Origin of the sequence: Pseudomonas huaxiensis (genome assembly GCF_003231275.1) — a bacterium.
GTDB lineage: Bacteria > Pseudomonadota > Gammaproteobacteria > Pseudomonadales > Pseudomonadaceae > Aquipseudomonas > Aquipseudomonas huaxiensis.
This window is the reverse complement of the sequence record NZ_QKVL01000011.1, coordinates 112,907-167,788: the sequence shown is the minus strand read 5'-3', so window position 1 is coordinate 167,788 and position 54,882 is coordinate 112,907. Positions and strand designations below refer to the sequence as shown.

Sequence of the window (54,882 nt, the reverse complement as noted above, 5' to 3'; positions counted from 1 at the left end):
AGCAACGCCACACCCTTGATTTGCGCCCACAACTGCTGGCCTTCGTGCAGCCCCAACTGGTCGCTGGAAAACCGCGTGACCCGCGCCAGCAACGGATGGCCTGCCGCGTCCAGGCTGACCAGTACCTGCGCCGGATTGCCGAGGTGGCTGAGGGCACGCAGGGTCACCGGCAGGCGATTGATAATGCTCGATTGGGTGTCTTCGGCCAGGCTAAGGCTGATGTCGCGGGCCTGAACCTTGATCCGCAATGAAGACCCCGGTGGCAGCGGCGCATGTGGGATACGCAGGCGCAGTTCGCTGTCGGGCAGGTGCAGATCAAGGAGTTGGTAGGCGGCGTCGTAGGCGCCGGTACGGCCTTCGATGATCACTCCGGCGTCCTCGTCCTGCGCCAGCGGCAGGTCGAGGCGGGCGAGGGTCTGGTTGATCGGCCCGCTGGCCAGGACCTTGCCCTGTTCCAGCAGCACCAGATGATCGGCGAGGCGGGCGACTTCTTCCTGGGCATGGCTGACATAGATCAGCGGAATCTGCAGCTCGTCATGCAGGCGCTCCAGGTACGGCAGGATCTCGCGCTTGCGCGGGGCGTCGAGCGCCGCCAGTGGCTCGTCCATCAGCAGCAGCCGCGGGCTGGTGAGCAACGCCCGGGCGATGCCGACACGCTGGCGCTCGCCGCCGGAGAGGGTGTCGGGCTTGCGCGCCAACAAGTGGTCAATGCCCAGCAGTTCGCAGGCCTGTTGCAGGCTGATCCGTCGTGTGGCGGGGTCGATGCGCCGCCAGCCGAACTCCAGGTTGTCGCGCACCGAAAGGTGGCTGAACAGGCTCGCTTCCTGGAACACGTAGCCGATCGGTCGTTGGTGCGGCGGGACGAAGACGTTGTTGCTGGAGTCTTGCCAGACCGTACCGCCGACCTCGATATAGGCCTCTTCGGCACGCTCCAGCCCGGCCAGGCAACGCAGGCAGGTGGTCTTGCCGGAGCCGGAGGCACCGAACAGCGCGCTGACGCCCTGGCCTGGCAGGCTGAGGTCGACATCCAGGGTGAAATCGTCGCGGGCCACTTTCAGGCGGGCTTGGATCATTGCAACCATCATTCAGCTCCAGGCCGATTTGCCGCCGCGGCTGCCATACAGCGCGAGCAGCACCAGAAACGAGAACACCAGCATCGCCCCCGCCAGCCAATGGGCCTGGGCGTACTCCATGGCTTCGACGTGGTCGTAGATCTGCACCGAGACCACACGGGTCTTGTCGGGAATGTTGCCGCCAATCATCAGCACCACGCCGAACTCGCCGACGGTATGGGCGAAGCCGAGGATGCTGGCAGTGATGAAGCCGGGCTTGGCCAGCGGCAGCACCACGCTGAAAAATGTGTCCCAGGGACTCGCGCGCAGGGTCGCAGCCACTTCCAGCGGACGGTCGCCGATGGCGGTGAAGGCGTTCTGCAACGGCTGCACCACAAAGGGCATGGAATAGACCACCGAGCCGATCACCAGCCCGGTGAAACTGAAGACGACCGTGCCCAGGCCGAGGGCCTCGGTGGTCTGGCCGACCAGCCCGTGAGGGCCGAGGGTCAGCAGCAGGTAGAAACCGATCACCGTCGGCGGCAGCACCAATGGCAATGCCACCACGGCCCCCACCGGGCCACGCAGCCAGGAGCGGGTGCGGGCCAGCCACCAGGCAATCGGCGTACCGATCAGCAGCAGGATCAGGGTCGTCAGCGACGCCAGCTTGAGCGTCAGCCAGATTGCACCGAGGTCGCTGGCGTCCAGTGGCATCAGAGTTCGTAGCCGTAGGATTTGATGACCGCAGCGGCTTTCGGACCTTTCAGGTAATCAACCAGTGCCTTGGCGGCCGGGTTGTCCTTGCCTTTTTCGAGGATTACCGCGTCCTGGCGGATCGGGTCATGCAGCTCGGACGGAACGATCCAGGCCGAACCGCTGGTGACCTTGCCGTCCTGATAGATCTGCGACAGCGCGACGAAGCCCAACTCGGCGTTGCCGGTGGAGACGAACTGGAACGCCTGGGTGATGTTCTGGCCTTCGACGATCTTGGCCTTGGTGGCTTCGGTCAGTTTCAGCTTGTCCAGCACCTGGGTAGCGGCCAGGCCGTAAGGCGCGGCTTTCGGGTTGGCGATGGAGAGGTGCTTGAACTGATTGGCCTTGAGCACGGCGCCTTTGTCATCGACGTAGCCTTCCTTGGCTGACCACAGCGCCAGGGTGCCGACCGCGTAGGTGAAGCGCGAGCCCTTGACGGTGGCACCTTCGCTTTCCAGCTTGGCCGGGGTGCTGTCGTCGGCGGCGAGGAAGACTTCGAACGGCGCGCCGTTCTTGATTTGCGCGTAGAACTGTCCGGTAGCGCCGTAGGCGGCAACCAGTTTGTGGCCGGTGTCTTTTTCGAAGTCCTTGGCAATGGCCTGGATTGGCGCGGTGAAGTTCGCCGCGACGGCGACCTGGACGTCATCGGCCCAGGCGCTGTTGAGGGTCATGAAGGCGAACAGGGTAGTCAGGGCAAGACGAGGTGCACACTTACGCATGAAACAGCTCCGTGGGTGAGTAAAGGCCAATCGCTATATAGGCGAATATATAGCGATTGTCTTGTATACGGAAAGTCCTGTTTTTAGCGACCAATCAATGCGAGGGCTTCGTCCGCCAATTTGCGGGTCAGTTGTTCGGCGGGCAATTCGACGCCGAGACGCAGCGCCTGGCCGGACCAGAGGTTGCTGAAATCACTGTTGCCCTGCGGCTCACTGATCGCACGAATCGGCGCCAGTGCACCACCTGCGAGAGGGAAGGCCGGGGCCAGGGCGCTGATCGGGCCCAGTTCGCGCATGATCCGCGTGCTGATACCGCGGGCCGGGCGACCGGTGAACAGGTTGGTCAGTGCTGTGTCGCTTTCCCGCGCGGTGTGCAGCGCGCGGCGGTGGGCCGGGGAAATCTTCGCCTCGGGACAGAACAGGTACGCGGTGCCTAGTTGCACCGCAGAGGCGCCCAGGGTGAACGCTGCGGCGATACCGCGGGCATCGCCGATCCCGCCGGCGGCGATCACCGGCAGGCGTACCGCGTCGGCGATCTGCGGGACGAGCGCCAAGGTGCCGACCTGGCTGTTCAGGTCATCGCTGAGAAACATCCCGCGATGGCCGCCCGCTTCAAAGCCCATGGCGATGATCGCGTCGCAGCCGTGTTGCTCCAGCCACAGCGCTTCGGCGACGGTGGTGGCGCTGGACAGCACCTTGGCGCCGCTGGCCTTGACCCGCGCCAGCAGGCGCGGCTCAGGCAGGCCGAAGTGAAAACTGACCACTGCCGGCTTGAATTGCTCGACCAGGGCGCAGGCGGCCTCGTCGAAGGGCGCGCGGCTGGAGACCGGCGTCGGCGCAGCGAAATCAGCGCCAACTTCGTCGTAGTAAGGCTTGAGCGCCTGTTTCCAGCGCTCGGCCTTTTCGGCATCGGCTTGCGGTGGGGTGTGGCAGAAGAAGTTCACATTGATCGGACCACGGCTGGCCAGGCTGAACGCCTCCAGCTCCTGGCGGATCTGCTCGGCGCTGAGCATGGCGCACGGCAGTGCACCCAGACCCCCGGCATTGCTCACGGCAATCGCCATGGCCGAGCCGGTTGCACCGGCCATGGGCGCTTGCAGGATCGGCAGTTCGATGCCGAGCAGATCAACAATGCGGCGGTCCGGCCATTGGCTCATCGTCTGTGTTCTCCTTGCTGCGTTTGGCGGGTATCAGAGTGCCTTGCTGACCTGGATCTCGGTGATCTTGTCGGCGTCGTCGCCGTGGATCTTGCGCAGCGCTTCCAGCGCCTGTTCCTGCGAGTTGTCCGGCAGCAGGGCGAAGTCCCAGCGGCGTTCGCCGTCGAGCTTGTACTTGATGACGTATTTGATGGTTGCGGTCATGGGACTTATCTCAGTTGCGACGACGAGCGACGAATGAATTTGATCTTGTAGCTGAACGTCGGTTTGCGCGTAACCGAAATGGCCCGAGGCGTGACGGTATCGAGGGTGATGTTCCAGAAACCGGTGCTCGGTACCGTGATTTTCGCCGGGAATTGGTCGAAGGCGCCGCCGTGATAGGTGTGTCGTCCGCCATTCTTGAAACTGCGGAAGTTAGCGTCGTTCATCAGGCGGATATTGCAGCGCTGGGAACATTCGATGACGACAATATCGTCTTCATTCAGGTGCTCGCGCTGGTGTACGAATTTCATGTTACGGCTCCGCAAGGGGATATTTCGACAGGGCGAAACGATAACAGATGTCGGCCGAATGTAGGACTTCATCACAGTCCTGATGAGAAAACTGTCAATGCAGGGAGCAAAACGGCCTAATAGTGGTCGAAGCGTTTTTATTTGGGAGATGGGATTCAATGAAATGGTTTGTACCTGCCTTGGCGTTGACGCTGACCGGATGCGCCAGCGTGGCCGAGTTGGAACAGAGCCCTGCAACCCTGGATGTGATTTCTGGCAAGTCACCGGAGCAATATCTGCTGTGCGTACAGGAAAGACTCAAGGACAGTCGCGATCCGCTGCAAGTGACCCGTGACAAGAACTCGATCCGGGTGGTGGTGCCGCAGAAGTTGTCCGAGGCGCCTGCGGCGGTGCTGAATATCAGCGAACGTTCCAGCGGCAGCAGCATTAAGCTGTACGAGCGTTTGAACAACTTCCCCCTGCGTCTTTCCGATGTGAAGAACGCGGCGACTCGCTGCATTTCTGGCTGAATTCCCCCGACGACCCGCTATTGAGCGGGTAGTTTTTGCCTCCGCTGATTAATCGATTCACTGATCTGAATGCTCCTTTTCGGTGCGTTTCGCCGTTGTAGTGGCGAAAGGATAGTCCTACTATTCATAGGCTTATATTTTTTAAGTCTAAGCATATAACCAGAAGATGGAGCTCCGTGATGATTCCACTGGATCGAATCCTGATCAGTAGCCTGTTGTTGTTTTCCCTTCCGGCAGCCCATGCCGACCAAGGTCAGAAAGTCTTTACCCAAGGCGGCCAGAACCCCGCCGCCATGGCCTGCCTGGGCTGCCACGGCCCGGATGGCCTGGGCATGGCGGCCGCCGGTTTTCCACGATTGGCGGGTTTGCCGGCCGGTTACCTGAGCAAGCAGTTGCAGGACTTCCGCGACGGCACCCGCAAGAACCCGATCATGGAACCGCTGGCCAAGGCCCTCGCCGACGACGAAATCGCTGCCGTGAGCAAGGCCCTGGCGGCCATGCCGGCACCCGCGACACCGGAGGTGCGCCGTCAGCAGATGGCCAGCAGCCCGGTGGAGCAATTGGCCCTGTACGGCGACTGGGACCGGCAGATTCCTGGTTGCGTGCAATGTCACGGTCCGGGCGGTGTGGGTGTCGGCGAGCACTTCCCGCCGCTGTCACACCAGCCGGCGGCTTACCTGACCGCGCAACTGAACGCCTGGCGCGATGGCAGCCGACACAACGATCCCAACCAGTTGATGGTCGGCGTGGCCAAGGCCATGACCGATGAGGAGATCAAGGCCATTGCCGACTATTTCGCCGGCGGACAGGGGGTCAAGCCATGAAAGCATTCATATTTTCCGCATTGGCCCTCTCGCTGGGTTCGGCTCATGCCGCGCAGGTTGCCATGGAAGACCAGTCGCAACTGAAAGTGCCGGCGGCGAGCAAGACGCCATTCTTCGTTCCTCCCGCACAAAGCGAATTGCCTGACAACGCTTTCGGCAAGATGGTCCGCGACGGTTACGCGCTGTTCGTCGACACCAAACGCCTGGCCCCGGATTACGTCGGCAACGGTATGAAGTGCAGCAACTGCCACCTGGATCAGGGCCGCATGGCGCACTCGGCGCCGTTGTGGGGCGCGTACCCGATGTACCCGGCCTATCGCAAGAAAAACGACAAGGTCAACACTTACGCCGAGCGTATCCAGGGCTGCTTCCAGTTCAGCATGAACGGCAAGGCGCCCGCGGCTGACAGCAAGGAGATCACGGCGTTGTCGGTGTATTCGTACTGGTTGTCGACCAAGGCGCCGGTCGGTGTCGAGCCTCCGGGCCGCGGCTACCCGGATGTGGCGCAGCCTGCCCAGGGCTACGACATCGCGCGTGGCGAGAAGGTCTACAAGGAGCAGTGCTCCATTTGCCACGGCGACCAGGGTGAGGGGCAGAAAATCGCCAATGACTACGTGATGCCGCCCTTGTGGGGAAAAGACTCCTACAATTGGGGCGCAGGCATGCACCGGATCAATACGGCGGCATCCTTCATCAAGTACAACATGCCGCTGGGCAAGCCGGGCAGCCTGAGCGATCAGCAGGCCTGGGACGTGGCGGCCTACATCAACAAGCATGAACGCCCGCAGGACCCGCGTCTGGTCGAGGGTTCGGTGGAGAAAACCCGGCTGAAGTTCCATGCCAACGACGGCGTCAACCTCTACGGGCAGACCGTCGAGGGCGTGCTGATCGGGCAGGGCACCGGGAAGTGACCGACACGATCGTCGAGGCGGTCGCACAATGATGGCCAGGACGCCGCTTTCGACACTGGAAGCGGCGTCTTTCTGTCAGCGTCAGGCGCCGGATTACAGGCGCCGGAGCAATATTTGCAGCGTGCGGGAACTATCTCCCGCCGGTTTTCTCTATGATGGCAACGGTTGCCGTCGGGTGGGGCATTGTAAGGTGCTCGCCGCCTGATTAGACTGCGCCGAATTTCGCACGCACAGCCCTTCGTTAAGGACTTATATGATCAAGAAATGCTTGTTCCCGGCAGCCGGCTACGGCACTCGCTTCCTGCCAGCCACCAAAGCCATGCCCAAGGAAATGCTGCCGGTGGTAAACAAGCCACTGATCCAGTACGGCGTCGAGGAAGCCCTCGAAGCCGGCCTGACTGAAATCTCCATCGTTACCGGCCGCGGCAAGCGCGCCTTGGAAGACCACTTCGACATCAGCTACGAGCTGGAAAACCAGATCAAGGGCACCGACAAGGAAAAATACCTGGTTGGCATCCGTCGTCTGCTGGACGAGTGCTCCTTCTCCTACACCCGTCAGACCGAAATGAAAGGCCTGGGCCACGCCATCCTGACCGGCCGCCCGCTGATCGGTGACGAGCCGTTCGCCGTGGTCCTGGCGGACGACCTGTGCGTCAACCTGGACAACGATGGCGTGCTGACCCAGATGGTCAAGCTGTACAAGCAGTTCCGCTGCTCGATCGTCGCCATCCAGGAAGTCGACCCGCAGGAAACTCACAAGTACGGCGTGATCGCCGGCGAAATGATCCGCGACGACATCTACCGTGTGCACAGCATGGTCGAGAAGCCGAAGCCGGAAGACGCGCCGTCGAACCTGGCGATCATTGGTCGCTACATCCTGACTCCGGACATCTTCGACCTGATCGAACAGACCGAGCCAGGCAAGGGCGGTGAAATCCAGATCACCGACGCACTGATGAAGCAGGCGCAGAACGGCTGCGTCATGGCCTACAAATTCAAAGGCCGTCGTTTCGACTGCGGTGGCGCTGAAGGCTACATCGACGCGACCAACTTCTGCTTCGAGAACTTCTACAAGACTGGCAAAGCCTACTGATCCGGTAGCGTTTGCCTGTACGAAAAAAGCCACCTTCGGGTGGCTTTTTTGTTTATGGCCACCGCCGGCGTTATGCTGGCGAACTGCCGAGGAGACTGATATGGCCTACGATTTTGATCTGTTTGTGATTGGCGCCGGTTCCGGCGGTGTGCGGGCCTCGCGTTTTGCCGCGGGCTACGGGGCGAAAGTGGCGGTTGCTGAAAGCCGTTACCTGGGCGGGACCTGCGTCAACGTCGGCTGCGTGCCGAAAAAACTGCTGGTGTATGGCGCGCACTTCGCCGACGACTTCGAGCAGGCCTCGGGCTTTGGCTGGTCGCTGGAAGACGCGCAGTTCGACTGGTCGCAACTGATCGCCAACAAGAACCGCGAGATCGCGCGGCTCAATGGCATCTACCGCAACCTGCTGGTCAACAGCGGCGTGACCCTGCTCGAAGGCCATGCGCGGATCACCGGGCCGCATGAAGTGGAAGTCGAAGGCAAGCGCTACAGCGCCGGCCACATCCTCATCGCCACCGGTGGCTGGCCGCAGGTGCCGGACATCCCTGGCCGGGAACTGGCGATCAGTTCCAACGAAGCCTTCTTCCTCAAGGACCTGCCCAAGCGCGTGCTGGTGGTGGGCGGTGGCTATATCGCCGTCGAGTTCGCCGGCATATTCCAGGGCCTCGGCGCCGACACCACCTTGCTGTACCGCGGTGACCTGTTCCTGCGCGGCTTTGACGGTTCGGTGCGCACCCACCTCAAGGAAGAACTGGAGAAGCGCGGCCTCGACCTGCAGTTCAACGCCGACATCCAGCGCATCGACCAGCAGCCGGACGGCAGCCTCAAGGCGACCCTCAAGGACGGCCGCGAGCTGATCACCGACTGCGTGTTCTACGCCACTGGCCGCCGGCCGATGCTGGACAACCTCGGCCTGGAAAACACCGAGGTGCAACTGGACGAGCGCGGCTTCGTGCGGGTCAACGATGAGTTCCAGACCGACGAATCGTCGATCCTGGCCATTGGTGACGTAATCGGCCGTGTGCAGTTGACCCCGGTCGCGCTGGCCGAAGGTATGGCGGTGGCGCGGCGGCTGTTCAAGCCAGATGAATACCGTCCGGTGGACTACCGCAACATCCCGACCGCCGTGTTCAGTCAGCCGCCGATCGGCACCGTCGGCCTGACCGAGGAGCAGGCACTGGAAGCCGGGCACCAGGTGAAGATCTTCGAAAGCCGTTTCCGGCCGATGAAGCTGACCCTGACCGACGTGCAGGAAAAGACCCTGATGAAACTGGTGGTCGATGCCGACACCGACCGCGTGCTGGGTTGCCATATGGTCGGGCCGGAGGCCGGCGAGATTGTCCAGGGCCTGGGCATCGCCCTCAAGGCCGGGGCGACCAAACAGCAGTTTGACGACACCATCGGCGTGCATCCGACGGCGGCGGAAGAGTTCGTGACCATGCGGACTGTCACGCGCTGAAGGCAGTTGCAAGTTGCAAGCGGCAAGCAGCAGCGCTCGGCCTTTCGGCTGCTTCTGCTTGTCGCTTAAAACTTGCCGCTTGCAGCTGAGCCCTTCTTATAGCCAAAACCAATCACCAGCATGACTTTTGCCAATGAGCATTAACCGGGTCTATTGGCTAGGATCTCTCCATCAAGTTTTTACAAACCCTGAAGGAGAAACATCCGATGCCTATCATCAACAGCCAGGTTAAACCGTTCAACGCAACTGCTTACCACAACGGCAACTTCGTTCAGGTCTCCGAAGCCGACCTGAAAGGCAAATGGTCCGTCGTGTTCTTCTACCCAGCCGACTTCACCTTCGTCTGCCCAACCGAGCTGGGTGACCTGGCCGACAACTACGCCGAGTTCCAGAAACTGGGCGTCGAGATCTACGGCGTGTCCACCGACACCCACTTCACCCACAAAGCCTGGCACGACACTTCGGACACCATCAGCAAGATCCAGTACCCGCTGATCGGTGACCCGACCCACGTCATCTCGCGCAACTTCGACGTGCTGATCGAAGAAGCAGGTCTGGCTGACCGTGGCACCTTCGTGATCAACCCTGAAGGCCAGATCAAGATCGTCGAACTGAACGACGGTGGTGTAGGCCGTGACGCCAGTGAGCTGCTGCGCAAGGTCAAGGCTGCCCAGTACGTCGCCGCTCACCCAGGCGAAGTCTGCCCGGCCAAGTGGAAAGAAGGCGAAGCTACCCTGGCGCCATCGCTGGACCTGGTCGGCAAGATCTAAGGCCGTGAAAAAGCCGAGGGCGGTCCTCCGCACCTAGTCGCTGTACCGCCCCGCAAAACGCCCGGGCGCTTTCGCCCGGGCGTTGTTATTTCTACCGTTTGAAAAGGAATCGCCCGTATGTTGGACGCCACGCTTAAAACTCAGTTGAAAACCTACCTGGAACGGGTCACTCAGCCGATCGAGATCGTCGCCTCCCTCGATGACGGCGCGAAGTCCCGCGAACTCCACGACCTGCTGCGGGAAATCGCCGGCCTGTCGAACCTCATTACCCTGCGCGAGGACGGCACCGACGCCCGTCGCCCATCGTTCTCGCTCAATCGCCCTGATGGTCAGATCAGCCTGCGCTTCGCCGGCATCCCCATGGGCCACGAATTCACCTCGCTGGTGCTGGCGCTGCTGCAAGTCGGCGGTCACCCCTCCAAGGCCAGCGCCGAACTGATCGAACAGATCGCCGGGCTGGAAGGTGAATTCAATTTCGAAACCTACTTCTCGCTGTCGTGCCAGAACTGCCCGGACGTGGTCCAGGCGCTGAACCTGATGGCGGTGCTCAACCCCAACGTGCGCCACGTGGCTATCGACGGTGCGCTGTTCCAGGCGGAAGTCGAGTCGCGCCAGGTCATGGCGGTACCGAGCGTGTACCTCAATGGTGAAGTATTCGGCCAGGGCCGCATGGGCCTGGAAGAGATCGTCGCCAAGCTCGACACCGGCTCCGATGCGCGCCAGGCCGAGAAGCTCAATGCCAAGGACGCCTTTGACGTGCTGGTGATCGGCGGTGGTCCGGCCGGTGCAGCGGCAGCGATCTACGCTGCCCGTAAAGGTATCCGCACCGGCGTCGCGGCCGAGCGTTTCGGCGGTCAGGTGCTGGACACCATGGCCATCGAGAACTTCATCTCGGTACAGGAAACCGAAGGACCGAAACTGGCCACGGCACTGGAAGAGCACGTCAAGCAGTACGACGTCGACATCATGAACCTGCAGCGCGCCGATGCCCTGGTGCCAGCCACCGATGGCGGCCTGCACGAAGTGCGCATGGCCAGCGGTGCGACGCTGAAAGCCAAGACCGTGATCCTCGCTACTGGCGCCCGCTGGCGAGAAATGAATGTGCCGGGCGAGAAGGAATACCGCAGCCGTGGCGTGGCCTACTGCCCGCACTGCGATGGTCCGCTGTTCAAGGGCAAGCGCGTGGCGGTGATCGGCGGGGGCAACTCCGGCGTGGAAGCGGCCATTGATCTGGCGGGTATCGTCGCCCAGGTGACCTTGATCGAGTTCGACAGCCAGTTGCGTGCCGACGCCGTGTTGCAGCGCAAGCTGCACAGCCTGCCGAACGTCAAGGTGATCACCAGTGCGCTGACTACCGAAGTGCTGGGCGACGGCCAGAAGGTCAACGGCCTGCGCTACAAGGACCGCACCACCGACGCCGTGCATGATCTGGCGCTGGAAGGGATCTTCGTGCAGATCGGTTTGCTGCCGAATACTGATTGGCTCAAAGGCACGGTCGAGCTGACGCCGCGCGGCGAGATCATCGTCGATGCCCGTGGCCAGACCAACCTGCCGGGTGTGTTCGCCGCGGGTGACGTGACCACCGTGCCGTACAAGCAGATCGTGATTGCGGTGGGTGAGGGGGCCAAGGCGTCGCTGGCGGCATTCGATCACCTGATCCGCACTTCGGCGCCGGACTGACCAGGGCCGCTTTGCGGCCCTTCGCGAGCAAGCTCGCTCCTACAGGTACCCTGAGCCAACTGTAGGAGCGAGCTTGCTCGCGATCATCGCCCAACCAATAAAAATCCCGGCCATACGCCGGGATTTTTGTGTTCAGCAATCAGGGCATCAATGCGCCCCCGCCGCCTTGTTCAAATCACTCTCTTGCCACTCGGTGTACACACAGGCATCCGCCACCGCCCAGCGCACTTTCACTTCATCTCCCGGTTTCATTGACATACCTGCCGCCGACAGCGCTTTCACCGTCATGGCGGTGCCGCCTGTAGTAACCACGCTGCAGGTCTGGCTTTCGCCGAGAAACAGCACTTCACCAACCTTCGCCGTCACTTCGTTCCAGCCTGCCGGTAGCGCTTCAGCAGCGGCCTGTTCGCGGCTCAGGGCCAGGGCTTTTTCCGGGCGGACCATCAGCAGCACATCCTGGCCCACCGCCAGACCCGGGGTCAGGCGCATCGCCACCGGCTGGCCTTCGAAGCTGGCCGCACCGTTGCCCTGAGCCTTGACCCGAAGGAAGTTGGAGTTGCCCAGGAACGAGGCGACGAACGCATTCGGCGGGTTCTGGTAGAGGTCGTAGCCGGTGCCGAGACCGACGATCTTGCCGTGGCTGAAGATGGCGATGCGCTGGGACAGGCGCATGGCTTCTTCCTGGTCGTGGGTCACGTAGACGATGGTGATGCCGAGCCTGCGGTGCAGTTGACGCAATTCGTCCTGCAGGTCTTCACGCAGTTTTTTGTCCAGCGCGCCGAGGGGTTCGTCCATCAGCAGGATGCGCGGTTCGTAGACCAGCGCGCGGGCGATCGCCACGCGCTGCTGCTGGCCGCCGGACAGTTGCGCCGGGCGACGGTGGGCGAACTGGTCCAGTTGCACCAGCTTGAGCATGGCGTCCACTTGCTTGTCACGCTCGGCAGCGCTGCGCTTGCGGATCGCCAGGGGGAAGGCGATGTTGTCGCGCACCGACAGGTGCGGGAACAGCGAGTAACGCTGGAACACCATGCCGATATCGCGCTTGTGCGGCGGCACGTTGACCAGCGACTGGCCGTTGACCAGGATCTCGCCGCTGCTCGGCGTTTCGAAGCCGGCCAGCATCGACAGCGTGGTGCTCTTGCCCGAGCCGCTGGAGCCGAGGAAGGTGAGGAACTCGCCGTCCTGGATGTCGAGGCTGATGTTGTCCACCGCGGCGAAGTCGCCGTAGTGCTTGTTCAGGTTGCGCAGGCTGACGAGGGTCTTGGCCTGGGCGGCATCGTTGATGACGGCACTCATTGTTGTTCTCTCCGGGCGCTCAGGCGCTGACTTCGTTGCGCCGGCGCAGGGCGGCGGCGATCACCATGACCAATACCGACAGGCCGATCAGCAGCGTCGAGGCGACGGCGATCACGGGTGTCAGGTCCTGACGCAGGGTGGTCCACATTTTCACGGGAAGGGTCTGCAGGTTCGGGCTGGCCATCATCACGCTGAGCACCACCTCGTCCCACGAGACCAGGAAGGCGAACAGGCCGCCGGCGATCATCCCCGGACGGATCCCAGGGAAGGTCACCTTGACGATCGCTTGCAGGCGCGAGGCGCCGCAGATCACCGCGGCGTCCTCGATCGACTGATCGAACAGCTTCAGCGAGTTGATGATGGAAATGATGGTGAAGGGCAGGGCGACGATGACGTGGCTGACCACGAAGGAAAACAGCGTGCCGGTGTAGCCCAGTTTCAGGAACAGCGCGTACACCGCCACGGCGATGATCACCAGCGGCACGATCATCGGCAGGGTGAACAGGCCGTAGAGCATTTCGCGGCCGGGGAAGCGCCCGCGCACCAGGGCGAAGGCGGTGGGCAGGCCGAGGGCCACGGCGACGACCGTGGTCAGCAGCGCCACCTTGAGGCTGGCGAAGGCGGCGTCCATCCATTCGGCGTTGGAAAAGAACTGGCCGTACCACTTCAGCGTCCAGCCCGGCGGCGGGAACACCAGCCACTGCGAGGAGCCGAACGACAGCAGGACGATGAACACGATCGGCAGCAGCAGAAACAGTGCGATCAGCCCGGTGGTGGTGTAGAGCCCGAAACGCAGGCGCCGGCTCATGGCATTGGGGGTCAGGAGCATGGTCGCTTACCTCGCGTTGCTGTTGCCGACCGGGGATTCCGGTTGCAGCTTCAGGTAGAAATAGAACAGCACCAGGGTGATCGCGATCAGCAACGCCGCAGCGGCGCTGGCCAGGCCCCAGTTGAGGAACGACTGCACCTGCTGGACGATGAATTCCGGCAGCATCATGTTCTGCGCGCCGCCGAGCAGGGCCGGAGTCACGTAGTAACCGAGGGACATCACGAACACCATCAAGGCGCCGGAGAACAGCCCCGAGCGGCACAGCGGCAGGAACACCTTGAAGAAGTTGGTCCAGGGACTCGCGCCACAGATCGAACCGGCCTGCAGGACCATCGGGTCGATGGCCTGCATGGTCGCCTGCAGCGGCAGGACGATGAACGGGATCATGATGTAGCTCATGCCGATCACCACGCCGGTGAGGTTATGCACCATTTCCAGCGGGGCATCGATGATGCCCATTGCCATCAACGCCTTGTTGATCACCCCCGAGGCTTGCAGCAGCACCAACCAGGAATAGGTCCGGGCGAGCAGGCTGGTCCACATCGACAGCAGCACGATGTTCAGCAGCCAGCGGCCCCAGCCACGCGGCACCAGGGTGATCGCCCAGGCCAGCGGAAAGCCCAGCAACACGCTGATCAGGGTGACCAGGCCGGCCACCGAGAAGGTGTTGAACAACACCCGGGCGTAGGCCGAGTTGGCAAACAGTTGCTCGTAGTTGCCCAGCCCCGGCACCGGTTCCAGCACGCCGCGCAGCAGCAGGCCGATCAGTGGCGCGAAGAAGAACAACCCGAGAAACAGCAGGGCCGGCAGCAGGTTGCGGCTGCCGCGCCAGCGTTGGCGCAGCGACGGCGTGGGGTTCATGGCCGCTCCCTTGTTGCCGGTGCCAGGGGCACCGGTTGCCGATTGCAAGGCGTTGATGGCGACTTTCATTTGACCAGCCACTCATTCCAGCGGGTAGCGATGGCTGGACCGTTCTTCGCCCAATAGGCGAAATCCAGGGTGACCTGATCTTGAGCGTAGGCGGTGGGCAGGTTCGGTGCGAGGTCAGGCTTGAGCAGGCTGACGCTGTCCAGGTTTACCGGCGCGTAGGCGGTCTGGTTGGCGAACTCTGCCTGGCCCTTGGCGCTGGCGGCATTGGCGATGAATTTCATGGCCGCGTCCTTGTTCTTGGCGCCTTTGGGCACCACGAGGAAGTCCGCCATCACCAGGTTCTGCTTCCAGCTCACGCCCACTGGCGCGCCGTCCTGTTGCAGGGCGTAGACACGGCCGTTCCAGAACTGGCCGAGGGTCGCTTCGCCGGAGGCCAGCAATTGCTGCGACTGCGCGCCGCCACCCCACCAGACGATATCTTTCTTGATGGTGTCGAGCTTCTTGAAGGCGCGGTCCAGGTCCAGCGGATAGAGCTTGTCGGCGGGGACGCCGTCCGCCAGCAGGGCCAGTTCCAGTACGCCTGGGCTTGGCCATTTGTACAGGGCGCGTTTGCCGGGGTAGGTCTTGGTGTCGAACAGCGCGCTCCAGTCCACCGGCTTGTTGCCGCCCAGCTTGCCTTCGTTGTAGCCGAGGACGAAGGAGAAGAAGAACGAACCTACGCCGTGGTCGGAAACGAAACGCGGGTCGATGCGGTCACGCTGGATGGTGTTGAAATCGAGGGGTTCGAGCAGGCCTTCGCTGGCGGCGCGCAGGGCGAAGTCGGCTTCGACGTCGACCACGTCCCACTGCACATTGCCGCTTTCGACCATGGCTTTGAGCTTGCCGTAGTCGGTGGGGCCGTCCTGCACGACCTTGATGTTGCTGCTCTTGCTGAAGGGCTCGGCCCAGGCGGCTTTTTGCGCATCCTGGGTGGTGCCGCCCCAACTGACGAAGTTCAGGCTCTCGGCGGCCTGGGTGGCCTGACAGGCCAGGGTCAGCAGGCTGATGGACAGCACTGCGGTTACACGTTTGCTAAACAGCATGGTTACGCCCTCGTTGCTTTTGTTATTCGAGGCGGGCTTTCTGTCGCCCGCCAATCAGTTCGGGGAGCAGCTTTTACAAAGTGTGAGTGGCCGTTTGTGATTGTAGGTGCCGGCCTGCAGGTTTTAAGGTCTACGGGATATCATATTATGGTATTCCAAACTTTTGGCAAGAGGTGTGGGCTTACCGGCTATCACTCGGGGGTCTGCTTTCCTTGAATCTTGTGCTGGATTTGAGGGGCCTCATCGCTGGCAAGCCAGCTCCCACAGGGCTAACTCTGGTGCATACCGCCCTTGTGGGAGCGAGCTTGTCGGGGCGCCGAACCGCAGCGATTGTGCGCTAAAGGCCCGGCTCGAACGGAATGCTCTGCACCACCTCCAGGTCATACCCCGTCAGCCCCGCATATTTCAGCGGCGGCCCCAGGTGACGCAGTTTGCCGACCCCCAGGTCCTGCAGAATCTGTGCCCCGGTACCCACTTCCGAATAGGTTTTCGACTGCCCGCGCTGATACGGCCGAGGCGGCTGGGTCAGGTGTGGCACGCGTTCCAGCAGCGCCTGGGACGATTCATGGTTGGCCAGCACCACGACCACGCCGGTGCCTTCGGCGGCGACTTTTTGCAAGGCCGCCCACAGCGTCCAGTTGGCTGGCCCGGCATATTCCGCGCCGACCAGATCGCGCAGCGGGTCGATCACGTGCACCCGCACCAGGGTCGGCTGGTCGCGGCGGATATCGCCCATGACCATCGCCATGTGCACACCGCCTTCAATGCGGTCTTCATAGGTCACCAGGCGGAAGGTGCCGTGCACCGTCGGCAGCTCGCGTTCGCCGATGCGTTTGACGGTCTGCTCGGTGCTCAGGCGGTAGTGGATCAGGTCGGCGATGGTGCCGATCTTGATGCCGTGGCGGGCGGCGAAGATTTCCAGGTCGGGGCGGCGGGCCATGGTGCCGTCGTCGTTGAGCACTTCAACGATCACCGAGGCCGGGGAGTAGCCGGCCAGCCGTGCCAGGTCGCAGCCGGCTTCGGTATGGCCGGCGCGGGTCAGCACGCCGCCTTCGCGGGCGCGCAAGGGAAAGATGTGGCCCGGCTGGACGAGGTCGTCCGCTGTGGCATTCGGCGCCACGGCGGCGGCCACGGTACAGGCACGGTCGGCGGCGGAAATGCCGGTGGTGACGCCGCGTGCCGCTTCGATCGACACGGTAAAGGCGGTGCTGAAGGCGCTGCCATTGGCCGGCACCATCTGCTCCAGGCCCAGGCGCTGGCAGTGTTCGTCACTTAAGGTCAGGCAGATCAGGCCACGCGCCTCGCGGGCCATGAAGCTGATGGCGGCGGCGTCGCACCGCTCGGCGGCGATCAGCAGGTCGCCTTCGTTTTCACGGTCTTCGTCGTCCACCAACAGGACCATCTTGCCCTGGCGGTAGTCCTCGAGAATCTCTTCGATGCTGTTGAAAGCCATGCTGTGCGCTCACTGTGGTTCGGTAGAAATTATGGTATACCATAATACGAATTTTCCCAGTTGAGGAGCATGACCGATGAAGGCCTATTGGATTGCCCACGTCGATGTGACCGACCTGCAGCAGTATCAGCAATACACCCAGCGCGCCCCGGCGGCCTTCGCCGCGTTTGGTGGCAAGCTGCTGGCCCGTGGCGGGCGCAGTGAGGCAATGGAAGGGCGGGCCACGCCGCAGCGCAGCGTGGTGATTGAATTCGAATCCTATGAGCAGGCTGTGGCGTGCTACCGCTCGGCGCAGTATCAGGAAGCCTGCGGCTTTCGCCAGGGGGTGGCGAAAGCCGAGGTGATTATCGTGGAAGGCTACGAGCCCTGATTTCAGGGCTCGTAGCAGTTCAGGCCATGCCCGGAAGTTCGTGAGGGCGCAGGTCGAACACCAGCACTTCGGCATCCACGCCGTGGCTCAGCTCGATCAGTTGCTCCTGGCGCAAGCGCACGCCGTCGCCTTCCTGCAGGGCCACGCCGTTGAGCTCGACACTGCCGCGGGCTACGTGAACGTAGGCATTGCGACCAGCGGGCAGCTTCAGGCTGGCGCTTTCATCGGCGTCGAACAGGCCGGCGTAGATCCGGGCGTCCTGGCGGATTTCCAGCGAGCCGTCCTTGCCGTCCGGCGAGATGATCAGTTTCAGCCGGCCGCGTTTGTCCTCAGCGCTGAAGTTCGCTTGCTGATAACGCGGTTCGGCACCGCCGATCGCTGGCACGACCCAGATTTGCAGGAAGTGCACCGACTCGTCGTGCGAATGGTTGAACTCACTGTGGGTCACACCACGGCCGGCACTCATCAGTTGCACATCGCCAGGACGGATCACGGAACCTGTGCCCATGCTGTCTTTGTGTTCCAGCGCGCCTTCGAGCACGTAGGAGAGAATCTCCATGTCGCGGTGCGGGTGCTGGCCGAAGCCTTTGCCTGCGCTGACGCGGTCATCGTTGATCACCAGCAGGTCGGAGAAGCCTTGCTCGTCCGGGTTGCGGTATTGAGCGAACGAGAAGGTGTGGAACGATTTCAGCCAGCCATGATTGGCCAGGCCACGATCGGAAGCTTTGCGCAGGGTAAGCATGGTGGTTCTCCTTGTGAGGTGGCGGCTGCTGGAGCAACCGTCGATTCGATGGGAGTAGATTAATGGTTACCGGTCGAAGCAATAAGTAGCTGAAAATGGAATGACTGTCCTTTTGGAGTGGACAATGCATCGGAACATTCCGATCAGGTGGCAGGCACGGTCATAATGCGTCGCGCGCTATTTACTTGAACTTGCGGTGACCCGATTCGATGAAAAATGTGGCCATGGTGCTGTTTCCGGATTTCCTCCTGCTCGACATGGCGGGCCCGATGGAAGTGTTTTCCATCGCCAACCGCTACTTGAAGGCCGAGGACCATTACCGGTTGACCACCCTCGGCGCGGTGCCGGGGGCGATACGTGCGTCCAATGGCGTCAGCCTGTTGCCGGACCGGGTCATCGACCGCGATGACGCTGGCTGGGACTTGCTGCTGGTGCCGGGCGGCCCCGGTGCCTACAACGAAATCTGCCCGCCGCTGAGCCTGTGGCTGCACGATGTCGCCAGGCGCTCGCGGTGCTACGGCTCGATCTGCACCGGCTCGTTCATCCTCGGTCATGCCGGGCTGCTGGATGGCTACCGGGTCACCACCCACTGGCACTACACCGAGCGTCTGATCCGCGCCTTTCCCACGGCGCAGGTGGAGACGGACCAGATCTACGTGCGTGACCGCCAGTTGATCACCTCCGGCGGCGTCACCGCCGGCATTGACCTGGCGCTGGCGGTGGTGGCCGAAGATCACGGCAAGAAAGTCGCCCAGGACGTGGCCAAGGTGCTGTTGGTGGTCATGAAACGCCAGGGCGGCCAGGCGCGTTTCAGCCCGCTGGCCGGCGCCGTGGCCAAGGAAGAAACCCCCATTACCCGCGTGCAGAATCATGTGCTGGAGCATCTGGACGAGCCGTTCGGCATCCCGCGCATGGCGGCGCTGGCGGCCATGAGCCCGCGGCATTTTTCCCGGGTGTTTCTGCGTGAAGTGAACATGACGCCCATGGCCTTCCTGCAGAACGCTCGCATCGACCGCGCGCGCGAGTTGCTGGAAAGCAGCGACCTGCCCTTGAAGACCGTCGCCTACCGCAGCGGATTCGGCAGCGTCCGCTACATGCGGCAGGTCTTCAGCGAGCGATTGGGCGTGACCCCGGCGGAGTATCGCGAGCAACTCAGCTAATTCCCCGCTGTTGTCCGTCCCCGACACTCATTTGGCCGCCTGGCGCCCCTTCGCCCGGTTGTCCTGAAAGCTTGCCCTGCCACTATTCCCTATCAGGTCTTTCAGCGGCAGGAGGTGGATGGTTTGGGCGCACTCGCCAGGGTTTCCAACAACGATGAGGTGTTGCGCTTCGGTCGCTATACCGTGCACACGGGACAGCGCTTGATGCTCGCCGGCGAGCGGCGGCTGCCCATCGGTGGCCGGGCCCTGGACATTCTTCTGGTGTTGCTGGAGCAGGCCGGATCGCTGGTGGACAAGCCCACGCTGCTGGCGCGGGTCTGGCCGGACACGGTGGTCGAGGACATCAACCTGCGGGTGCACATCGCCGCGCTGCGCCGGGTGTTGGGCGATGACCAGCGTTTCATCGCCAACGTGCCCGGTCAGGGCTATGCGTTTGTCGCGCCAGTACAGCGTGAAGGCATTGCCGCGTCCGCGACCACCCACAACCTGCCCACCCGCCTGAGCCGGATCATCGGCCGCGATGAGGAGTTGGCGGCGCTCGGTCTGTTGCTGTCGCAACGCCGGCTGGTAACGCTCAGTGGCCCGGTCGGCGTGGGCAAGAGCGCCTTGGCCCTGAGCGTCGCCGAAGCGCAGGCGCCGCGCTGGCGCGACGGTGCCTGGCTGATCGACTTCGCCGAGGCGCAATGCCCACGCGAGGCGGCCACCCGCCTGCTGCGCGATCAGGGCCTGGCGCCGTGTGACGAGTGTCCGCTTGCGGGTTTGCCGGGCTATTTATTGAAGCGGCGACTGTTGCTGGTGCTTGATCACTGCGAGGCGATGCCGCAGGGCAGTCGCCGGCTGGCCGAAGCGCTGCTGGCGTTGGCGCCGGGGGTGACGATTCTGGCGGTCAGTCGCGAGCCGCTGCGCATTCGCGGTGAAACCCTGTTACCCGTGGCACCGCTGGCGGTCCCGCCCAGCAGCGACGCGCACAGCGTGGAGCAGTTCATGAGCTACGCCGCGGTGCGCCTGTTCGTCAGGTGCGCCCAGGCCCGGCAGGCGGATTTCGTCCTGCGCCCGCAGGACCTCAAGGCGGTCTGGGAAATCTGCCGTCAGCTCGACGGACTGCCGCTTGCGCTGGAGCTGGCGGCGGCGCAGATCGATGTGTTCGCCCTGGTCGGCTTGCGTGCGCAGTTGAGTGAAGGTCTGCAGGTGCTCAATCGGGGGCGGCGCACCGCCCAGGCCCGGCATCAATCGCTGAAGGCAGCGCTGGACTGGAGCTTTCAGCGCCTGCCCGCGATCGAGCAGCAGGTCTTGCGCTGCCTCGCGCAATGGAGCCGGCCTTTCAGCCTGGAACAGGCGGTCGCTCATGTCGCCGCTGACGGCATCGGCCCGTTGCCCGCAGTGCGGGCGGTGGAGCGCCTGGCCGCCAAATCGCTGCTGGCGGTGCATTACGCGCCGCTGCGTTACCGGGTGCTGAACAGCACCGGTTGGTACCTGCGCCAGAGCGTCGAGGACGGTGCGCGGCTTCAGCCGGCCTGAATCCTTTCGTAGCGGCTGCGCGGTTGTTCACGGGCGGGCAGTTGCGCCAGCAACTGGCGCGCACGCGTCACGTGCGGGGTGGCGAACCCTTCGCGGCAACGGGCAAGCACCGGCGCCAGTAATTGCCGAGCGGACAACGGTCGGCCGTCTTCCAGCCAGAGCTGCGCCAGGGCGCTGGCGCTACGCAGCTCCCAGGCTAGCGCCTGTTGTTTGCGGGCGATACCTAGGGCCTTGAGCTGCAGGGCTTCGGCTTCCTGACGAGCATCCGCGCCCGTCAGCATAAGCTGCTCGGCCCGTGAGCAGAGCAGGGCGGGGCCGGCCCAGCCGGCGTCGCCGTTGTGTGCTCGTTCCAGCAGCGCGGTATCGACCCGCCCTGGCACCAGCGTCGCCAGCAGGTCGTTGATCAAGCCGGTGGCCGGCTTGGCGGGTTCGCCATCGAGTGCCCGGGCGTAGTGTTCGGCCCAGTCCTGGAACACGCCCACGGAATGGCGGATGGACTGCTCGCGAAGTAGCGCCACGCGCTCCCGCGCTTGTTCCGCGTCGCCGTTGTACCAGGGAATGACGCAGCCGCTCAGGGCGAGGGTGTAGCACAGCGTGGTGCCATGGTTGATCTGCTGCGCCAGGTCCAGCGCCTGTTCGGCGGTGCACGCGGCCTGGTCCGAAAGCCCCTGCAACCAGAGAATGCGCGCCAGCAGGGTGAGGGCGGCGACGCTCTGGTCATATTGCACGCCAAAACCGTGGGTAAAGCGGTTGAGCCGGCCGCTGTGGGCCATCCGTTGCAGGGCGTCGTCGGCTTCGGCGCGGGCACCGGCCTGATCGCCGCTGAAGTGCAGGCCAAGCCCGCGCAGGCGCTGGGCGCTGAGGGCCAGGTGCGGGTCGTGGCTGAGGCCGCGCTGGTCGAAGTCGCGGCTCAGTTGTAGCGCCTGCTGGTATTCGCCCCGGCTCAGATTGACCGCCATGTGCCCGGAGATCGCCCGCAACTGACCGGGGATGTCGCCGTGGCGCTCGGCGAGTTCGCGGGCGCTGCGGAAGGCGTCGAGGGTTTCCTGGTTGCCGCCCTGGCCGTGGTAGCTGAAGGTGCCCATCGCCAGCTTGAGGTTGATGTGCAGGTGTGCGGCGGGATGGGCGTCGGTGTCCAGGTGCAGCAGCGCCTTGCGGATATGCCGGCCATGCTCCGAGAGCAGCGACAGTTCCTGCCACAGTGGTGCCGACGCGGCGGTCAGGCGGGCGCCGAGCAGGCCCGCGTCGCTGCTGGCGAAACCCCACTCCAGCGCCGCGCGCAGATCGTCGAGGGCCCGCGAATAACGCTCCAGCCACTGTTCGGCGCTGGTCTGCGGCCACTCGCGTTCGGCCTGCTGCATGATCACCAGATAGCGCTCGGCATGGCGCTTGAGCGCCGCCGGCAGCTCGCCGGCCTGTTGCAACCTGGCCATGGCGTAGCTGCGGGTGGTGTCGAGCAGGCGGTAGAACACCTCTTCATCACCGACATCGACATTGAGCAGCGACTTGGTCACCAACTGGCTCAGCGCATCCAGCACCTGCTCGCGGCCGAGGCGCTCGTCGGTGACCAGGGCCAGCGCCGAGGCCAGGGTGAAGCCGCCGCGAAACACGCTGAGCCGACGCAGGCAGGTGCGTTCGTTGTCATTGAGCAACTGGAAGCTCCAGTCCAGCGTGGCACCGAGCAGGTGCTGCGGGGCCGCGTCAACCTGCGGCTGGGCCAGGTGTTTGCGCAGATCGCCGAGCAGACCGTCGAGGTCGAGGGTCGCCAGTTGCGCCGCGGCCAGTTCGAGGGCTAGCGGAATGCCGTCGAGTTGGCGGCAGATGGCGAGCACCGTGGTCAGGTTGGTGGTGTCGAGTTCGAAGCTGTCCTGGCTGGCGATGGCCCGTTCGACGAACAGTTGCACGGCGCTGTAGCGCAGGGCTTCGGCGGGATCGAGCACCGCGTCGAGCGGCGGGCAGTCCAGCGCGTCCAGGCGCTGCAGCCATTCGCCTTCGGCGCGCAGGCTCTCGCGGCTGGTCACCAGGATCTGCAAGCGCGGGGCGCAGCGCAGGAGGTGTTCGCAGAGGCTGGCGACCGAGTCCACCAGATGCTCGGCGTTGTCGATCACCAGCAGCACCTGACGTTCGCTGAGGTAGTTGCACAGGGCGTCCAGCGGCGCCTGGTCGGGCAGGGCCAGGCCGAACACGCCGGCCAGGTTGCTGACGATCATCGACGGGCTGCTCAGCGGGCTCAGGTCGAGCAGACGGACGCCGTCGCGGTAGTGCCCGAGCAATTGCTCGGCGACCCGCAGGGCCACGGTGGTCTTGCCGATGCCACCGGGGCCGGCGAGGGTCAGCAGGCGCTGTTGCGACAGCTGATCGAGCAGTTGATTGACCAGCACCTGGCGGCCAATCGGGCGGGTGCGTTGCAACGGCAGGTTATGCGCGGCGTTGACCCGGCCAGGGGACAGCGGCGGCGGTGTCTGCAGCGTCAGTGGTGCAACGAAACTGTAGCCGCGCTGGGCCACCGTGACGATGTAGCGCTGTCCGCTCTGGCCGTCGCCGAGGGCCTTGCGCAGGGCGGCGATGTGCACGCGCAGGCTGATGTCCTCGACCACCGTGTCGGGCCAGACCAGCGCCATCAGTTGCTGCTTGCTCAGCACCTCGCCGGGGCGCGCCAACAGTGCCAGGAGGATGTCCATGGCGCGCCGCCCCAGGCGCAGCGGTCGCTCGTTTTCGACGATCAGGCGCTGGCCGGGAAACACCCGGTAAGGGCCGAACTGAATGGCCTGTTCGCTGTTGTTGCTCACATCGTGCTCCTGACGCTGTTCCGACTACCGGCAAAGCCCCTGAAAGGGCTCTGCCGCGTGGCTTTGGCGCATGTTGGGCAGGTTCGGGCGGCAACGCAATGGCGGCTTCGCCAGTGCGCCTGGGTACGCGGTCTACGCTTGTACAGCTTTGCCTGGCGCAGGCCCTGTTTCCGGGCGCCTGTTGCCCTCCGAGGGAAAAACACTACGTCGAACAGGGGAATAATTAACAACGATTAACTCGTCCACGATCGCCTCACCCCCAAGAATCCATGGGATCAAGCGCCAGGGAGCCCGACATGACTGAATCATCCACAGTGCGGCCCGGTGAACGCCACACCGTCGCGACCGACGGTGACGAGGAGCGCGGCCATGACTGACCGCGATGACCACACCGACCCGGCCCGCCGACGCCTGCTGGCCGCCGGCTCTCTTCTGACCGCGGCGGCGACGCTGCTGCCGCGGTTGTCCTTCGCCTCACTCACTTCTGACCAAGGACCTGCAATGAATGCCGACCTGATTCTGTTCAACGGCCAGTTCCACACCGTGGACCGGGAAAATCCGCAAGCTACCGCAGTTGCGATCAAGGACGGGCGTTTCATCGCCGTGGGCACCGATGCCCAGGCCATGGCCGCGCGCAGTACCGGCACCCAGGTCATCGACCTCAAGGGCCGCTGCGTGATTCCCGGCCTCAACGACTCGCACCTGCACCTGATCCGTGGCGGCCTCAACTACAACCTCGAACTGCGCTGGGAAGGTGTGCCGTCGCTGGCCGACGCCCTGCGCATGCTCAAGGACCAGGCTGATCGCACACCGACGCCGCAGTGGGTGCGGGTGGTCGGTGGCTGGAACGAATTCCAGTTCGCCGAAAAACGCATGCCGACCCTGGAAGAACTGAACCAGGCCGCGCCCGACACTCCGGTGTTCGTCCTCCACCTGTATGACCGCGCCTTGCTCAACCGCGCCGCGCTGCGTGTCGCCGGCTACACCCGCGACACGCCCAACCCGCCTGGCGGCGAGATTGTCCGCGACAGCAAGGGCGAGCCCACCGGCATGTTGGTGGCACGGCCCAACGCGATGATTCTCTACTCGACCCTGTCCAAGGGGCCGAAGTTGCCGCTGGAGTATCAGGTCAACTCGACCCGCCAGTTCATGCGCGAGCTCAACCGCCTCGGCCTGACCAGCGCCATCGATGCTGGCGGCGGTTTCCAGAACTACCCGGACGACTACGAGGTGATCGAACAGCTGGCCAAGCAGGACCAGTTGACGGTGCGCATCGCCTACAACCTGTTCACCCAGAAGCCCAAGGACGAACTGGCCGACTTCAAGAACTGGACCAGCAGCGTCAAGCTGCATCAGGGCGACGACATGCTGCGCCACAACGGCGCCGGCGAGATGCTGGTGTTCTCCGCCGCCGACTTCGAAGACTTCCTCGAACCGCGCCCGGACCTGGCGCCGAGCATGGAGCAGGACCTCGAACCGGTGGTGCGCCACCTGGTTGAGCAGCGCTGGCCGTTCCGTCTGCACGCCACCTATGACGAATCCATCAGCCGCATGCTCGATGTGTTCGAGAAGGTCAACCGCGACATTCCATTCAACGGCCTGCCATGGTTCTTCGACCACGCCGAAACCATCACCCCGCGCAATATCGAACGGGTGCGGGCGCTGGGCGGCGGCATCGCGATCCAGGACCGCATGGCCTTCCAGGGCGAGTATTTCGTCGAGCGCTACGGTGCCAAGGCCGCCGAAGCGACCCCACCGATCAAGCGCATGCTTGCTGAAGGCGTGCCGGTCGGCGCCGGCACTGACGCCACCCGGGTTTCCAGCTACAACCCGTGGACCTCGCTGTACTGGATGGTCAGCGGTCGTACCGTCGGCGGCCTGGCCCTGCATGAGGAAGGGCTGTCGCGCCTCACCGCGCTGGAGCTGTTCACCCACGGCAGCGCCTGGTTCTCCTCGGAGCAGGGCAAGAAGGGCCAGATCAAGGTCGGCCAGTTGGCGGACGTCGCGGTGCTCAGCGCCGACTACTTCAGCGTCGATGAAGAAGCCATCAAGTGGATCGAGTCGGTGCTGACCGTTGTCGGCGGCAAGGTGGTGTTCGGCGCCGACGACTTCCGCAATCACGGCCCGCTGGACATTCCGGTGCTGCCGGACTGGTCGCCGGTGGTCAAGGTGCCGGGTCACTGGCGTCCGGCCTCGCCGTTGCAGGCGCAGGTGCACCAGTGCAGCGGTCCGTGCGGTGTGCATGCCCACGGCCATGAACGGGCGCGCTTGTCCAACGTGCCAGTCAGCGACTTCCAAGGCTTCTGGGGCGCGTTCGGCTGCTCCTGTTTCGCCTTCTGATTTCACCTCGGCGCGGGCGTCAAGCCCGTGCCATCCCGCGTCATTCAACCCCTAGGAGTCATGTAATGAGCGCCAACTACAAACGCCTGAACAAAGACGATGCCGTGGTTTTGCTGGTGGATCACCAGACAGGTTTGATTTCCCTGGTGCAGGACTTCTCGCCCAATGAGTTCAAGAACAACGTCCTGGCCCTGGGTGACCTGGCGAAGTTCTTCGGCTTGCCGACCATCCTCACCACCAGCTTCGAACAGGGTCCCAACGGCCCGCTGGTGCCTGAGCTGAAAGAACTGTTCCCGGATGCGCCGTACATTGCCCGCCCTGGTCAGATCAACGCCTGGGACAACGAAGACTTCGTCCAGGCCATCAAGGCCACCGGGCGCAAGCAACTGATCATTGCCGGCGTGGTGACTGACGTCTGCGTGGCGTTCCCGACCCTGTCGGCGCTGGCCGAGGGCTTCGACGTGTTCGTGGTGACCGACGCTTCCGGCACCTTCAACGAAACCGTGCAACAAGCGGCATGGGCGCGCATGACTGCAGCCGGTGCGCAGATGATGAACTGGTTCTCGGTGGCCTGTGAGCTGCACCGCGACTGGCGCAACGACATCGAAGGCCTGGGCAACCTGCTGTCCCAGCGCATCCCCAATTACCGCAACCTGATGAACAGCTACGCGGCGCTGACGGCCAAGTAAGCGCATTCGGCGGTTCTTCCAGCGGGCTTGTCGCGGATGCGGCAAGCCCGTTGTCGTTCACGGGATATGAGGTCAGGCAACGCTGCCAATGAAGTTCGCCAGCTCCGGCGTTTGCGGCGCGTCAAACAGCACTTTCGGATCGCCCATCTCGTGCACCTTGCCCTGGTGCATGAACACCAGCTTGTCGCCGACTTCGCGGGCGAAGCGCATTTCGTGGGTGACCATCACCAGGGTCATGCCTTCGCGGGCCAGTTCACGCACCACACTGAGCACTTCGCTGACCAGCTCCGGGTCCAGCGCCGAGGTGATTTCATCACACAACAGCACCTTCGGCGACATCGCCAGCGCCCGGGCAATCGCCACCCGTTGCTGCTGGCCGCCGGACAACTGGTCGGGGTAGGCGTCGAAGCGATTACCCAGGCCGACCCGGTCCAGCATCTGTTGCGCCAGCTTGCGGGCGTCGGCGTTGGAGGTCTTCTTCACCAGTTGCGGCGCGAGCATCACGTTCTCGCCGACGCTCAGGTGCGGGAACAGGTTGAACTGCTGGAAGATCATCCCGACTTTCTGCCGCAGCGAACGCAGGTCAGCGCGCGCGGCGTCGAGGTATTCGCCGTCCACTTCGATCACCCCGTCGTTGATCGACTCCAGGCCGTTCAAGGTGCGCAGCAGGGTGCTCTTGCCCGAACCGCTGCGGCCGATGATCGCCACCACCTCGCCCTGTTCGATGCTCAGGTCAACACCCTTGAGCACGTGGTTGTTCCCGTAGTACTTGTGCAACGCAGACACTCTAACCAGCGGCATGCAGCCTCCTCTCCAGGTAACGGGCACCCAGCGACAGTGGAAAACACAGAATGAAGTAGCCCAGGGAAACCAGGCCGTAGATCAGGAAGGGTTCGAAGGTGGCGTTGGCCAGCATGCCGCCGGTCTTGGTCAACTCGGTGAAGCCGATGATCGACGTCACCGCCGTGCCCTTGACCACCTGCACCGAGAAGCCCACGGTCGGCGCCACGCCGATGCGCAGGGCTTGCGGCAGGATCACGTGGCGCAGTTGCTCGTAACGGCTCAGCGCCAGGCTCGAGCTGGCCTCCCACTGGCCACGGGGAATCGACTCCACGCAGCCGCGCCAGATCTCGGCAAGAAAGGCGCTGGTGAACAGGGTCAGCGCCACCGCCGCAGCCACCCAGGCCGAGACATCGATGCCGAACAGGGCGATGCCGAAAAACACCATGAACAGTTGCATCAGCAGCGGCGTGCCCTGGAACAGTTCGATATAGCCGCGGCTCAGCACCCGCAGCGTGGTGTTCTGCGAAATCCGCCCGACCAGCATCAGCAGTCCGACCGCGCCGCCACACACAAAGGCCACCAGCGACAACAGCAAGGTCCACTGCAAGCCGGTGAGCAGGTTGCGGACGATGTCCCACAACGTGAAATCCATCAGCCTCTCCTCACGATCAGGCGGCGGCCCAGCAGGTTGAGCAACTGCCGCACGCCAATGGCCATCAGCAGGTAGATCAAGGTGGTCAGCAGGTAGGTTTCGAAGGCGCGGAAGTTGCGCGATTGAATGAAGTTGGCGGCGAACGACAACTCCTCGGTGGCGATCTGCGAACACACCGCCGAACCGAGCATGACGATCACCACCTGGCTCGACAGCGCCGGCCAGACCTTGGCCAGGGCCGGGCGCAGGATCACGTAGCGGAACGTCTCGAACCGGCTCATGGCCAGCGCCGCTGCCGCTTCCAGTTGTCCGCGCGGGATCGCCTGGATGCCGGCGCGGATGATCTCGGTGGAGTAGGCGCCGAGGTTGATCACCATCGCCAGCACTGCGGCTTGCCATTCGCTCATGCGCACGCCGAGGGCCGGCAGGCCGAAGAAGATGAAGAACAACTGGACGATGAACGGGGTGTTGCGGATCAGTTCCACATACACGGCGAACAGCCAGTTGAACGGTCGCAGGTTCCAGGCGCGGACAGCCGCGCCGACGATGCCCAGGGCAACGCCGACCACGGTGCCAATCAGCGTCAGCTCCAGGGTGAACGCCGCGCCCTTGAGCAGCAGGTCACCCTGGGCCAGTACCGCGGCGAAATCGAATTGATAGGCCATGCGCAGGGGCTCACTGGAAATCGGCGGGCAGCGGCTGTTTCAGCCATTTCTCGGCGTTGCGGTTAAGGCTGCCGTCGGCGACGGCTTCGGCGAGGATGCCGTTGACCTTCTCCAGCAGCGCCGGCTGTTCCTTGGCCATGCCGACGTAGACCGGGGAGTCTTTGAGCTTGACCTTGAGCACCGGGACTTTCTTCGGATTCTTCTCGGCGATCGCCGACATCACCACGCTGCCGCTGGCGATCAGATCGACCTGGCCTGAGAGGTAGGCAGCGATGGTCGAGTTGTTGTCTTCGAAACGCTTGATGGTGGTGCCTTGCGGGGCCACGGCGCTCAGTTCCATGTCTTCGATGGCGCCGCGGGTGACGCTGATGGTCTTGCCGGCCAGCGCCTCGACGCTGTCGACGCTGCTGTCCTGCGGGCCGAACACTGCGAGGTAGAAGGGCGCGTAGGGCTTGGAGAAGTCCACGACTTTCTCGCGCTCAGGGTTTTTGCCGAGGCTGGAGATCACCAGATCGACCTTGCCGGTGGTGAGGAAGGGGATGCGGTTGGTGCTGTTGACGGGGGTCAGGGCCAGCTTCACGCCGAGCTTGTCGGCCAGCAGTTGCGCGGTGTCGATGTCCAGGCCGCGGGGCTTGAGGTCGGGGCCCACCGAACCAAACGGCGGGAAGTCCTGGGGCACAGCGACTTTCAGGACACCGCGCTGGGCGATGTCGCCCAGCACATCGGCCTGGGCGCCGACGGCGCTGCCGCACAGGAGGGTAGCCAGCAGAAGGGTGCGCAGTTTACTCATGGTCAGTACCTCAGGTCGGATCTATAGGCTGAATCGTTTCGAGCCCATTGCAGCCGGCGTGCCATGCGCGGAAAAATCTTGAAAACTTTCCCGGAGGCCCGGATTTAGGCGGTATTACTGGTCTGAACAGTTACCGGGCCCGTGACAACCATGCAAACCCATTTTGCCCCGAGAAAAGGCAATGTTTACGGGCCTGCGCCAGGATGGGGCCAAACTTGCGTGGTACCGGGAAAAGGACGTAAAACAGCGCATTCTTTGTTCTGACGGGTCTGACCACATGCTCGATATTCCACCCCGCAGCGCCGTTCCCGAGCAGGCCTTGCAGGCCATCCAGCGGCTGATCCGCGAGGGCGACTACCAGCCCGGCGATGCCTTGCCCTCGCAGCGTGACCTGGCCGAACGGCTGGGGGTAAGCCGCGCGTCATTGCGTGAAGCCTTGTCGTCGCTCAGCGCCTTGGGCGTGGTCAGCGTGCAGCCGGGCAAAGGCGTCTTTGTGCAGGGCGCCAAGAGCGAGCCGGCGCCGGAATCGTCGTGGTTTTCCTGGCCGTTCGCCCAGCAGATCGGCGCGGCGGACACCTTTCAGTTGCGCTATGTGCTCGAAGGCTTCGCTGCAGGGCAGGCGGCCAACGCCCTGACCGCCGACGACATCGATGAACTGGCAGTGAACGTCGAAGCCATGCGCGAGCAACTGCGCGCCGGCCAGTTCGAGGCGGCGGCAAAGCTCGATTTCGCCTTCCACCGCCGTCTGCTCGAAGCCAGCGGCAACAGGGCGATGCTGCACATCGTCACCTCCAGCGAAACGATCTTCGCCGAGAGCCAGAAGCTGCCGTTCATTCGCCCGGAGCGGGCGATGGAAACCTGGCAGGAACACCGCAAGATCCTCCGTGCGCTGAGCCGCCATTCAGCGAGCGCGGCGCAGAAAGCGATGCAGGAACATATCCGCAATGCGGCGGCGCGCACGGGGATCGTGTTTGGTGGGTGACGAGTAACCAGTCCAAGGCTTCGTCCCACAGCGCTTCCCCAGGGATCTGACCCGGGTCGCTGTTGGCTTCACTCATGTCGCGGCTCTACTGAATTGTCGGCTTGCTGAGCGTTTGTTTGGTTTGGCTTAGTGAAACTGAACAAACATTCGGTAACCTTCAAATTGAGCCGCCAGGCTGAATCGAGCACGTGACCCGACGCGCGCTCGACCGCCTGGCCAACCACTGACCTTCGAGGAATCTTCCGCGTGCGCTACGACCTCACCAGCCTCGACCTGTTCATCACCGTCGCTCAGGAGCGCAACCTCACGCGTGCGGCGCGGATCAAGCACCTGGCGGTGTCGGCGATCAGCAAGCGCATTAGCGAGCTGGAAGCACAGATCGGCTCGCCACTGCTGATCCGTAACGCCCGCGGCGTCGAGCTCACCCCGGCTGGGCAGTCGCTGCTGTTCTACGCCCGGCAACTGAAACAGACCCTGGTTCAGCTCGACACTGAACTGAGCGATTACGCCAGCGGCGTGAAGGGGCACATCCGCATCCATGCCATCACCTCGGCGTTGTCGCAATTCCTCCCGCAGGACGTGGCGGGATTCGCCGAGCTATACCCGCAGATCAGGTTCGATATCGAGGAACGGGTCGGTTCGGCGGTGGTCCGCGCGGTGGCCGACGGCCGTGCTGATCTTGGCATCATCGCTGCGCAGACCGCCGCGCAAGGGCTGGAAACCCTGCCGTACCGCGATGACGAGCTGGTGTTGGTGGTGCCCGGCGGGCACGCCCTGGCCCAGCGTAAATCGGTGCAGTTCCGGGATGCGCTGGAGCATGAGTTCGTCGGCCCGCACCTGGAAAGCTCGGTCCACAGCTTGCTCACCCGCGAAGCGGAGAAGCTCGACCTGCCGCTGCGCCTGAGGATCCGTATCAGCAGTTTTGACTGCATGTGCCGCCTGGTTGCCAACGGGCTCGGCGTGGCCGTGCTGCCGCGCAGTGTGGTCAGCCAGTACCCGCGCAGTCATGCCCTGAAGACCGTGACCCTGGCCGAGCCCTGGGCCAAACGTTCTTTGCTGCTGGCCTTGCGCAAATACGACGCGGCGTCGCCGACCCTGCGCACCTTCATCGATCACCTGAAACTGCCTGAAAAGTGATGCCTGCAAGCGTTCTCCATTGGAGAACGCTGCCGTGGTAATTGATCAATTTTCATCGCTCTCCACTGCTCCTAGTATCGGCTTCAGCAACGGTGTCCCGGCTTGCCCGGCCCGTAAAAACAGAAAAAAAGCCGAGCGATGAGCGCATGACCGAAACTGCCCGCGACCTCTTTTCCCACCTGGTGATCGATCAACAGACATTTGCCTATGTCGATCTGTACAAGCTGCTGACGCCGACCGAGGTGGCACGCTTGCCGTACTCGATTCGCATCCTGCTGGAGAACGTCGCGCGTTGCTCGCCCGAGGCGCTGCCGCCGGTGCTGGCCCGCGCCACCGGTCAAGGCCCGGACTGCGAAGTGCCATTCCAGCCCAACCGTCTGATGTTCCACGACACTACCTGCCTGCCGGCGCTGGCCGACTTCGCCGGCATGCGTGATGTGGTTGCGGAACTGGGCGGCGATCCGCAGGCGATGAACCCGCTGATTCCCGCTGTGCTGACCATCGACCATTCGGTGATCGTCGAGCGCTACGCCGAAGCCGACGCCGTGGAAGCCAACCTGGATATCGATTTTCGCCGCAACAGCGAGCGCTACCGTTTCATCAAGTGGGCGCAGAAGAGCCTCGACAACTTTGGGGTGATCCCGCCGGGCACCGGCATCATCCACCAGATGAACATGGAAGCCCTGGCCAAGGTGATCTGGGAAAGCCGCACGGCTGACGGCCAGCGCCTGTTGCATCCGGACGATATGGTCGCGACCGACAGCCACACGCCGATGATCAACGCCATCGGCGTGCTGGGCTGGGGTGTCGGCGGCCTGGAAGGGCAGGCGGCGATGGTCGGCGAACCGGTGCCTATCAGCTTTCCCAAGGTCATCGGTATCCGCTTGAGCAACGCCTTGCGTGCCGGCGTAACCGCCACTGACCTGGCCCTGCATGTGGCCGAGATCCTGCGTCAGCGCTCGGTGGTGGGCAAGTTCGTCGAGTTCACTGGCCCGGGACTGTCCACCCTGGGTTGGGCCGCTCGCGGCACGGTGTCGAACATGGCTCCGGAGTACGGCGCCACCGTGGTGTTCTTCCCGTTCGACGGCGAAACCCTGAGCTACCTGGAACTCAGCGGCCGCTCCGCCGAATTGCGCGAGCAGGTTATTGCCTACATGAGCGCCCAGCCGCTGTGGCGCCGCGATGAGCTGGCACAGCCGCAGTTCGACGAATTGATCGAACTGGACCTGGCCAGCATCGAACCGAGCGTCGCAGGCCCGCATCAGCCACACCAGCGCCAACCGTTATCGGCGGCTGCGGCGTCGTTCCGTGATGAGGTGCTGGGTGGCGAAGGCCTGATCGCCGGGTCGAGCGCCCGGGAATTCTTCGAGCCTTCGTTCGAACAGTCCATCACCCACGGCGCGGTGGTGATGTCGGCGATCACCAGTTGCACCAACACCGCCAACCCTTCGCTGATGATCCAGGCCGGCCTGCTGGCGCGCCGTGCCCGGCAGCTCGGCCTGCAACGCAAACCCTGGGTCAAGACGTCTCTGTCCCCCGGCTCGCGGGTGGTGGCCGATTACCTGGCTGAAGCCGGTTTGTTGGAGGACTTCTCGGCGTTGGGCTTCGACCTGGCGGGTTTCGGCTGCATGACCTGCATTGGCAACTCCGGCAAGCTCGAAACCCATGTCGAAGCCTTCGCCGAGCAGGGCCTCAAAGGCGTGGTGGTGCTGTCCGGCAACCGCAATTTCGAAGGCCGGGTCAACCCGAAGGTGCCCGCCGGTTACCTTGCGTCCCCGGCGCTGTGCGTGGCCTATGCCATTGCCGGAAGCATCGATGTCGACCTGAGCCGCGATGCCTTGGGTACAGACGCGGACGGCCAGCCGGTCTACCTGCATGACCTGATGCCCTCGGATACCGAGGTGGCCGAGCAGGTAGCCAGGGTCGTGCGGCCCGAATTCTTCCAGCAGCGGCTGGCCACGGTGTGGGACGGCACCCACCACTGGCAGGCGCTCTCCGCCGAGGGCAGCGTGCAGTTTCCGTGGAGCCCGCAATCCACTTACCTGCGTCGCCCACAGTACCTGGCGGATATCCAGGCCGAGCCGAAAAGCAGCCTGGCGATCAGCGGTGCGCGGGTGTTGATGGTGCTGGGCGACAACGTCACCACCGACCATATCTCGCCGGCCGGCGCGATCCCCGCCAACAGCCTTGCCGGGCAATGGCTGCTGGAGCGCGGCGAAGACCCGCAAGACCTCAACCAGTATTCGACCCGGCGCAGCAACCACGAAGTCATGTTGCGTGGCGCGTTCACCAACAAATCGGTGAGGAACCGCTTGCTCGGCGAACAGCAGCCGGGGCCGGGCGCCTGGGCCTGGACGGCCGACCACCGCGCGTGCCTGCCGCTGTACGAGGCGGCCAGTAGCTACGCCGCGCAAGGCACGCCGATGGTGGTGTTCGCAGGCATCAACTACGGCGCCGGCTCCAGCCGCGACTGGGCGGCCAAGGCCCAGGCGCTGCTTGGGGTCAAGGCGGTGGTGGCACGCAGTATCGAGCGGATCCACCGCAGCAACCTGATCGGTATGGGTGTGATCCCCCTGCAGTTCCGCGAGGGGCAGAGCGTGGACGACCTCAGCCTGGACGGTCGCGAGCAGCTCGACTTTATCGGGCTGGACGACCTGCGAGTAGGCGACAACCAGGTGACCCTGGTGATTCACCGGGCCAATGGTGAGCGGCAAGACGTGGACTTGCTGGTGCGCATCGATTCGACCCAGGAAGTCCGTTACCTGCGCAACGGCGGGGTGCTGCCGTACGTGATTCGCAAGGTGGTCGCTCGCACCGCCGGCTGACTACGCCCGCGCTCGCGAAAGGGCCGCGACCCGGCGGCAAAAACAACAGAAAAACCGCAATTCCGGAGAACACCCCCATGTACGCCTACGTCGGCTCCCGCACCACCCGCGAGCGCAACGCCCGTGGCGACGGCATCAGCGTCTTTGCCGTTGACCAGGAACAAGGCAGCCTGCGCCTGGTGCAGACTGTGGATGACCTGGTCAATCCATCGTTTTTGGTCCTCAACCGCCAGGGCGACCGCCTCTACACCGTGCACGGCGACCGCAGCGAGGTCAGCGCCTTCAGCATCGACAAGGCGAACGGACGGCTGACCTTTCTCAACCGCAAGAGCTGCGAAGGCAAGAACCCGGTGCACCTGGCACTGGACCCGAGCGAGCGCTTTCTGGTGGTGTCCAACCATGTCAGCGGCACCTTGGCGGTGCTCGCCATTGAATCCGATGGTGCCATCGGCGGCCTGTGCCAAGTGGTGGCGTTGCACGGCCCGACGGGTCCGCACCGGATCGAACAACCGTTCGCCAAGCCGCATTTCAATGCCTTCGATGCCAGCGGCCAGTTCGTCCTGGTGCCGGACAAGGGCCTGGACCGAATCTTCGTGTTCCGCTTTGACAACGGTCACCTGACACCCACCGAGCAGGCCTTCGTCGCCAGCCGTGAAGGCGCCGGGCCGCGCCATCTGGCGTTGCACCCTGAGGCACCGCTGGCCTTCGCGATCAACGAGCTGGACTCCAGCGTCACCAGTTACCGCTTCGATCCGGCGAGCGGCGCGTTGCAGGCGGTGCAGGTGCTGCCGTCGCTGCCGTCGAGTTTCACCGGCAACAGCCGCGCCGCGGAAATCGAAGTGAGCCGCGACGGGCGATTTCTCTATGCCTCCAACCGTGGCTGTGACTGCATCGCGGTGTTCGCCATCGACGCCGCCAGCGGCGTGCTGACGCCGGTGGAGTTCGCCCCGAGCCAGGGCCGCACCCCGCGTTTCTTCGCCCTCACGCCCAACCAGCGATTCGTCTTCGTTCTCAACGAGGACAGCGACTCGATCGTCTCGCTGGCGGTTGATGCGACGAGCGGGGGCCTGCGCGACAACGGCTTCTCGATCGCCACCGGCAGCCCGGTGTGCATGGTTTTTTCTGCCTGATCCACCCGGACTTCGGCCCGGTCACTATAAAAACGCACGGAGCGGGCGCAAGCTTGCTCCCAACGAGGTCGCCATGAACAAGAACAATACGCTCGACGAACACGCGATCGTCCGCAAGGTCACCTTGCGGATCATCCCGTTCGTTTTCCTGCTGTACATCGTGTCCTACCTGGATCGCGCCAACATCGGCTACGCGGCCCTGGAAATGAACAAGGAACTGGCCCTGACCAGCGAGGCCTTCGGCTTCATTTCGGGGATCTTCTTCATCGGTTACTTCCTCTTCGAAGTGCCGAGCAACATCATGCTCAACAAGTTCGGCGCACGGGTGTGGATCGCCCGGATCCTGGTGACCTGGGGCGCCATCGCCGCAGCGACCGCCTTTGCGCAGAGCGCCAACCAGTTGTATGTGCTGCGCTTCCTGCTCGGCGTGGCCGAAGCCGGTTTCTTCCCGGGCGTGATCGTCTACCTGACCTTCTGGTTCCGCTCTCGTGAACTGGCCACCACTGTGGCGCTGTTCACCGCGGCGATTCCGGTCAGTTACATCATTGGCGCGCCGCTCTCCACCTGGATCATGGACAACATCAAGTGGTTCGACTGGAGCGGCTGGCGCTGGATGCTGTTCCTCGAAGGCATCCCGGCGGTGCTGCTGGGCGTTGCCTGCTACTTCTTCCTCACCGACAAACCGGAGCAGGCCAAATGGCTGAAGCCGGAGGAGAAGGCCTGGCTGCTGGCCGAACTCGAGCGCGACCGCCAGAGCCGCAAGAACGTCAAAAGCCTGGGCGTGTTCAAGACCATGACCAACACCAAGGTGCTGTACCTGGCGTTCATCTACTTCGTCTACCAGTGCGGCAGCCTCGGCGTCGGCTACTGGATGCCGCAGATCATCAAAGGTTTTTCCAGCGAGCTAAGCCACACCCAAATCGGCCTGATCGCCATGCTGCCGTACATCGTCGCCACCGGGGTGATGGTGGCCTGGTCGCGCAGTTCCGATCGCCGCAACGAGCGCAAGATGCACTCGGCATTGCCACTGCTGGTGGCGGCGTTGGGCCTTATGGGCGCAGGCATGCTGGGTAGTCCGGTGCTATCGATGGCGATGATCTGTGTCGCGTTGTCTGGCCTTTACAGCTTCAAGTCACCGTTCTGGGCGCTGCCGACCCTGTTCCTCGACCGCACTACCGCAGCGGTATCCATCGCGGTGATCAACTCCATTGGCAACCTTGGCGGCTTCGTCGGCCCTTCGATGATCGGTGTGGTCAAGGGCAACAGTCAGAGCGCGGCCACCGGGCTGGTGTTCCTCAGTGTGCTGCTGGCGATTGCCTTCCTCATGACCGCCTTGATGCGGGTGAACAACAAAGAGCCGGAGCAGCCGGTTCCCGCTTCGGCCCATTGATCCATCGGGACTGCGAAGCAGGCCCAAACCCTTCACTGAAATTTTCCCGCCTGGCCTCGATCAATGGGGCCAAGGCATCTGCATGCCCAAAGAACGGACCCACACTGATGCATAACAACAAAAACATCATCAAGACCCTGATTTCATTGTTCCCGTGTCTGGCTGCCGGCACCGCCAGCGCTGCCGGTTTCATCGACGACAGCAAGGCCAGCCTGCAACTGTCCAACTACTATTTCAACCGCGACTTCCGTGACGGCGCCGGGCAGAACAAGCGCGAAGAATGGGCCCAGGGCTTCATCCTCGACTTGCGCTCAGGCTACACCGCCGGCACCGTCGGCTTTGGCCTCGACGCTCTGGGCATGCTCGGTGTGAAACTGGATTCAAGCCCGGACCGCACCGGATCCGGCCTGTTGCCGACCCACGATGACGGTCGCGCCGCCGACCAATTCGGCCGCGTCGGGCTGGCCGCCAAGGTACGGGTGTCCAACAGTGAGCTGAAGTACGGCACGCTGATTCCCAAGCTGGCGACCCTGCAGGCAAACACCGGACGGATCCTGCCGCAGACTTTTGACGGCGGCCTGCTGACAATCAAGGAACTGGACGGCCTGACCGTCACCGGCGCGCGTTTCGAGCGCATGACCGACCGCGACTCGACAAACGCCGTCGGCCTGACCCTGAACAACAAAAACCGCCGTTTCAGCAGCACTGCCGAGGGTGATGCCTACCTGATCGGCGGTGCCGACTACTCCCTCGGCAAGCAGGTGCTGTTGAGCTACCAGTACGCCGAGCTGGAAAAGGTCTATCGCCAGCACTTCTTCGCGCTGGTCCATACCGCGAGCTTCGGCCCCGGCAAGTTGAAGAGCGACCTGCGCTACATGCTCAGCAACGACGCAGGTGCGGCCTGCGGCGGGCGGATCGATAGCGGGGCGCTGAATGCGCTGTTCACCTACAGCCTTGGCGGCCATGCCGTGGGGCTGGGCCTGCAGAAAATGAACGGCGCAACATCGATGCCATTCATCAACGGCACCGACCCGTACCTGACCAATTACATCCAGATCAACGATTTCGCCGAGCCCGGCGAGCGTTCATGGCAGGTGCGCTATGACTACGACTTCAGCGCCATCGGCGTGCCGGGGCTGGCCTTTATGAGCCGCTACGTCAGGGGTGACCAGGCCGATGCCGCCACCGCGGCCGGCGCGGGGCATGAATGGGAGCGCAATACCGACTTGGGCTATGTGTTCCAGTCCGGGGTGCTGAAGAATGTCGGAGTCAAGTGGCGCAACGCGGCGTACCGGTCGAGTTTCGCCCGCGGTGCCGATGAAAACCGTTTGATCGTTTCCTATACCTTGCCGATCTGGTAATACCGAACGCCCTCTACCGCGCACGCCGTCTGCAGCAGCGGTTGTAACCGCGATGGCCTGCGTGGCAGGCCCAATCCCCCATGGAGTTTGATTGCATGACTACCCCGAACGCCGCCGTCCTCGCCGACCTTGCTCCCGACGGCATCCTCCGCGCCGCCATCAACTTCGGCAATCCGGTCCTGGCTCAGTGCGGTCCGGACGGGGAGCCTCAGGGTGTCTCCGTGGCCCTGGCCAAAGCGCTGGCCGACGAACTCGGCGTAGCGCTGGAAATGCGCACCTTCGACGCCGCCGGCAAGGTTTTCGCCGCGCTGGAAGACGGCGCCTGGACCTTGGCGTTCCTCGCCATCGAGCCGGTACGCGAGGCACAAATCGCCTTCAGCGATCCCTATGTGCTGATCGAAGGCACTTATCTGGTGCGTGCAGACGCGCCGTTCCAGCAGGTCGAAGACCTCGACCAGGCCGGTTTGCGCCTGGCGGTGGGCGAGGGCGCGGCGTATGACCTGTTTCTCAGCCGTACCTTGCAACATGCGCAACTGGAACGGGCGGGCACCTCGGCTGGCGCCGTGGACCTGTTTATCGCGCAAAATCTGGATGCCGCCGCCGGTGTTCGCCAGCCGTTGCAGAAGGTCGCGGCCGCTGATTCGCGCTATCGGGTGCTCGACGGCGCCTTTACCGCAATTCGGCAGGCGATGGCGGTGCCGAAAAGGTGCGACAATGGCGCCGCTTATGTGCGTGACTTTATTGAGCGTTGCCTGCGTCAAGGCTTTGTTCGTGGCGCGTTGCTGGCCACCGGACAGACCGATGTCAGCGCTCCACGCTGAGTGATCGACTTTTAACCCGTGCAATCCCATTTGAGGTAGCAAGCAAGATGGCCAAGGCCGCCGATGTCGTTGTGCAATGCCTGGAAAACGAAGGTGTCGAGTATGTGTTCGGCATTCCCGGTGAGGAAAACCTCGACCTGCTGGAATCCCTGCGCAAGTCGAAGATCAAGCTGGTACTGACCCGCCACGAGCAATCCGCGGGCTTCATGGCCGCGACCTATGGCCGCCTGACCGGCAAGACCGGCGTCAGCCTGGCGACCCTCGGCCCTGGCGCGACCAACCTGGTGACCGCCGGCGCCTACGCCTACCTGGGCGGCATGCCGATGCTGATGATTACCGGCCAGAAGCCGATCAAGAAATCCAAGCAGGGCCGTTTCCAGATCATCGACGTGTGCGGAATGATGGACCCCATCACCAAGTACACCCACCAGCTCGCTTCCGCCGACAACATCCCTTCGCGCATGCGTGAAGCCTTCCGTCTGGCCGAGGAAGAGAAGCCGGGCGCGGTGCACCTGGAACTGCCGGAAGACATCGCTGCCGAGCAGACCGATGCCATGCCGATCCCGCCGAGCCTGCACCGTCGTCCGCTGGCCGAGCACGTCGCCATCGACGCCGCGATCAGCAAGCTGCGCACCGCCCGCAGCCCGATCCTGGTGATCGGCGCCGGCGCCAACCGCAAGATGACCGCCAAGGTCCTCAAGCAACTGATCGACCAGACCGGCATTCCTTTCGTCACCACCCAATTGGGTAAAGGCGTGGTCGACGAGCGCGATCCGCGCTTCCTCGGCAACGCTGCGCTGTCCTCCGGTGACTTCGTGCACCGTGCGGTGGAAGCGGCCGACCTGATCATCAACATCGGCCACGACGTGATCGAGAAGCCGCCGTTCTTCATGGTCCGTGGCGGCACCGAAGTCATCCACATCAACTTCCGCTCCGCCGAAGTCGATGCCGTGTACTTCCCGCAGATCGAAGTGATCGGCGACATCGCCAACGCCGTCTGGCAGATTGCCGAAGGCCTGGGCGACACCTCGCATTGGGACTTCACCCGCCTGCTGGCGATCCGCGAAGCCAACGAACTGCAGATCGCCGAAGGCAAGGACGACAACCGCTTCCCGATCTACCCGCAGCGCCTGGTCGCCGACATCCGTCGCGCCTTGCCGTCCGAAGGCATCGTCGCCCTGGACAACGGCATCTACAAAATCTGGTTCGCCCGTAACTACAAGGCGCACAAGCCCAACACCGTGCTGCTCGACAACGCCCTGGCGACCATGGGCGCCGGCCTGCCGTCGGCCATGGCTTCGCACCTGGTGTACCCGGACCGTCCGGTAATCGCCGTGTGTGGCGATGGCGGCTTCATGATGAACAGCCAGGAACTGGAAACCGCAGTACGCTTAGGCATGCACGTCACCGTGGTGATCCTGCGTGACGACGGCTACGGCATGATCCGCTGGAAGCAGGCCAACATGGGCTTCACCGACTTCGGCCTGGACTACGGCAACCCGGACTTCGTCAAATACGCCGAAGCCTACGGTGCCAACGGTCACCGCGTGGAAAGCGCCGAAGGGCTGCTGTCGCTGCTGGAGCACTGCATCAAGACCCCGGGCGTGCACGTGATCGACTGCCCGGTCGACTACAGCGAGAACGATCGCATCCTCAACATCGAACTGCGTGAGCGCGCCCTGGCGGTTTAAGGGTTTGACGCGGTTTCGTTGAAGAAGACAAAGAACCGCCGCGTTCCGGGTTTCCGGAGCGCGGCGGTTTTTTATTTGCTGCTGGAAAAACCGGCGAAGCGCTTGTTGAAGCCCGCCACACGGCCTTCGGTCTTGGCCTTGCGTTCCTGGCCGGTGTAGACCGGGTGCGAGGCGCTGGAGACGTCGAGGGTGATATAGGGATAGGTGTTGCCATCGCTGTGGGAGAAGGTCTTGTCGGTGGTGGCGGTGGAACCGATCAGCCAGAACGCATCGGCGGCGACGTCGTGGAAGAGGACAGGGCGGTAGTCGGGGTGAATGCCGGGTTTCATCGGGTGCTCCAATTGAGATGATATAAAGTAACGAAAGTTAATTGATATCGAATCTCATTTCAAGCCCCTGTGTGGGATGGTCTTGGGTGCGTGATGGCCGCAGCGCGGCACCCCAACACGTGGCGCGCCGCACTGACGGACACTGGCCGTGTCGGCCTCCATCTCATACCGGCCCTTCAAGGCAAGGTCGCGGGGCGCAGGTACTCGGGCTCCAGCACGTTGAACCAGAACAGGATCATGCTCACCAGGATCGTTACCAGCACCAGCAGCCCGACGCCCCAGACCGAGGCGGCATAGAGGAATCCACGGTCCTGGGTCAGGCGCATGAACTTGGGCAGGCCGACGAACAGCAGGTAGGTGGCATAGGCCCCGGCAGCGCCGAGCGCCGCCACCGCCAGCCAGCGGTTGGGGTAGAGCCCGGCGATCCCGGCGATAAAGTATGGCGTGGTGGTGTAGGCGACGAAACCGATGCACTGGTTCAGCGTTGGCCTGGCGTCGAAGGTGCGCGACATCCAGCGGATAAACCCGCCCATGATCAGGGTGCCGAGCAGCATGGTGACGTAGAGCAGCAGACTCAGTTGCAGGCCGCTGGCGACGCTGACCCGCACCCGGTCGGCTTCGGCCAGGCTCCAGCCGGTCCAGGTCACGCCGATGAACAGGCACACCGCAGGCAATAGCGCCCACAGCAGCAGGTGCGGGAGGTAGTGGCGGGGCTGGCGTTCTTCTTCGCTGCGGATATCCACCCAGGCGTAATCCGGGTGGGTCATGAGTTTGACGAAATGAGCTTTCATGGCGGCAGTCTCCTGTTTCGCGCCCGGTGCGCGAGGGTCCTGAATGTTGGAGACAGCGGATTTTTCAGGCGTTCCGTGTTTGTTGTCATCAGGCGCCGTACGGTAGGGGATTGGGCAGGTATCGCTACGGCGTATCGGGGCGCCGGACCGCAGCGATGCGCCCCAAGGTGCTCGATCTGAACGCCACACCAAAAACGCCGACATACCACTGATGTTCCTCACCCAACTGTTCACCCATCAACACCCGCCCAACACTTTGCTGTCCGGCAGTCGATTCCTGATGTCTTGGTGATTCTCTAACTCACTGAAAATAAAGGATTTATATCGTTGGCATGGCTTGTGCTCTAACCCTTGTATCCATGTCATCAGGATCAAGGAACATTCATGTCCACACCTGCCGTTTCTGCCCACTACGACATCCGCCAGCCGGATGCGCACCTTATCCGCGACGATGCCGAAGCCATCGCCGTCGCCCACCGTATCGCCGCGTTGCTGCGCGAAGGCGCTTCCGAGCGTGATCGCACGCGGCAGGTGCCGGCCGATGTGGTCGATGCCTTTTCCAACAGCGGGCTGTGGGGCATTACCGTGCCACGCACCTACGGTGGTGCCGAGGTGTCCTTCGCGACGCTGGCCAAGGTGATCGCCATTGTTTCCGCTGCTGACCCGTCCCTCGGCCAGATCCCGCAGAACCATTACTGCCTGTTGGAAGACATCCGCCTGCAAGGCAGCGACGAGCAGAAGCGCTTCTTCTTCGATCTGGTGCTCAAGGGCCATCGCTTCGCCAATGCGCTGTCGGAAACCGGCGGCAAGACCGTGCAGGACATCCGCACCCGCCTGGTCGCCGAAGGCGATGGCTACCGCATCGACGGGCGCAAGGGCTATTGCACCGGTTCGCTCTACGCCCACTGGATCGGCGTGCTGGCGCTGGATGAACAAGGTCGCGGACAACTGGCCTTCGTTCAGCGCGGCACGCCGGGCCTGGTGGTGGTGGATGACTGGGACAGCGTCGGTCAGCGCACCACCTCCAGCGGCACGGTGATCGCCGACGGCCTGCGGGTGCCGGCCTTCCATCTGTTCGCCAGCTACCGCTCCTATGAAAGCCCGACCCTGGCCGGCCCGTTCGCCCAGTTGACCACCGCCGCGATCGACGCCGGCATTGGCCGCGCTGCGCTGGACGACACCATCGCCTTCGTCCGCGAACACGCCCGTCCGTGGGTCGATGCCCAGGTGGAGAAGGCCGGCGACGACCCGCTGACCATCATCCAGGTCGGCTCGCTGGAAATCCGCCAGGAAGCCGCCGAAGCGCTGCTGGAACGGGCCGGCTGGGTGCTCGACGCGGCCAAGCCGGCGCCGGACGAAGACAACGTCGCCGCCGCCTCGGTGGCCGTGGCCAAGGCCAAGGTGCTGACCACCGAAGCCGCCATCGAAGCCACCAACCGTCTGTTCGAGCTGGGCGGCACCCGCTCGTCCCTGGCCAGACACAATTTCGACCGCCACTGGCGCAACGCCCGAGTGCACACCCTGCACGACCCGGTGCGCTGGAAGTACCACCTGGTCGGCAACTGGGCGCTGAACGGCATCAAGCCGCCGCGTCACGACTGGAACTGAGGTCCGCCCATGTCCAAGCAGATTCGTCTCAACGCCTTCGCCATGAACACCGTCGGGCACTTGTCGCCCGGCCTCTGGCGGCATCCCCGCGACCAGTCGCGGCGCTACGCCGATATCCATTACTGGGTCGAGCTGGCGAAAACCCTGGAGCGCGGCCGCATCGACGGCCTGTTCATCGCCGATGTGCTGGGGGTCTATGACGTCTATGGCGGCAGCGCCGACGCGGCGCTGAGCAGCGGTGCCCAGGTGCCGGTCAATGACCCGCTGCAACTGGTGCCGGCCATGGCTGCGGCCACCGAGCATCTGGGCTTTGGCGTGACCGCCTCGGTGTCGTTCGAGCACCCGTTTCCGTTCGCCCGGCGCATGTCCACCCTCGATCACCTGACCCAGGGCCGCGCCGGCTGGAACATTGTCACCTCGTACCTGAGCAGTGGCGCGCGCAACCTAGGCCAGCGCGAACAGCTCTCCCACGACCAGCGTTACGCGCTGGCCGAGGAATACTTGCAGGTCTGCTACAAGCTATGGGAAAACAGTTGGGAAGAAGACGCCGTGCGTGCCGACCGCGACAGCGGCGTGTATGCCGATCCGGCCAAGGTCCACGGCATTGACCATGACGGCACCTACTTCAAGGTGCCGGGTTTCCACCTTTGCGAGCCGTCGCCGCAGCGCACGCCGGTGCTCTACCAGGCCGGCGCGTCGAGCCGGGGCCGGACCTTCGCCGCAGCCAATGCCGAGTGCGTGTTCGTCGCCGCGCCAAGCAAGGCGGTGCTGAAGAAACAGGTGGATGAGTTCCGCGCTGCAGCGGTTGCCGCCGGGCGTGCGGCGGACGATATCGTCATCCTCGAACAGCTCACGGTGATCGTCGCCGAGACCGACGAGGCGGCGTTGGCCCGTCTGCGCGAGTACCGCGAGTACGCCAGCGCCACGGGTGCACTGACGTTGATGTCGGGCTGGACCGGTATCGATTTCGCCCAGTACGACCCGGAGCAAGTGCTGCGCGAAGTGCCGAGCGACGCCATCCAGTCGGCGGTCGAAGCCTTCACCCGCGCCGACCCGACGCGCACCTGGACCACCGCTGAAATCGCCGATTACTGCGCCATCGGCGGTGACGGCCCGGTGCTGGTGGGCTCGGCGCAGACCGTCGCCGACCAGTTGCAGGAGTGGGTCGAGGCAACCGGTGTCGATGGTTTCAACCTGGCCAGTGTGGTCGCCCCGGAAACCTTCGTCGCCGTGGTCGATCTGCTGGTGCCGGAGTTGCAGGCCCGCGGCCTGTTCAAGCGCGAGTACGCCGAAGGCACCTTGCGCAACAAGCTGTTCGGCCAGGGTGACCGTCTGCGTGCGCCCCATCCGGTCGCCGCGCTGCGTCGGGAGTTCGGCAAATGAACGAGCTGCTGGTCAACCTGAACTGGGGTGAGGTCGGCGAGGCCAGCCTGGAAACCCTGAGCATGCTCGGCGCGGCGCTGGCCTTCACCGTGCTGCTCGGGCTGCCGCTGGGGGTGCTGTTGTACCTCACCGGGCAGCGTCAGTTGTTGTCCAGCCCGCTGTTGTACCGCTGCCTGTCGCTGGTGGCGAACGTGTTGCGTTCGCTGCCGTTCATCATCCTGCTGATCGTACTGATCCCGGTCACCACCCTGATCACCGGCACCTCGCTGGGCGTGCGCGGCACCATTCCGCCGCTGGTGGTGGGCTGCACGCCGTTCTTCGCCCGGCTGGTGGAAACCGCGCTGCGTGAGGTCGATCGCGGGCTGGTGGAAGCCAGTCAGGCCATGGGTGGCAGCACCTGGCAGATCATCCGCTACACGCTGTTGCCGGAATCGCGTACCGGCCTGATTGCCGCCGTTACCGTGACCGCCATCGTACTGGTGGATTACACCGCGATGGCCGGAGTGATCGGTGGCGGCGGCCTGGGTGACCTGGCGATCCGCTTCGGTTACCAGCGCTTCCAGACCGATGTGATGGTGGTCACCGTGCTGCTGCTGATCCTGTTGGTGCAGGCCCTGCAAATGAGCGGTGATCGCCTGGTGCGGCACTTCACCCGCCGCTGAATACCGTTTTGCCCAATCCGGCCCCACGTTCGCCCTACGACGGCCAACCCAAATCCCAAAGGAGCACATCATGTTCAAGCAGTCTCTGGCGGTCCTGGCCGCCGCAATCATCAGCCTGTCGGCCCATGCCAACGAAAAACTCACCGTCGGCGCGACCCCGGTGCCCCACGCCGAGATACTCGAGTTCGTCAAACCGGTGCTGGCCAAGGAAGGTGTGGACCTGGACATCAAGGTCTTCACCGACTTCATCCAGCCCAACCTGCAACTGGCCGAGAAGAACCTCGACGCCAACTACTACCAGTACCGGCCGTTCCTCGATGACTTCAACAAGACCCGCCACACCGATCTGGTGCCGGTGGTGGGTGTGCACATCGAGCCGTTCGGCGCGTATTCGACCAAGATCAAGGACCTCAAGGACCTGCCCGATGGCGCCAGTGTGGCCATCCCCAACGACCCGGTGAACACCGGTCGCGCCCTGGTGCTGCTGCACGAGGCGGGGCTGATCAAACTCAAGGACCCGAGCAACACCCTGGCGACCCAGCGTGATATCGCCGAGAACCCGAAGAAACTGAAAATCCGCGAACTCGAAGGCGCCTTGCTGGCCCGTGCGGTGAACCAGGTGGACCTGGCGTTCGTGTTTGCCAACTACGCCCTGGAAGCCGGGATCGACACCAACAGCGCGCTGATCGTCGAGAAGGGCAAGGATCTGTACGTCGAGTACCTGGTGGCCCGTCCGGACAACCTGCAGGACCCGGGTATCCAGAAACTGGCCAAGGCGCTGAACTCGCCTGAAGTGCGCAACTTTATCCTGACCCGTTACAAGGGTCAGATTGCGCCGGGCTTCTGATTGATTCGGGGCCCATCGCGAGCAAGCTCGCTCCTACAGAAATTCCACATTGCTGTAGGAGCGAGCTTGCTCGCGATGGGTCGCAGAGGCCCTTAGTGCTCAACCAACCAGAGTGTTCAGATCGTGACCCGCTTCTCTCAGGAAATCCTCGCCTCCGTCATTCCTCTGCAACTACGCGGGATCGGCAAACGCTACGGCAATCTCACCGCCCTCCAGGACATCGACCTGCAGGTCCAGCGCGGTGAAATCTTCGGCATCATCGGCCGCAGCGGCGCCGGAAAGTCTTCGTTGCTGCGACTGATCAACCGCCTCGAAACCCCCAGCACCGGCCAGGTGTTGATCAACGGCCAGGACATCGCGGCCTTGAGCACCACACAGCTGCGCCCGCTGCGCCGGCAGGTGGCGATGATCTTCCAGCACTTCAACCTGATGGCCACCCGCACCGTCGCCGAGAACATCGAACTGCCGCTGCGTATGGCCGGTGTGGCGGCGGCGGAACGGCTACGCCGGGTCGATGAGTTGTTGCAACTGGTCGGCCTGGTCGAGCGCCGCGATGCGTACCCGGCACAGTTGTCGGGTGGGCAGAAACAGCGCGTCGGTATCGCCCGCGCGCTGGTGCTGGAACCACAGATTCTGCTGTGCGACGAAGCCACTTCGGCGCTCGACCCGGAAAGCACCCAGGCAATCCTGCAACTGCTGCGCGACATCAACCGGCGCCTGGGCCTGACCATCGTGCTCATCACCCATGAAATGGAAGTGATCCGTGACCTCTGTCACCGCGTAGCGGTGCTGGAGCGCGGGCAGGTGGTGGAGCAGGGCGAGGTGTGGCGGGTGTTCGGTGATCCGAAACATGAAGTGAGCCGGATTCTGCTGGCCGGCTCCGAGCACGTCGAAGACAGCGCACGGAGCGCCGAGGGCGAGGTGTTGCTGGATCTGCATTACACCGGTGAGCGCGGGCTGGAGCCTGATCTTGCAGCGTTGTCGGCGGCGTTGCCGGGGCTGCGGCTGGTACAGGGCGGGGTGGAGCGGATTCAGGGGCGGGCGCTGGGGCGGTTGCGGGTGGCGGTTGGCAAGGTGGATCTGGAAAGCATCAGGGAACTGGCGGACCGGATCGAGCAGGCCTGAGCAAATCCCAGTCCTTGCTCTATCCCTGTGGGAGCTGGCGTGCCAGCGATAGCATCAGTGAAGTCACTATAGCCATCGCTGGCAAGCCAGCTCCCACAGGGGGCCATGGGCCCTGGGAGTGTTACGCCAGATTCAGAATCCTGGCCGCATTACCGTAGAAGAACTTCTCCACCACCTCATCCTTGAACCCCAGCTTCTGCGCATCCTCGATGCTCTGCGCGATCGGCCGGAAGGTGTACGAAGACCCGAACAGCAACTGGTCGGCCAAAAAGCCGTTGGCCGCCTGCACATACGCTTCGCTGCCCGCCTGGAACAGGTACATGTCCGGCAGCAGGTGGATGTTGTCGTAGCGGAACGCCACGCCGATCGCCTGTTGCACGTTCGGCCAGTAGCCATGGCTGGCGACGATCTTCAGCTCGGGAAACGCCCGGGCCACCACGGCCAGGCGGCCGGGGTCGTTGTAGGCCGGGTCCGGGGTGGTCGGGCCGCTCATGATGAACAGCGGCACGCCGCGTTTTTGCAGGTGTTCGTAGATCGGCCAGTACAGCGGATCATCCGCTTGCCGCGCCGGCTCGGCGAAGCCTGGCTCAAGGTCGATGGCAAGCAGACCAAGGACGTCGATGGCGCGGTCGATCTCGGCGATCGCGCCTTCGATCCCCAGCAGCACCGGCTCCACCGCGCCCACGCCGATCAGTTCGGCGTGGCCGTTCACCACGCTGTGGATCAGGTCGTTGGACAGGTGCTGGGACGGCGTGTGCCGACCCACCACCGCAGCCTTGTACAGCCCGGCCTCGCGTACCTCGCCGAGGAAGCCTTCCTGGGTCAGTGAGCGCTCGAAGTGGTTGTCCGCGCCACGGGTGCCGACGCGGCGGTTCAGCCAGCGTGCGGTGTCGTGCTCGGGCGAGCCCGGCACGCCGCCGAAGAACGGGTGCAGATACGCCGGGCGGCAGCGCAGGTCGATGATCTTCATGCCGCCTGCTCCTTGCCTTTGCCGGCACGGATATCGAACGCGCCGCCGGTGAAGGCGCCGTCCACGGTGACCTTGCCCTTGCCCGGCAGCAGCGGGAACACCAGTTCGGCGAAACGGTAGGCTTCTTCCAGGTGCGGGTAGCCGGAGAGTACGAAGCTGTCGACGCCCAGGTCGGCGTATTCCAGCAGGCGTGCGGCGACGGTTTCCGGGTCGCCCACCAGCGCGGTGCCGGCACCGCCACGCACCAGGCCAACGCCGGCCCACAGGTTCGGCGCCACTTCCAGTTTGTTGCGGTCGCCGCCGTGCAGGGCGGCCATGCGCCGCTGGCCTTCGGAGTCCATCTTGGCGTAGTTGGCCTGTGCCGCGGCGATGGTGTCTTCGTCCAGGTGGCTGATCAGTTCGTCGGCGGCGGCCCAGGCGGCTTCGTTGGTTTCGCGCACGATGACGTGCAGGCGCACACCGAAGCGCACGGTGCGACCATGTTTGGCGGCGCGGGCGCGGACGTCGGCGATCTTCTCGGCGACCGCTGCCGGCGGCTCGCCCCAGGTCAGGTAGGCGTCGACATGCTTGGCCGCGAGCTCATGCGCCGCTGGCGACGAGCCGCCGAAGTACAACGGCGGGTAGGGTTTCTGCACGGGCGGGAAGAAGTTCTGCGCGCCTTCCACCTTGAGGTGCTTGCCTTCGAAATCGACGTTCTCGCCTTCCAGCAGACGGCGCCAGATGGTCAGGAATTCGTCCGAGGCTTCGTAGCGTTCGTCGTGCTTGAGGAACACGCCATCGGCGGCCAGTTCGGTGGCATCACCGCCGGGCACCACGTTGAGCAGCAGGCGACCGTTGCTGGCCTGGTCCAGGCTGGCGGCCTGGCGCGCTGACGCGGTGGGATTGCCCAGTGAAGTGCGCAGGGCCACCAGCAGTTTGATCCGCTGGGTCACCGGTACCAGGCTGGCGGCAGTGACCCATGGGTCCAGGCAACTGGCGCCGGTGGGAATCAGCAGGCCGTCGTAGCCGAGCTGGTCGGCGGCCACGGCGATCTGCCGCATGTAGGCATTGGTTGCCGGCCGGCCACTGGCCGAGTGGCCGAGGTAGCGGGTGTCGCCGGACGTCGGCAGGAACCAGAAAATATCGAGACTCATCAAATTGTCCTCATTGCCATCGTTGATTGAGAGGCACGCGTGGCAGCGGTGTTTCTAGGAATTCAGATCGACAGATTGATCACCCGGCCATCGAAACCACCGGGGGCGGCACGACGCTTGTTCACCACCAGTTCGCCGATGCGGATCAGGTGGGTGCGGGTGATGTTGCGCGACAGGCCCAGCAGTTGCGCGGTGTGGACCTGGTTGTAATGACAGAAGCGGTAGGCCGCGCGCAGCAGGGCGTCCTCGACTTTTTCATGCAGTCCTTCACCCTGCTCCTCGAACAGCCGCAGCAGCGCCCGTTGCAGCAGTTCATCGGCGCTTTCCTCGCGCGGACGGCTGCTGGCCTCGCGCTCGATGCGCAGGTTGGAAAGGTGCAGGTCCTCGGCGCGGATCACCTTGTCGCGACAGATCAGCAGGGTGTGGTGGATGACGTTTTCCAGCTCGCGGATATTCCCCGGCCAGTCGTAGCTGGCCAGGCGCTGGCGGGCTTCCTCGCTGAGGCTGACGTCGGCGTAGCCGAGGCGCCGGCTGTATTCGGCGATGAAGTGGCGGGCCAGCGGCAGGATGTCGCCGGGGCAGTCGCACAGCGGGTGCAGTTGCAGGCTGACCACGTTGAGCCGGTAGTACAGGTCTTCGCGGAAATGTCCGGCGTTGATGGCTTTTTCCAGGTGCACGTTGGTCGCCGCCAGCACCCGCACATTGATCGGGATGCTTTTGCGCGAGCCGAGGCGCACCACCTCACGTTCCTGCAGGACCCGCAGCAGCTTGACCTGGATCGGCATCGGCAGGTCGCCGATCTCGTCGAGGAACAAGGTGCCGCCGTTGGCTTCCTCGAACCAGCCGGCCTTGGCCGCCAGGGCGCCGGTGAAGGCACCTTTCTCGTGCCCGAACAGCTCGGCCTCTACCAGCGACTCGGAAAACGCGCCGCAGTTGACTGCCATGAACGGACCGTTGCGCCGCCCGCTGAGGTTGTGGATGTGCCGTGCCACCAGCTCCTTGCCGGTCCCGGTCTCACCGATGATCAGCACGCTGGCTTCGCTGGGCGCGACCTGTTGCAGGTGGGCGAGCAGCGCCTGCGAGTGCGGGTCTTCGAAGACCTGCGCAGTGGCGCGGATCGAGGTGGCCAGGGCCGGGGACGGGGGCAGGGTCAGCAGTTGCATGGACGGGCCTTATGAGTAGAAGGTCGGGGTAGGGCGCGTACCGTTCAGCGCCCACTCGCCCAGTTCGTGGATGCGGTAATCCAGCGGGTCGTGCAGGGTCTGGGTGCGCAGGTTGCGCCAGTGCCGGTCGAAACGCAGCGACGCATGGGTGGCGCGGGCGCCGGTGACTTCGAACAGGCGGTTGCAGATATCCAGGCCATGGCGGGTGGCGGCCACCTTGGCGGTGCCGATGGCCAGCGCCAGTTGCGCGCGCTCCTCGGCGCCGAGGGCGTGCTCCTTGGCCCAGGCGCGGTCGAGCAGGTCGGCGGCCCGTTCGATCAGCAGGCGCACGCATTCCAGGCCGACCCAGAACTCGCCGTAATGGCGCAGCACGTGCGGGTCTTCGCTGCTGTGTCGGGCGGTGGAACGGAACCACGGACGGCTTTCGTTGAGGGTGTACTGGCGGGCTTCTTCGAAGGCGCCTTCGGTGATGCCGAGGAACATATTGGCGAAATGCAGTTGCGCGATCAGTGGCCGCAGGCAGGCGAACGGCGTGCTCAACGGGCCCGGATCGAGCAACAGTTCGCTGTGTTCGACGCGTACGCGCTCGAAGGTGGCGCTGCCGCTGTCGGTCTGGCGCTGGCCGATATTGTCCCAGTCGCCGTGCAGGGTGATGCCGGTGCGGCCGCTGGGGATGGCGGCGATCAGCAGCTTGCCGCCAGCGCTTTCATCGACCGCCGAGGCGATCAGCATTTCCGAGTCGCTGGCGCCTGAGCAGAAGCTCTTCTTGCCGGAGAACTCGCACCAGCCGTCGAAGCGCTTGACCACGGTGCGGGTGTCCAGCGGGTTGAGCGCGTTGCCCCAGAACCAGTCCTTGCGCGCGGTCAGTTCGAACCACGGCTCCCACTGCTCGGGGCGGGAGAACAGGCGCACGGTGGCGAGCATCAGGTGCTGGAAACCGAAGACATGGGCGATGGAGCTGTCGACTCGGGCGAACTGGCGTACCACTTCGAAGGTTTCGCTCCAGGTGGCGCCGAGGCCGCCATATTGGGTCGGGATCACCAGGCCGAGCAGACCGCTGGCGCGCAGCGCGTCACGTTCAGCCTTGGGCGTGCCGCCACGGGCGTCGCGCTCGACAGCCGTCTCGGCGAATTGCGCGGCCAGCTCGCGGGCGATTTGCACAGGGGTTTGCAGGGTGTTGCGCGAAGGCAGGTTCATGGTCGACATCTGCCTCAGGCGATCTTGCGCAGGGCGCTGTCGGTGACCACGCCGGCCAGTGTCGCGGCGGCACGCTCAGCGGCCAGGGCGATACGCGCCTGCAGGGCCGGGCTGGTGATCTGGTAGTCGGTGAAATCGGCCTGGGCGGCGTACACGCCGATCGGCAGGGTCAGGGCCTGGAAGAAGCTGAACAGCGGGCGCAGTTGATGATCGATGACCAGCGCGTGGCGCTCACTGCCGCCGGTGGCGGCCAGCAGCACCGGGGTGTCGATCAACGCGTCTTGGCCGATCAGGTCGAACAGGTGCTTGAACTGGCCCGGATACGAACCGCGATAGACCGGGGCGGCGACGATCAACAGGTCGGCCTGTTCGATGGCCACCAACTGCGCTTCCACATCAGCCGGCAGTTCGGCGCGGGACAGGGCGCCACCGACCGGACGGGCGATATCGCCCAGTTCGATGACCTGCACGTTGAAATCCAGGTGCTGGCCAAGCGCGACGATCAGCGCCTCGGTCAGGACCAGGGTGCGGGAAGGGCGCCAGGCCCCACCGGAAACAGCGACGATGTTGAAAGCGGTGCTCATGATTCAGGTTCCTTGGCGGAGTGAGTTGCCTGGGTGGAGCAAGAGCCGTTCCAGTTTGTTTAATTCGTTGTAAATCAACGTGTTGGGCGATTTATTCGGCGGTGGCTGTGTTGCTTGAGCGCCGCAAGTGTTGATCGGGTGTTGGTGGGCGAACAGTTGTCGGGTGAACACTGTTCGGGATGCGGGGGATTTTTAGAGTGGGATGCATATTCAGTCCAATTCTTAATAAAGATAAATTTATTCGAATTAGGAATATGAGGTGCAAGAGCTACTGCATGCGCGGGCGGCAAGGCTCAGCGGCGATCAAGGTATGGGTTTGTCGCGAATCAAGCGCTAGGGAAATTTCCTACAAATGGGCTAAAGTCGACCCACTCAACCTATCGGGAGAAAGGGATGTCGTGCCCCCAGGTCTGCTCTGGCGCCACGCTGCAATGCAGCTTCGGTGCCGCGCCATGCGTGCTGAATGTGCTGCCGGTCAATCGGGTGATGGCTGGCGGAATGCCGGCGGCGACGATCATGGACCATATCCCGCTGGTGAACATTGCCACCTTTGGCACCTGCATGAGCATTGCCAACCCGATGGTCGCTGCCGCCACCGCTGCGGCCCTCGGCGTGTTGACGCCGATGCCGTGCATTCCCGCCACCGCCGCGCCATGGATTCCCGGTGGCGCGCCGACGGTGCTGCTGGGCAGCATGCCGGCGCTGGATGCCAATAGCATGTTGATGTGCAACTGGGCGGGGATGATCAAGATCGGGATGCCGGGTCAGGTGCAGATGCTGATTCCCTGAGGATTGCGGTGCCCCATCGCTGCACGGATATCTACACATCTCGCGGGCAAGCAAAAAGCGTCAGGTCACCGCTCCCACAGGATTGCAGGTGGCTGACGTTTTGCGATCGCCTGCAAGACGTGTAGATACCCATGCCCATCGCTGGCAAGCCAGCTCCCACAGGTTTTTGGTGCACCCGGTCACTGTGGGAGCTGGCTTGCCAGCGATGGGGGCCTACATCACTCCTCCGTCCCATTCGTCCACCACCACTTCAACCGCGACACCGGCTTGCCCGCCGCATTCAGCGGCCGGCCGTCTTCGGCATAGCGCTGCCCGGGATCAAGCAACTGGCCGTTGAGGTAGTGCGCCTTCAACGCCAGCTTGCCGTTGGGATGAAAGCGCTGCAGCAGGCCCTCGCGGACGCCGTTGTTGTACAGCTCGCGCTCGGCCACCGCGCCATCCGGGAAATAGGTGACCGCTTCACCCTGCAACAGGCCCTTGCGGTAGGTGGCTGAGCGCAGCAGTTGCCCTTCGGTGGAGTAGAAGCTGGCGACGCCTTCGAGGCGATCATTCTGGTAGGGCAGTTGCGCGGACAGCCGGCCATTGGGGTGATAAGTCTGGCTCACACCCTGCAACAGGCCGCCGGCGTAACTGAGGTTGGCCTGTGGCCGGCCATGCTCTTCGATGCGCAACGGGCCGTTGAGCGCCTGTTCGTGCAGGCGCCCGGTCAACTGCGCGTCGCCGCGCTGCAGGCGGAAGGCGTCGCCCTTGGTCACGTTCGGGGCCTTCAATTGACCTTCACCAGGCCGCCCTTGATGGTCAGCATGCCGCCGCCATCCACGGTCTGTTCGGCGCCGCCCTTGTTGGTCAGGCTGATGCCGGCGTCGTTGGTCATGGTGGTGCCGGCCTTGTTCTCCAGCGAGGTGCCGGCCTGGTTGGCGAACGAGGTGCCGGCTTTCTGTGCGATGGAGGTGCTGGCCTGCACGGCGAGGTCGGCACCGCTCTTGACCGTGAAGCTGGCGCCGCTCTGCAAGGTGATCTTGCCGGTCACTTTGATGGTCAGGTCGCCGTCGATGGTCAGGGCGTAGTCGCCGGTAATCTTCTCGGTGAAGTTGCCACCGGTCTTGTGGGTCTGGTCGCCGCCGACGGTGACGGTGCGGGTGTCCTTGACGTCGAGATTGTCGCTGCCGGTCTGGATTTCGACGGTGCGCTTGCCCTTTTCCAGGGTGATGGTTTCGTCGCCTTCCTTGACCGTACGGGTGCGAGCGTTCTGGACGGTCTGGGTTTCGTCGTGGCCGATGGTCACGGTGGTGTCGTTGAGGACGTTGGTGTTGAAGTCTTTCTGCGCCTGCAGGAAGACTTCCTCGGCGTCCTTCTTGTCTTCGAATCGCAGGGCGTTGAAGCCGCCGCCGCCCTTGGACGAGTTGGTCTTGATCCCCGACTGGGTCTGGTTGTCGGGCAGGGTCCAGGGCACTGAATTGTCGCCGTTGTAGACGCAGCCGCTGACCAGTGGCCGGTCGG

The 54,882-nt window shown here is 63.8% G+C and carries 52 protein-coding genes (1 of these 52 running past the window's edge); 26 read left to right on the top strand and 26 right to left on the bottom strand.

The annotated features are described in order from the left end of the window. From modC to DM374_RS14900, 6 genes are all read right to left on the bottom strand, one after another. On the bottom strand, positions 1–1,082 hold a 1,082-nt coding region (modC, locus tag DM374_RS14920; protein ID WP_110970535.1), incomplete at its 3' end, for a molybdenum ABC transporter ATP-binding protein. 3 nt (positions 1,083–1,085) lie between these two features. Further along, positions 1,086–1,766: a molybdate ABC transporter permease subunit gene (gene modB / locus DM374_RS14915; RefSeq protein WP_110970534.1), complete on the bottom strand. Its 681-nt coding sequence runs from the start codon at positions 1,764–1,766 to the stop codon at positions 1,086–1,088. Next, positions 1,766–2,524: a molybdate ABC transporter substrate-binding protein gene (modA, locus tag DM374_RS14910; RefSeq protein WP_110970533.1), complete on the bottom strand. Its 759-nt coding sequence runs from the start codon at positions 2,522–2,524 to the stop codon at positions 1,766–1,768. Before modA ends, modB begins: the two co-directional genes overlap by 1 nt. A gap of 83 nt (positions 2,525–2,607) precedes the next feature. Next, positions 2,608–3,681: an NAD(P)H-dependent flavin oxidoreductase gene (locus DM374_RS14905; RefSeq protein WP_110970532.1), complete on the bottom strand. Its 1,074-nt coding sequence runs from the start codon at positions 3,679–3,681 to the stop codon at positions 2,608–2,610. Positions 3,682–3,714: 33 nt separating this feature from the next. Beyond that, complete coding sequence (locus tag DM374_RS33470; protein WP_177431562.1) at positions 3,715–3,885, bottom strand: hypothetical protein; 171 nt, start codon at positions 3,883–3,885, stop codon at positions 3,715–3,717. Positions 3,886–3,890: 5 nt separating this feature from the next. After that, positions 3,891–4,193 (bottom strand): DUF1883 domain-containing protein, encoded by a 303-nt coding sequence (locus DM374_RS14900; protein ID WP_110970531.1) that lies wholly within the window; start codon positions 4,191–4,193, stop codon positions 3,891–3,893. A 158-nt stretch (positions 4,194–4,351) separates the two neighbouring features. On the opposite strand from DM374_RS14900, the gene DM374_RS14895 reads away from it, so the two are divergent. From DM374_RS14895 to ahpF, 7 genes are all read left to right on the top strand, one after another. Beyond that, positions 4,352–4,702 (top strand): hypothetical protein, encoded by a 351-nt coding sequence (locus DM374_RS14895; protein ID WP_110970530.1) that lies wholly within the window; start codon positions 4,352–4,354, stop codon positions 4,700–4,702. A gap of 179 nt (positions 4,703–4,881) precedes the next feature. Beyond that, positions 4,882–5,526, top strand: a complete 645-nt coding sequence (locus DM374_RS14890; RefSeq protein WP_110970529.1) for a c-type cytochrome — start codon at positions 4,882–4,884, stop codon at positions 5,524–5,526. Continuing rightward, on the top strand, positions 5,523–6,437 hold the full coding sequence (locus DM374_RS14885; protein WP_110970528.1) for a c-type cytochrome: 915 nt from the start codon (positions 5,523–5,525) through the stop codon (positions 6,435–6,437). Before DM374_RS14890 ends, DM374_RS14885 begins: the two co-directional genes overlap by 4 nt. Positions 6,438–6,690: 253 nt before the next feature. Next, entirely contained in the window at positions 6,691–7,530 is an 840-nt protein-coding gene (galU, locus tag DM374_RS14880) for a UTP--glucose-1-phosphate uridylyltransferase GalU (protein WP_095153785.1), read from the top strand. A 100-nt stretch (positions 7,531–7,630) separates the two neighbouring features. Then, positions 7,631–8,986, top strand: coding sequence for a glutathione-disulfide reductase (gorA, locus tag DM374_RS14875; RefSeq protein ID WP_110970527.1), 1,356 nt, complete (start codon positions 7,631–7,633; stop codon positions 8,984–8,986). Between the two features lie 206 nt (positions 8,987–9,192). Continuing rightward, a complete protein-coding gene (gene ahpC / locus DM374_RS14870) occupies positions 9,193–9,756 on the top strand; it encodes an alkyl hydroperoxide reductase subunit C (protein WP_095153783.1) in 564 nt (187 codons plus the stop codon). 117 nt (positions 9,757–9,873) lie between these two features. Beyond that, the gene (gene ahpF, locus DM374_RS14865) at positions 9,874–11,436 is read left to right on the top strand and encodes an alkyl hydroperoxide reductase subunit F (RefSeq protein ID WP_110970526.1); all 1,563 of its coding nucleotides are present in this window, start codon (positions 9,874–9,876) and stop codon (positions 11,434–11,436) included. A gap of 147 nt (positions 11,437–11,583) precedes the next feature. On the opposite strand, the gene DM374_RS14860 is transcribed toward ahpF, so the two are convergent. From DM374_RS14860 to ribBA, 5 genes are all read right to left on the bottom strand, one after another. After that, complete coding sequence (locus tag DM374_RS14860) at positions 11,584–12,732, bottom strand: ABC transporter ATP-binding protein (RefSeq protein WP_110970525.1); 1,149 nt, start codon at positions 12,730–12,732, stop codon at positions 11,584–11,586. A 19-nt stretch (positions 12,733–12,751) separates the two neighbouring features. After that, a complete protein-coding gene (locus DM374_RS14855; protein ID WP_095153780.1) occupies positions 12,752–13,561 on the bottom strand; it encodes an ABC transporter permease in 810 nt (269 codons plus the stop codon). A 6-nt stretch (positions 13,562–13,567) separates the two neighbouring features. After that, the gene (locus DM374_RS14850) at positions 13,568–14,491 is read right to left on the bottom strand and encodes an ABC transporter permease (protein WP_175649746.1); all 924 of its coding nucleotides are present in this window, start codon (positions 14,489–14,491) and stop codon (positions 13,568–13,570) included. After that, a complete protein-coding gene (locus DM374_RS14845) occupies positions 14,488–15,513 on the bottom strand; it encodes an ABC transporter substrate-binding protein (RefSeq protein ID WP_110970524.1) in 1,026 nt (341 codons plus the stop codon). Before DM374_RS14845 ends, DM374_RS14850 begins: the two co-directional genes overlap by 4 nt. A gap of 337 nt (positions 15,514–15,850) precedes the next feature. Beyond that, a complete protein-coding gene (gene ribBA / locus DM374_RS14840) occupies positions 15,851–16,966 on the bottom strand; it encodes a bifunctional 3,4-dihydroxy-2-butanone-4-phosphate synthase/GTP cyclohydrolase II (protein WP_110970523.1) in 1,116 nt (371 codons plus the stop codon). Positions 16,967–17,042: 76 nt separating this feature from the next. Here ribBA and DM374_RS14835 point away from each other — a divergent pair, with 76 nt between their 5' ends. Beyond that, entirely contained in the window at positions 17,043–17,336 is a 294-nt protein-coding gene (locus DM374_RS14835; protein ID WP_110970522.1) for a DUF1330 domain-containing protein, read from the top strand. Positions 17,337–17,355: 19 nt separating this feature from the next. Here DM374_RS14835 and DM374_RS14830 read toward each other — a convergent pair whose 3' ends face one another. Then, positions 17,356–18,078, bottom strand: coding sequence for a pirin family protein (locus tag DM374_RS14830; protein ID WP_110970521.1), 723 nt, complete (start codon positions 18,076–18,078; stop codon positions 17,356–17,358). A 209-nt stretch (positions 18,079–18,287) separates the two neighbouring features. Between DM374_RS14830 and DM374_RS14825 the strand changes: the two genes are divergently transcribed. Together DM374_RS14825 and DM374_RS14820 are read left to right on the top strand one after the other, a co-directional pair. Further along, entirely contained in the window at positions 18,288–19,238 is a 951-nt protein-coding gene (locus tag DM374_RS14825) for a GlxA family transcriptional regulator (protein ID WP_110970520.1), read from the top strand. A 123-nt stretch (positions 19,239–19,361) separates the two neighbouring features. Beyond that, a complete protein-coding gene (locus DM374_RS14820; protein WP_110970519.1) occupies positions 19,362–20,756 on the top strand; it encodes an ATP-binding protein in 1,395 nt (464 codons plus the stop codon). Here DM374_RS14820 and DM374_RS14815 read toward each other — a convergent pair. After that, on the bottom strand, positions 20,744–23,545 hold the full coding sequence (locus DM374_RS14815) for an ATP-binding protein (protein WP_110970518.1): 2,802 nt from the start codon (positions 23,543–23,545) through the stop codon (positions 20,744–20,746). The genes DM374_RS14820 and DM374_RS14815 overlap by 13 nt on opposite strands. Before the next feature lie 501 nt (positions 23,546–24,046). Here DM374_RS14815 and DM374_RS14810 point away from each other — a divergent pair. After that, a complete protein-coding gene (locus DM374_RS14810) occupies positions 24,047–25,885 on the top strand; it encodes an amidohydrolase (protein WP_110970543.1) in 1,839 nt (612 codons plus the stop codon). Positions 25,886–25,950: 65 nt separating this feature from the next. After that, complete coding sequence (gene ycaC / locus DM374_RS14805; RefSeq protein ID WP_110970517.1) at positions 25,951–26,574, top strand: isochorismate family cysteine hydrolase YcaC; 624 nt, start codon at positions 25,951–25,953, stop codon at positions 26,572–26,574. A gap of 72 nt (positions 26,575–26,646) precedes the next feature. Here ycaC and DM374_RS14800 read toward each other — a convergent pair whose 3' ends face one another. From DM374_RS14800 to DM374_RS14785, 4 genes are read right to left on the bottom strand one after another with little or no spacing between them, the layout of a single operon-like run. After that, entirely contained in the window at positions 26,647–27,375 is a 729-nt protein-coding gene (locus DM374_RS14800) for an amino acid ABC transporter ATP-binding protein (protein WP_110970516.1), read from the bottom strand. Next, a complete protein-coding gene (locus DM374_RS14795; protein WP_177431563.1) occupies positions 27,362–28,012 on the bottom strand; it encodes an amino acid ABC transporter permease in 651 nt (216 codons plus the stop codon). The genes DM374_RS14800 and DM374_RS14795 overlap by 14 nt, the downstream gene beginning before the upstream one ends. After that, entirely contained in the window at positions 28,009–28,674 is a 666-nt protein-coding gene (locus DM374_RS14790; RefSeq protein WP_110970514.1) for an amino acid ABC transporter permease, read from the bottom strand. Before DM374_RS14790 ends, DM374_RS14795 begins: the two co-directional genes overlap by 4 nt. A 10-nt stretch (positions 28,675–28,684) precedes the next feature. Beyond that, positions 28,685–29,464, bottom strand: coding sequence for a transporter substrate-binding domain-containing protein (locus tag DM374_RS14785; RefSeq protein ID WP_110970513.1), 780 nt, complete (start codon positions 29,462–29,464; stop codon positions 28,685–28,687). A gap of 286 nt (positions 29,465–29,750) precedes the next feature. On the opposite strand from DM374_RS14785, the gene DM374_RS14780 reads away from it, so the two are divergent. The 8 genes from DM374_RS14780 to DM374_RS14745 all read left to right on the top strand — a co-directional run bounded on the left by DM374_RS14780 (position 29,751) and on the right by DM374_RS14745 (position 40,801). After that, positions 29,751–30,446 (top strand): FadR/GntR family transcriptional regulator, encoded by a 696-nt coding sequence (locus DM374_RS14780; protein WP_110970542.1) that lies wholly within the window; start codon positions 29,751–29,753, stop codon positions 30,444–30,446. Between the two features lie 246 nt (positions 30,447–30,692). Then, a complete protein-coding gene (locus DM374_RS14775) occupies positions 30,693–31,583 on the top strand; it encodes a LysR family transcriptional regulator (protein WP_110970512.1) in 891 nt (296 codons plus the stop codon). A 146-nt stretch (positions 31,584–31,729) separates the two neighbouring features. Further along, positions 31,730–34,408, top strand: a complete 2,679-nt coding sequence (gene acnA / locus DM374_RS14770) for an aconitate hydratase AcnA (protein ID WP_110970511.1) — start codon at positions 31,730–31,732, stop codon at positions 34,406–34,408. Between the two features lie 77 nt (positions 34,409–34,485). Beyond that, the gene (locus tag DM374_RS14765) at positions 34,486–35,538 is read left to right on the top strand and encodes a lactonase family protein (protein WP_110970510.1); all 1,053 of its coding nucleotides are present in this window, start codon (positions 34,486–34,488) and stop codon (positions 35,536–35,538) included. Positions 35,539–35,611: 73 nt separating this feature from the next. Next, complete coding sequence (locus DM374_RS14760; RefSeq protein WP_110970509.1) at positions 35,612–36,928, top strand: MFS transporter; 1,317 nt, start codon at positions 35,612–35,614, stop codon at positions 36,926–36,928. Between the two features lie 107 nt (positions 36,929–37,035). Continuing rightward, the gene (locus DM374_RS14755) at positions 37,036–38,289 is read left to right on the top strand and encodes an OprD family porin (protein WP_110970508.1); all 1,254 of its coding nucleotides are present in this window, start codon (positions 37,036–37,038) and stop codon (positions 38,287–38,289) included. Positions 38,290–38,384: 95 nt separating this feature from the next. After that, on the top strand, positions 38,385–39,110 hold the full coding sequence (locus tag DM374_RS14750; protein WP_110970507.1) for a transporter substrate-binding domain-containing protein: 726 nt from the start codon (positions 38,385–38,387) through the stop codon (positions 39,108–39,110). A gap of 47 nt (positions 39,111–39,157) precedes the next feature. Next, on the top strand, positions 39,158–40,801 hold the full coding sequence (locus DM374_RS14745) for an acetolactate synthase large subunit (protein WP_110970506.1): 1,644 nt from the start codon (positions 39,158–39,160) through the stop codon (positions 40,799–40,801). A 71-nt stretch (positions 40,802–40,872) separates the two neighbouring features. Here the strand turns inward: DM374_RS14745 and DM374_RS14740 are convergent, their stop codons facing one another. Both DM374_RS14740 and DM374_RS14735 read right to left on the bottom strand, forming a co-directional pair. After that, on the bottom strand, positions 40,873–41,130 hold the full coding sequence (locus DM374_RS14740) for a type B 50S ribosomal protein L31 (RefSeq protein WP_110970505.1): 258 nt from the start codon (positions 41,128–41,130) through the stop codon (positions 40,873–40,875). 176 nt (positions 41,131–41,306) lie between these two features. Further along, positions 41,307–41,921 carry a Yip1 family protein gene (locus DM374_RS14735; RefSeq protein ID WP_110970504.1) on the bottom strand — a complete coding sequence of 205 codons (615 nt, stop codon included), beginning with the start codon at positions 41,919–41,921 and terminating at the stop codon, positions 41,307–41,309. 384 nt (positions 41,922–42,305) lie between these two features. Between DM374_RS14735 and DM374_RS14730 the strand changes: the two genes are divergently transcribed. From DM374_RS14730 to DM374_RS14710, 5 genes are all read left to right on the top strand, one after another. Next, positions 42,306–43,529: an SfnB family sulfur acquisition oxidoreductase gene (locus tag DM374_RS14730; RefSeq protein ID WP_110970503.1), complete on the top strand. Its 1,224-nt coding sequence runs from the start codon at positions 42,306–42,308 to the stop codon at positions 43,527–43,529. Between the two features lie 9 nt (positions 43,530–43,538). Then, positions 43,539–44,912: an LLM class flavin-dependent oxidoreductase gene (locus DM374_RS14725; protein ID WP_110970502.1), complete on the top strand. Its 1,374-nt coding sequence runs from the start codon at positions 43,539–43,541 to the stop codon at positions 44,910–44,912. Next, positions 44,909–45,574 carry a methionine ABC transporter permease gene (locus DM374_RS14720; protein WP_110970501.1) on the top strand — a complete coding sequence of 222 codons (666 nt, stop codon included), beginning with the start codon at positions 44,909–44,911 and terminating at the stop codon, positions 45,572–45,574. Before DM374_RS14725 ends, DM374_RS14720 begins: the two co-directional genes overlap by 4 nt. A 70-nt stretch (positions 45,575–45,644) precedes the next feature. After that, positions 45,645–46,421 (top strand): MetQ/NlpA family ABC transporter substrate-binding protein, encoded by a 777-nt coding sequence (locus DM374_RS14715; protein WP_110970500.1) that lies wholly within the window; start codon positions 45,645–45,647, stop codon positions 46,419–46,421. Positions 46,422–46,544: 123 nt separating this feature from the next. Then, a complete protein-coding gene (locus DM374_RS14710; protein ID WP_110970499.1) occupies positions 46,545–47,546 on the top strand; it encodes a methionine ABC transporter ATP-binding protein in 1,002 nt (333 codons plus the stop codon). 121 nt (positions 47,547–47,667) lie between these two features. Here the strand turns inward: DM374_RS14710 and DM374_RS14705 are convergent, their stop codons facing one another. The 5 genes from DM374_RS14705 to msuE form a co-directional block, all read right to left on the bottom strand. Beyond that, entirely contained in the window at positions 47,668–48,516 is an 849-nt protein-coding gene (locus DM374_RS14705) for an amidohydrolase family protein (RefSeq protein ID WP_110970498.1), read from the bottom strand. Continuing rightward, positions 48,513–49,649, bottom strand: a complete 1,137-nt coding sequence (gene ssuD, locus DM374_RS14700; protein WP_110970497.1) for an FMNH2-dependent alkanesulfonate monooxygenase — start codon at positions 49,647–49,649, stop codon at positions 48,513–48,515. Before ssuD ends, DM374_RS14705 begins: the two co-directional genes overlap by 4 nt. Positions 49,650–49,711: 62 nt before the next feature. Continuing rightward, on the bottom strand, positions 49,712–50,812 hold the full coding sequence (locus DM374_RS14695) for a sigma-54 interaction domain-containing protein (RefSeq protein WP_110970496.1): 1,101 nt from the start codon (positions 50,810–50,812) through the stop codon (positions 49,712–49,714). A 9-nt stretch (positions 50,813–50,821) separates the two neighbouring features. After that, positions 50,822–52,009, bottom strand: coding sequence for an acyl-CoA dehydrogenase family protein (locus DM374_RS14690; RefSeq protein WP_110970541.1), 1,188 nt, complete (start codon positions 52,007–52,009; stop codon positions 50,822–50,824). 14 nt (positions 52,010–52,023) lie between these two features. Next, positions 52,024–52,593 carry an FMN reductase gene (gene msuE, locus DM374_RS14685; RefSeq protein WP_110970495.1) on the bottom strand — a complete coding sequence of 190 codons (570 nt, stop codon included), beginning with the start codon at positions 52,591–52,593 and terminating at the stop codon, positions 52,024–52,026. Between the two features lie 393 nt (positions 52,594–52,986). Between msuE and DM374_RS14680 the strand changes: the two genes are divergently transcribed. Beyond that, positions 52,987–53,382 (top strand): DUF4280 domain-containing protein, encoded by a 396-nt coding sequence (locus DM374_RS14680; RefSeq protein ID WP_110970494.1) that lies wholly within the window; start codon positions 52,987–52,989, stop codon positions 53,380–53,382. 218 nt (positions 53,383–53,600) lie between these two features. Here the strand turns inward: DM374_RS14680 and DM374_RS14675 are convergent, their stop codons facing one another. Both DM374_RS14675 and tssI read right to left on the bottom strand, forming a co-directional pair. Beyond that, positions 53,601–54,152: a toxin-antitoxin system YwqK family antitoxin gene (locus DM374_RS14675; protein ID WP_225422506.1), complete on the bottom strand. Its 552-nt coding sequence runs from the start codon at positions 54,150–54,152 to the stop codon at positions 53,601–53,603. After that, positions 54,149–54,882: the end of a type VI secretion system Vgr family protein gene (gene tssI, locus DM374_RS14670; RefSeq protein WP_110970493.1), read on the bottom strand. Its footprint extends 1,273 nt past the window's final position; 734 of the gene's 2,007 nt are visible here — the last part of the coding sequence; its start codon lies off the right edge, out of view; it ends in the stop codon at positions 54,149–54,151. The genes DM374_RS14675 and tssI overlap by 4 nt, the downstream gene beginning before the upstream one ends.

Bases quoted from the DNA above. Each gene is read 5' to 3' on its own strand.
- DM374_RS14825 (WP_110970520.1), top strand. From the start codon at position 18,288: ATGAAAAATGTGGCCATGGTGCTGTTTCCGGATTTCCTCCTGCTCGAC.
- DM374_RS14790 (WP_110970514.1), bottom strand. From the start codon at position 28,674: ATGGCCTATCAATTCGATTTCGCCGCGGTACTGGCCCAGGGTGACCTG.
- ssuD (WP_110970497.1), bottom strand. From the start codon at position 49,649: ATGAGTCTCGATATTTTCTGGTTCCTGCCGACGTCCGGCGACACCCGC.
- DM374_RS14895 (WP_110970530.1), top strand. From the start codon at position 4,352: ATGAAATGGTTTGTACCTGCCTTGGCGTTGACGCTGACCGGATGCGCC.
- ribBA (WP_110970523.1), bottom strand. From the start codon at position 16,966: ATGGCTTTCAACAGCATCGAAGAGATTCTCGAGGACTACCGCCAGGGC.
- DM374_RS14755 (WP_110970508.1), top strand. From the start codon at position 37,036: ATGCATAACAACAAAAACATCATCAAGACCCTGATTTCATTGTTCCCG.
- DM374_RS14680 (WP_110970494.1), top strand. From the start codon at position 52,987: ATGTCGTGCCCCCAGGTCTGCTCTGGCGCCACGCTGCAATGCAGCTTC.
- ahpC (WP_095153783.1), top strand. From the start codon at position 9,193: ATGCCTATCATCAACAGCCAGGTTAAACCGTTCAACGCAACTGCTTAC.
- DM374_RS14720 (WP_110970501.1), top strand. From the start codon at position 44,909: ATGAACGAGCTGCTGGTCAACCTGAACTGGGGTGAGGTCGGCGAGGCC.
- DM374_RS14830 (WP_110970521.1), bottom strand. From the start codon at position 18,078: ATGCTTACCCTGCGCAAAGCTTCCGATCGTGGCCTGGCCAATCATGGC.
- DM374_RS14750 (WP_110970507.1), top strand. From the start codon at position 38,385: ATGACTACCCCGAACGCCGCCGTCCTCGCCGACCTTGCTCCCGACGGC.
- DM374_RS14835 (WP_110970522.1), top strand. From the start codon at position 17,043: ATGAAGGCCTATTGGATTGCCCACGTCGATGTGACCGACCTGCAGCAG.
- DM374_RS14890 (WP_110970529.1), top strand. From the start codon at position 4,882: ATGATTCCACTGGATCGAATCCTGATCAGTAGCCTGTTGTTGTTTTCC.
- DM374_RS14785 (WP_110970513.1), bottom strand. From the start codon at position 29,464: ATGAGTAAACTGCGCACCCTTCTGCTGGCTACCCTCCTGTGCGGCAGC.
- DM374_RS14845 (WP_110970524.1), bottom strand. From the start codon at position 15,513: ATGCTGTTTAGCAAACGTGTAACCGCAGTGCTGTCCATCAGCCTGCTG.
- modA (WP_110970533.1), bottom strand. From the start codon at position 2,524: ATGCGTAAGTGTGCACCTCGTCTTGCCCTGACTACCCTGTTCGCCTTC.
- gorA (WP_110970527.1), top strand. From the start codon at position 7,631: ATGGCCTACGATTTTGATCTGTTTGTGATTGGCGCCGGTTCCGGCGGT.
- acnA (WP_110970511.1), top strand. From the start codon at position 31,730: ATGACCGAAACTGCCCGCGACCTCTTTTCCCACCTGGTGATCGATCAA.
- DM374_RS14760 (WP_110970509.1), top strand. From the start codon at position 35,612: ATGAACAAGAACAATACGCTCGACGAACACGCGATCGTCCGCAAGGTC.
- DM374_RS14850 (WP_175649746.1), bottom strand. From the start codon at position 14,491: ATGAAAGTCGCCATCAACGCCTTGCAATCGGCAACCGGTGCCCCTGGC.
- msuE (WP_110970495.1), bottom strand. From the start codon at position 52,593: ATGAGCACCGCTTTCAACATCGTCGCTGTTTCCGGTGGGGCCTGGCGC.
- DM374_RS33470 (WP_177431562.1), bottom strand. From the start codon at position 3,885: ATGACCGCAACCATCAAATACGTCATCAAGTACAAGCTCGACGGCGAA.
- DM374_RS14715 (WP_110970500.1), top strand. From the start codon at position 45,645: ATGTTCAAGCAGTCTCTGGCGGTCCTGGCCGCCGCAATCATCAGCCTG.
- DM374_RS14860 (WP_110970525.1), bottom strand. From the start codon at position 12,732: ATGAGTGCCGTCATCAACGATGCCGCCCAGGCCAAGACCCTCGTCAGC.
- DM374_RS14705 (WP_110970498.1), bottom strand. From the start codon at position 48,516: ATGAAGATCATCGACCTGCGCTGCCGCCCGGCGTATCTGCACCCGTTC.
- DM374_RS14735 (WP_110970504.1), bottom strand. From the start codon at position 41,921: ATGAAAGCTCATTTCGTCAAACTCATGACCCACCCGGATTACGCCTGG.
- DM374_RS14905 (WP_110970532.1), bottom strand. From the start codon at position 3,681: ATGAGCCAATGGCCGGACCGCCGCATTGTTGATCTGCTCGGCATCGAA.
- ahpF (WP_110970526.1), top strand. From the start codon at position 9,874: ATGTTGGACGCCACGCTTAAAACTCAGTTGAAAACCTACCTGGAACGG.
- ycaC (WP_110970517.1), top strand. From the start codon at position 25,951: ATGAGCGCCAACTACAAACGCCTGAACAAAGACGATGCCGTGGTTTTG.
- DM374_RS14855 (WP_095153780.1), bottom strand. From the start codon at position 13,561: ATGCTCCTGACCCCCAATGCCATGAGCCGGCGCCTGCGTTTCGGGCTC.
- DM374_RS14695 (WP_110970496.1), bottom strand. From the start codon at position 50,812: ATGCAACTGCTGACCCTGCCCCCGTCCCCGGCCCTGGCCACCTCGATC.
- DM374_RS14730 (WP_110970503.1), top strand. From the start codon at position 42,306: ATGTCCACACCTGCCGTTTCTGCCCACTACGACATCCGCCAGCCGGAT.
- DM374_RS14885 (WP_110970528.1), top strand. From the start codon at position 5,523: ATGAAAGCATTCATATTTTCCGCATTGGCCCTCTCGCTGGGTTCGGCT.
- DM374_RS14765 (WP_110970510.1), top strand. From the start codon at position 34,486: ATGTACGCCTACGTCGGCTCCCGCACCACCCGCGAGCGCAACGCCCGT.
- DM374_RS14725 (WP_110970502.1), top strand. From the start codon at position 43,539: ATGTCCAAGCAGATTCGTCTCAACGCCTTCGCCATGAACACCGTCGGG.
- DM374_RS14690 (WP_110970541.1), bottom strand. From the start codon at position 52,009: ATGAACCTGCCTTCGCGCAACACCCTGCAAACCCCTGTGCAAATCGCC.
- DM374_RS14740 (WP_110970505.1), bottom strand. From the start codon at position 41,130: ATGAAACCCGGCATTCACCCCGACTACCGCCCTGTCCTCTTCCACGAC.
- DM374_RS14810 (WP_110970543.1), top strand. From the start codon at position 24,047: ATGAATGCCGACCTGATTCTGTTCAACGGCCAGTTCCACACCGTGGAC.
- modB (WP_110970534.1), bottom strand. From the start codon at position 1,766: ATGCCACTGGACGCCAGCGACCTCGGTGCAATCTGGCTGACGCTCAAG.
- DM374_RS14800 (WP_110970516.1), bottom strand. From the start codon at position 27,375: ATGCCGCTGGTTAGAGTGTCTGCGTTGCACAAGTACTACGGGAACAAC.
- DM374_RS14900 (WP_110970531.1), bottom strand. From the start codon at position 4,193: ATGAAATTCGTACACCAGCGCGAGCACCTGAATGAAGACGATATTGTC.
- galU (WP_095153785.1), top strand. From the start codon at position 6,691: ATGATCAAGAAATGCTTGTTCCCGGCAGCCGGCTACGGCACTCGCTTC.
- DM374_RS14745 (WP_110970506.1), top strand. From the start codon at position 39,158: ATGGCCAAGGCCGCCGATGTCGTTGTGCAATGCCTGGAAAACGAAGGT.